This is a genomic window from Streptomyces doebereineriae, assembly GCF_031845645.1.
Lineage (GTDB): Bacteria > Actinomycetota > Actinomycetes > Streptomycetales > Streptomycetaceae > Streptomyces > Streptomyces canus.
Genome location: NZ_JAVREZ010000016.1, coordinates 1 through 56530, shown reverse-complemented (window position 1 = coordinate 56530; position 56530 = coordinate 1). Strand labels below are relative to the sequence as shown.

The window sequence follows — 56530 nt, the reverse complement described above, 5'->3', positions numbered from 1 at the left end:
TGCTCGACTCCGACCTCACCGACGACGCCCGGCACGCGGAGGCGCTGGCCGCCCTGCGTACGCACCCCGCGCTGGAGCAGGCCCGCAAGGACACCGTGCGCTACGCCGAGGACGCGCGCGCGGCGCTGGCCCCGCTGCGGGAGTGCGATGCGAAGGCGGCGCTGATGGAGCTGTGCGACGCGGTGGTGCATCGCGCGGGCTAGGGCCTGCTGACCTTCCGGCAGAGCGACGCCCCCTACGGGTAGTAGGGGGCGTCCGCATGTCGTGTCATACCCCAGGTGTACACGGAGTTGGCCCCGAGGGCTGACGCATGCTCATGGCCGATTTGGTCAGATGGACATCACAGAAAACACCACTCCTCACCGATTCGGGTGAGAATGGCGGCTACAGGGTGGACGCACGGGAGTTGACAGCCGCCGCCGACGACGGAGGTAAGGCACACATGGCACCGTACGAATCCGACGACAACGCGACCGCCGCGGAAGCCGAAGAGCTGCGCTCCGCGCGCCGCCGCAAGGCCGCGCGATACGTCGTGCCGGCCACGGTGGTGGGCATCGCCGCGGCGACCATCGGGCTCGTCCCGGCGCTCGCCGACTCCGGCGACCCCGACCTGCCGAAGATCAGCGCACAGGAACTCATCGAGAAGATCGCCGCATCGGACGTACAGCAGCTGTCCGGCACGGTGAAGATCACCACGGATCTGGGGCTGCCGGACCTCGGCGGCCTGGAGAGCTCGCTCGGCTCCGCCGCCGGGCCCTCCGGCTCGGGCGACGGCTCGTCCGCCGACCCCTCCACCAAGCTCACCGAGCTCGCCTCCGGCACGCACACGCTGCGCGTCGCGGCGGACGGCGAGGACCGGCAGAAGGTCTCGCTGCTGGAGAACGCGGCCGAGTACAGCCTCATCCACAACGGCAAGGACGTCTGGGGCTACGACAGCAAGTCCAACTCGGTCTTCCACACCACGGCCTCCGAGAGCGACGGGAAGCAGAAGGAAGAGCTCCCGGCCACGCCCAAGGACCTCGCCGAGGAGGCTCTCAAGGCCGCCGACAAGACCACGTCGGTGACGGTGGACGGCACCGCGCAGGTCGCGGGGCGGGACGCCTACCGGCTCGTCATCAAGCCCAAGGACGAAGGGTCGACGGTCGGCCAGATCACCGTGGCCGTGGACTCGAAGACCGGGCTGCCGCTGAAGTTCACGCTGACGCCGGCGAGCGGCGGTTCCGCCGTCGTGGACGCGGGCTTCACCCAGGTCAGCTTCGCCAAGCCGGCCGCCTCGACCTTCGACTTCACCCCGCCGAAGGGTGCGAAGGTCGAGGAGGGGGACGCAGCGAAGGCGCCCGAGCGCTCCGAGCGTTCCGAGCACCCCGGGGACTTCGGCAAGGGTTCGGCCGACGAGCTCGGCAAGGGCGGCCCCGAGGGCCTGAATGTCATCGGGGACGGCTGGGACTCCATCGCCACCTTCGACACCGGCGGCCAGGGCGTCCCGTCCGGCTCCGAGGTCGGCGGTGACGTCGGCGGCTTCCTGGACTCGCTCGGCGACAAGGTCTCCGGCAAGTTCGGCGAGGGCACCGTCTTCAAGACCCGCCTGATCAACGCCCTGATCACGGACGACGGCAAGGTCTACGTCGGCGCGGTCACCAAGGACGCGCTGGTGAAGGCGGCCGACGCGGCGAAGTAGGACTCGGCACGACGAATCGAGGGAGCCGATGGATCAGCCGTCCGTCACGGAGCCGGATCCGGAGGGGGCGGGCGAGGGCGCGGGCGACGGCGTCATCCACACCCACGCCCTCACCAAGCGCTACCGCGGCGGACAGCTCGCCGTGGACGGTCTCGACCTGACCGTCCCGGCGGGCAGCGTCTTCGGCTTCCTCGGCCCGAACGGCTCCGGCAAGACCACCACCATCCGCATGCTGATGGGCCTCATCGCACCGACCTCCGGCTCGGCGCGCGTCCTGGGCCACCCCATGCCGCGCGCCTCCCGGAGCGTCCTCCCGCACGTCGGCGCGCTCATCGAGGGCCCGGCCCTCTACGGCTTCCTCTCCGGCCGCGACAACCTCATCCGCTACGACGCCGCGGACCCCACCGCCGACCCCCGCACCCGGGGCACCCGCGTGGGAGCGGCCCTGGACCGGGTGGGCCTGACGGCCGCCGCCGGCAAGAAGGCGAAGGCGTACTCACTGGGCATGAAACAGCGCCTCGGCCTGGCGGCGGCCCTGCTCCAGCCCCGCAGACTCCTGGTCCTGGACGAACCGACCAACGGCCTGGACCCGCAGGGCATGCGCGAGATCCGTTCCCTGGTGAGGGAGCTGGCCTCGGACGGCACCACCGTCTTCCTCTCCTCCCACCTCCTCGACGAGATCGAGCAGGTCTGCACCCACGCGGCCGTGATGGCCCAGGGCCGCCTGATCACCCAGGGTTCGGTGAGTGACCTGGCGGCGGGGGCGAGGGGCAGGCTGGTGGTCACGACACCGGACACGGCGGACGCGGCGCGGGTGCTGAAGGAGCAGGGGGTCGGTGATGTGGTCATCGCCGAGGACCGGGTGACGTCCGACCCTCCGGAAGGCGAACCGGCCGCCATCAACGCCGCGTTGGTGACGGCCGGGGTGCGGGTACGGGGCTTCGGTGTCGAACGAGCTTCACTGGAGGACGCCTTCGTGGCACTGACGGGGGAGGGCTTCGATGTCGCAGGCTGAGGTAAGGGCTTTTGGTCCACAACCGGCCCGCGGCCGCCGTACGACCTTCCGAGCCACCCTCTTCCGCAACGAACTGCTCACCACCTTCCGCCGCTGGCGAACCCTCGCCCTCCTCGCCGTACTCGCGGCGGTCCCGATCCTGGTGGGCATCGCGGTGAAGATCGAAACCGGTGACGGCGGCTCGGCCGACGGTGGTGGCGGACCCGCCTTCATCTCGCAGATCACGAACAACGGCCTCTTCCTGGTCTTCACCGCCCTCGCCGCGACCCTCCCCTTCTTCCTCCCGATGTCCATCGGCGTCATCGCGGGGGACGCGATCGCGGGCGAGGCCAACGCCGGCACCCTGCGCTATCTCCTGGTCGCCCCGGCGGGCCGCACCCGTCTGCTCCTCACCAAGTACACGACGGTGATGGCCTTCTGCCTGGTCGCCACCCTCGTGGTCGCGCTCTCGGCGCTGGCGGTAGGGGCCCTCCTCTTCCCGCTCGGCGACCTGACGACGATCTCCGGCACCCGGATCACCTTCGCGGAGGGCCTGGGAAGAGCCCTGCTGATCGCCCTGGTGGTGGCCGCCTCACTGACCGGGGTGGCGGCCCTGGGCCTGTTCGTCTCGACGCTCACCAACAGCGGCATCGCAGCGATGGCCACCACGGTCGGCCTGCTGATCACGGTCCAGATCCTCGACCAGATCCCCCAGCTGCACGCTCTGCAGCCGTACTTCTTCTCCCATTACTGGCTGTCCTTCGCCGACCTCATGCGCGAACCGGTCTACTGGGACGACCTGGTGAAGAACCTCGGCCTCCAGGCCCTGTACGCGGCGGTGTTCGGCTCGGCGGCGTGGGCGAGGTTCATGGCGAAGGACATCACGGCGTGAGCTGCTCATAGGGGAACCGCGCGAGCGGCGCCTCCTGCTCGAAGAACGTCTTCGCGTGGCCGAGGGCATCGGTGTCCCTCAGCACGTCACCCGGCTTGCTGCCGTTGCCGAGCAGCACCCCGCCGAAGCGCATGCCCATGTACGCGGCCGAGTTGTTGAGGGTGCCGACCAGCGGGTCGGCGACCTCGACCTCCTCGTGGGCCAGCGCGGTGACCCCCCACAGCGTGCGCCCCGCCATGGTCGCCTTGAACTCGACGCCCGGTGTGCGCAGCCAGCCGGCCCAGTGGTCCAGGTAGCGCTTGACCTGGGCGGAGACCGAGTACCAGTACAGGGGTGAAGCGATCACGATGTCCGTCGCCGCGAGCGTCGCATCGAACAGCATCGCCGTGTTGCCGATCGTCGGACGCACGTGGTCGGTGTCGTGGCGGAGGTCCTCGTAGTCGGGCAACGGATGCTCCGTGAGGTCGATCCACTGCTGTTCGACATCGGGGGGCAGTTGCTCGGCGGCCCGGCGGGCCAGCAGTTCGGTGTTGCCGTCGCTGCGGCTGCTGCCGAGCACGAACAGGAAACGGCGTGTCATGGAGATCCCTCGGGTGATCGACGGTGATCGGCGTACGGTAAATACTCGCACATGCATTATATGCGTGCGCAATTACCTGTCCAGGGGGCGAGCCTCAGAGGTACGCCTGTGCCGCCCGCGCCACCTCCAGCAGCAGCGCTTCGCCGCCGTGCCGGGCCACGAGCTGGAGTCCGACCGGGCACCCGTCGGGGCCGAGGCCGGCCGGGAGGCTGAGCGCCGGGTGCCCGCTGAGGTTGAACGCCCAGGTGAGGGCGGTGGAGTAGCGCTCGCCCGGGCCTTCGTGGCCATGTGGCGGATGGGGAGTCGTGGGCGTCAGCAGCAGGTCGGTGTGGTCGAAGAGGTCCCGGAGGCGATGGTCGTTGGCGGCCCGGATCCGGTCGGCGTCCCGCAGGTCGGAGCCGGGGGTGCGCAGGGCGAGCCAGGCGGGGGCGGGGTCGTGCAGGCGGAGGGGGGTACGGGGCCGGGCCGGTCGTACGACACCGGCGTCGGCCACCCGCCCGGCCGCCGCGCGGGTGATCCGGACGATGTCGGGGTCGGGGTCGGCGAAGCCGAGATCGGGGGACCAGACGGCGGTGAAGGGACGGGTGACGGTGGGTTCGGTGCGGTCCCCGTCCCCTTCACCGTCCATCTCCCCGTCACTTTCTCCGGAGATCGCGTGCCAGTAGGCGGCCGCGTCGGCGGCGTGGCGGGCGAGGATGCCGGGGGCGGTGAGGTCGGTGCCCCCGTGGCCGGAGTTCGTGGTCTTCAGGCCGATCACCCCGCACCACGCCGCCGGGATCCGTACCGACCCCGCCCCGTCGCTCCCCGTCGCCATCGGGACGAGTCCCGCGGCCACCGCGGCAGCGGAACCCGCGGAGGAGCCGCCCGGGGTGCGGTCGGTGCGCCAGGGATTGACGGTACGGCCGTGGGCGCCGAGTCCCCAGGTCTGCCAGGGAGTCCCGGGACCGGGCACGGAGGTCGCGCCGACGGGCGCGCAGCCGGCCGCGAGGAGCGGTGCCGCGCCGCGCAGCCCGTGCCGCCCCTTCACCCCGAGCGGCACCCCCGCGAGCGGCGGCCGCTCACCCGCGTCGACACGGCGGTCGACCTCGCGTGCCCGCCGCAGCCCCTCCTCCTCCCACACCTCGGCGAACGCGCACAGCTCCGGATCCACCCGCCGGATCCGCTCCAGGGCGGAGGCGACGACGTCGACGGCCCGCAGCGAGCGCGCACGTACCGCGGAAGCGATGTCCCGGGCGGAGAGGGAAGCCAGGTCGGAGTTCTCAACCGTCATGGGGCGGCGGCCCGGGTGAGCCGGACCAGCGCCTCGGTTCCGCGGGGCGGGGTGGCGCTCAGGTCACCGAGGCGCCACGCGGGGACCCAGGGCACGCGGTACACGTCCACCGTGGACTCGATCTCCTTGACCTGCCGGGCGAGCGGGCGCGGGAGCCGGCCCGGGGCGTCCGCGACGAGGACGACGGCGTCGAGGTCGAGCCCGGGCGGGTGCTCCCCGCGCCGGAAGAGCTCCAGGCTGCGGCGGGCGGCGAGCAGGCCCGCGGCGTGCGTACGGGCGACGAGCAGGACGGAGCTCGGAGCACCGGGGCCCGGCCAGTCACATCCGCTGTCGTGGCCGCCGTAGACGGCGGCCAGGGTGGAGACGCCGGCGCCGCCATGGGTGCCGACCCACGCGAACCGCCTCCCGTGCGGGGCCACCGGCCCGCGGATCCAGATCTCCGGCCCCTGCTGCACACTCTCCACCTCTCGCCGCACGTCGGTCCGCATGCCCGCGCCCCGACCCCGTCATCCCACTCGCCCTCCACCCCCTGGGACAGGCCTGTGACATCACGGTGACGTGAGAACCGGGGGCGAGCGGCGAGACTCGACAGTACGTGCACGACCGTGAGGGATGAGATGTCTCGACTCAGCCGCGAAAAGAAGCGGGACCAGCAGCGGGGGGCGACCCCGATCGACGTCCGCGTCCCCCTGACGGGTGAGTCCGCGACGGTGGCCGGAACACCGGTCACCGCCCCGCCCGGCGAGGAACTCCACCAGACCGTCCTGACCCATCTCCACCAGCTCGCCCTCACCGGCGGCCGGCCCGTCCACGCCACGATCCACGACGCCCGCATCGGGTACGTGGTCCCGCTGGAAGTCACGACGGACGGCTCCAGCCGCTTCACCGCGGAGCCGGTACGGATGGCTCCGCAGGAGGAGCCGCCGTTCGGCGCGGGCGAGGAGCCCGCGGAGACGCCCTGGCCGTCCGCAGGCGCCGCCCCGCACGAGGAGCCCCCGCAGCTCCCGCGGTCACTCGACGAGGCCACGGGGGACCCGGCTCCCACGTTCCGGCTGCGGAACCTGCCCGAGCCGCAGCCGGCGGACGCCGAACCGTCCCCGACCCAGGTACTGCGACAGCTGCCGCACCCTCGGCGCAGCGACCCGGCTCCGGCTCAGCCCCCCGGGACGGTCGCACCCCCGAGGGGCGAGTTCGGCCCGCCCCCCGTCATGAACGCGAGCCCGGCCGCGCCCCCGGCCCCGCTGCCACTTACCGACCCCGCCTACGCACCCAGGCCCCTGCCGCACCCCGGCCCCGCTCAGACACCGGCCGCGCCGCCGTCGGACGCCGTCCCGACTCCTGTACCGCCACCCTCGGACGCCGTCCCCGCCCCCCACCCGCCAAGCGACTCGGCGCCCGCGATCGAGCCCAAGCCCCTGCCCTCGGCCGGTTTCGCCGCTGTGCCGCAGCCGCTCCCGTCGGCCTCGCCCGCCTCTCGTCCCGCCGCCCCGCTCATCGATCCCGTCCCCCTCCTGGACGACCCCGGTCCCAAGCCGACCCCCGTGCGAGGGTTCGACGCCGTGGCCGAGGCCGTGCTGGGGGAGGGGCTGGTGGTGGAGGACGGCGCCGTTCTCGCGGAACCCGTCGGGCGGATCAGTGAGGCGGTGCGGGAGGGGCGGACGGACGTTGCCGCCGAGTTGGCCGAACGGGTGGTCGGCGAGGCGTCCGAGACCTTGGGCGCCGAGCATCCCGATGTGCTGCGGGTGCGTGAACTCGCCGCCTACATCGCCTACTTGGGCGGCGAGCCGGTCCGCGCCGCGGAGATCTCCCTCGACCTGGCCGACATCCACCACCGCGCCGGAGACGCCGAGGCGGCCTACGGCAACGTACAGAGCGCGGCCACCGCCTGGAAGGCCGTACGGGATCCGCTGCGGGGCCTGGAACTCGGCCGCGACCTGCTCACCCTGTGGACGGACCTGGCCGCCGGAGAAGGCCCGGCGGCCGAGGACCCCGACAAGCTGGAGTCGGCCCGCGCCCGCATGCTCCGCCTCGCGGAACGTGCACGGAACGCGGACCAGTAGCCCGGGAAGGCCGATTACTGCGACAGCTCCCACACCGCGTACGCCACCGCGTCACTGTTGCGGTCCAGGGCCGTGTCGTTGATGTTGGCCGTGGTGTCGCACGACGAGTGGTAGCAGCGGTCGAAGGCCAGCCCCGAGGTACCGCCCCACTTGGCCGCCTGCGCCGCCGTCTTGACGTAGTCCGCCCCGCTGAACAGCCCGCCCACCGGCACGCCCGCGTTCTTGAAGGGCGCGTGGTCGGAGCGGCCGTCGCCCTCGGTCTCGATCTCGGTCGCCACGCCGAGGCCGGCGTAGTACGCCTTGAAGGTCTTCTCGATGGCCGGGTCGTCGTCGTAGACGAAGTACCCGGGGTTCGGCGAGCCGATCATGTCGAAGTTGAGGTACCCGCTGATCCGTGAACGGTTGGCGGTGGAGAGGCTGTTGACGTAGAAGCGGGAGCCGACCATGCCCAGCTCCTCCGCGCCCCACCAGGCGAATCTCAGATGCTTGGTGGGCTGGTAGCCGGCCCGGGACACGGCGAGCGCGGTCTCCAGTACGGCCGCCGAACCGGACCCGTTGTCGTTGATTCCCGCGCCCGCGGTCACGCTGTCGAGGTGCGAGCCGGACATGACGACCTGGTTGGTGTCGCCGCCCGGCCAGTCGGCGATCAGGTTGTAGCCGGTGCGGCCGGACGAGGTGAACTGCTGGATCGTCGTGGTGAATCCGGCGGCGTCCAGCTTGGCCTTCACATAGTCGAGCGAGGCCTTGTAACCGGCGCGGCCGTGCGCGCGGTTGCCGCCGTTCGCGGTGGCGATGGACTGCAGCTGGGTCAGATGCGCCTTCACGTTGGCCACCGGGATGTCCGGGGCCGCGGCCACCGCGGGCTGTCCCGCGGGGGCCGCGCCGGCTATGGATCCGCCGGCCAGGAGGGAGACGGTGGCGACGACGGCGGTGGCCGTGACGCGTCCGGGAACCGAGAGCTTCATGTGGGGGGCTCCGAATTCCGTGGGAATCCCTGAAGTCACAGGGATTCCACAGCGAATGGGTGCCTGGATGGTGAAGCTGAGGTTGACTCACCGTCAAGGGCGGAATCCGGTCACGCCCGTTCGCATAACGGACCCCATCGCTCGCACGGGCTCACTGCACGCAGAACTCGTTCCCCTCCGGATCCGCCATCACCACCCATTCGCCGCCCTGCTCCTTCACCTCCCGCAGCACGCTCGCCCCGAGCCCCGTCAGCCTCTCGACCTCGGCCGCCCGCTGCCCGTCGCCGGCGTGCACGTCGAGATGGAGCCGGTTCTTGACGGTCTTCGCCTCCGGCACCCGCTGGAACAGCAGCCGCCGGCCGAGCCCCGTGCCGCTGTCCTTGTCGTACGGATCGTCGGGATGCCGTACGGCGATCAGGTCCCGGAAGGCGAGGCGCGCGTGGTACTCGACGGTGGCCTCGCGCGGCAGCGCGCCGAGCTCCAGCAGCCGCTGGATGAGCGCGTCGTTGTCCTCGGCCACGTAGTGCAGAGCGGCAGCCCAGAAGTCGGCCTGGGCGTGCGGGTGGCCGGCGTCGACGACCAGTTTCCAGTGCAGGGGTGCGGGTGTGGTCTGCGTCATGGAGCCACTTATAGCCGCGAATCAGGTCCCGGACTGTCCTAAACGGCTTGCGCCGCTCGCCGGTCGTAGTCCTCCCGGGCCACCGCGATCTCCTCCTGGTGCGCCTCGGTCCAGGTCACCAGCGAGCGGATCGTCGCGTGCAGGGTGCCGCCGAGCGGGGTCAGCTCGTACTCCACCCGGGGCGGAACGACCGGATGGACCGTCCGCTTCACCAGCCCGTCCCGCTCCAGCGAGCGCAGCGTCACCGTCAGCATCCGCTGACTGACCCCGTCGATCTCCCGGCGCAGCTCGGTGAAGCGCAGCCGCCGGTTCTCCAGCAGGGCGATGACAAGAAGGGACCACTTGTCGGCGACCCGGTCGAGGATCTGCCGTACCTGGCAGTCCTCGCGGGTGTCCCATTGGAAGGGGTCGGCGTCGCCGTGGTCGGTACCCGCGCAGTTACTCGGTGACTTCGAAGTGCCTTCTTCCATGTCCGTCGATGCTGCCGGAGGCTGGGGGTGGTTACAAGAGGGAACTGACCCTCATTCGAGTAACTCCCCTCTACCTATGGAGTGTTGTCATGGGCGCACGCGCCTGGGCGCTGCTGCTCGTCCTGTGCGGAACGATCTTCCTGGAGGGCGCCGACATCGCGATGATGGCCGTGGCGATCCCGTCGATCCGGTCCGATCTGGGCCTCGCGACCGACACCGCGGCCTGGGTGATGAGCGCCTACGTGCTCGGCTACGCAGGCTTCACCCTCCTCGGCGGGCGCGCGGCCGACCTGCTCGGCCGCCGCCGGATGTTCCTGCTCTGGCTGGCGGTCTTCCTCGTCTTCTCGGGCCTCGGCGGCTTCGCGACCGAGGGCTGGATGCTGGTGGTCGCCCGCTTCGTCACCGGCGTCTCCTCCGCGTTCATGACCCCGGCCGCGCTGTCCCTGATCACCACCTCGTACGAGGAGGGCCCGCGGCGCAACAAGGCCCTGCTGGTCTTCGCCGGCACCGGAGCCGGCGGTTTCTCCCTCGGCCTGGTGATCGGCGGCCTGCTCACCGCGCTCGGCTGGCGCTGGGTGTTCTTCGCACCGGTGCTGATGGCCGGCGCCCTGCTCCTCGCGGCCTTCCGGCTGATCCCGCGCCGGCCCGTCCCGCCGCCGACCGGGCACGGCTTCGACCTGCTCGGCGCCCTGACCGCCGCGGGCGCCATGCTGCTGGCCGCCTACACCGTCGTACGCCTGGAACACGGCCTGGACGCGTGGCGGTCGACGACGGCGTCCGCTCTCGGGGCGCTGCTGCTCGGGGCCGCCTTCGTCGGCGTGGAGCGCCGGGCGGCGAACCCCCTGGTCCGGCTCGGGATCCTGCGCACGGGACCGGTCGTACGGGCGGACCTCGGGGCGCTGCTGTTCGTCGGGGCCTTCTTCGGCTTCCAGTTCGTGGTGACGCTCTATCTCCAGGAACTGCGCGGCTGGTCCTCGGTACAGACTGCGATCGCCCTGGTGATCATGGGCTGTGACGCGGTGCTCGCGCCCACGCTCACCCCGAGGCTGGTCGCTCGCTTCGGCAACGCACGTGTGATCGTCGGCGGCTTCCTGCTGGCGGTGCTCGCCTACGGCCTCTTCCTGCCGGTCGGCATGGACTGGCCCTACCTGGCGATGTTCCCGACGCTGATCATCGCGGGCACCGCCTTCGCGCTGGCGTACGGGCCGCTGACGATCGCGGCGACGGACGGGGTGGCCGAGTCCGAGCAGGGTCTGGCGGGCGGGCTGCTGCACACGGCGACGCAGTTCGGCTCGGCGATCGGGATCTCCGCGGTGACGGCGGTCTACGGCCTGGCGCTGGGCGAGGCCGGCGGCTCCGCACCCGAGGCCAGGCTCTCCGCCTTCCGTGCGGCGCTGACGGTGCCCGTGGCCATGGTGGTGCTGGGCCTCGTGATCTCCCTCCTGAGCGTCCGCGCGGTGCGCAGGGCGTCCCAGGTGAGCAGCGTCAACGCCAGCCAGACCAGCGCGAACCCGGCCCAGCGCTCGGGTGGCATGGCCTCGCCGAAGTAGAAGATGCCGAGCAGGAACTGGAAGACCGGGGCCAGGTACTGGAGCAGTCCCAGCGTGGACAGCGGCACGCGGATCGCCGCCGCGCCGAAGCAGACCAGGGGGAGCGCGGTGACGATGCCGGTCGAGGCGAGCAGCGCCGCGTGCCCCGGCCCCTCGGAGGCGAAGCTCAGGTCGCCGTGCGAGCTCAGCCACAGCAGATAGCCGAGCGCTGGCAGGAACTGGATCGCGGTCTCGGCGGCCAGCGACTCCACGCCGCCGAGGTTCACCTTCTTCTTGACCAGGCCGTAGGTGGCGAAGGAGAAGGCGAGGGTGAGGGAGATCCACGGGGGCCGGCCGTATCCGACGGTGAGGACGAGCACGGCGGCGGCGCCCACCCCGACCGCCGTCCACTGCACGGGCCGCAGCCGCTCCTTGAGCAGCAGCACCCCCATCGCGATGGTGACCAGCGGATTGATGAAGTACCCGAGCGAGGCCTCGACCACGTGGCCGCTGTTGACGGCCCAGATGTAGACGCCCCAGTTCACGGTGATGACGGCGGCGGCCACGGTGATCAGCGCCAGCCTGCGGGGCTGCCGCAGCAGCTCACCGGCCCAGGCCCAGCGCCGTACGAAGACCAGCGCGACGGCGACGAAGACGAGCGACCACACCATCCGGTGGGCGAGGATCTCCGCGGCCCCGGCGGGCTTGAGCAGCGGCCAGAAGAGGGGGACGAGGCCCCACATCCCATACGCGGCGAAGCCGTTCAGCAGACCTATGTGCCGCTCGCCCCTCGACTTCACGGACTCTCCTCCTCGCACCGTCCTCGCCTGCAAGAAGGTAACGCCGAGCACCCCCGGCTGTCATGCCCGTATCGCTATACGGTCATGACAGCCGGGGGTGCTGGTCCCAGTGGCCTGCTGGGGAGTGTCAGCCCTTGAGCGCGACCGCGATCGACTCGGCGATCGGGGTGGCCGGGCGGCCGGTCAGCCGGGACAGGTCACCGGAGGTGACGACCAGCTCGCCCTTCTCGATGGAGGCGTCGACACCGGCGAGGATCGCGGCGAGCGGCGCCGGCAGTCCGACGCCCGTCAGGATCCCGGCGTAGGCCTCGGCGGAGACCGCGTTGTAGGCGATCTCCTTGCCGGTCTGCTTGCTGAGCTCGGCCGCGTACTCGGCGAAGCCCCAGGGCTCGTCGCCGCCCAGCTCGTACGTCGTGTTCTCGTGCCCCTCGCCGGTCAGCACGGCCACGGCGGCGGCCGCGTAGTCGGCGCGCGAGGCGGAGGAGACGCGACCGTCACCGGCGGCCTGCACCACGGCGCCGTGCTCCAGGGCGGGGGCGAGGTTCTCGGTGTAGTTCTCGTTGTACCAGCCGTTGCGCAGCAGCGAGTAGGTCACGCCGGAGGCGAGGAGGGCCTCCTCGGTGGCGCGGTGGTCGTCCGCGAGCGCGGCCGTGAGGCTGCCCGGGGCGCTGGTGTACGCGAGGAGCGCCACGTTCGCGGCCTTGGCGGCGTCGATGACCACCTGGTGCTGGGCGGGGCGGCCCTTGTCGAACTCGTTGCCGGAGATCAGCAGCACCTTGTCGCCGGCCGCGAAGACCTTGCCGAAGGTCTCGGGGCTGTTGTAGTCGGCGACCGCTATCTTCACGCCCTTGGCGGCGAAGCCGGCGGCCTTCTCCGGGGTGCGGACGACGGCGGTGATCTGCTCGGCCGGGACCTTCTCGAGCAGCTGCTCGACGACGTGGCGGCCGAGGTGTCCGGTGGCTCCGGTGACGACGATGCTCATGATGTGCGATCTCCTTGTGGGGTGCGGTGGCACTAACCATAGGTGAAGCGCTAACTCAAAGAAAGTACCCACTTTGAAGTAAGGTACTGGCATGGCAGTAAGTACTGAGGTGAACGCCCCCGAGGTGTCGGGCGAAGCGATGTGCCCGCACCGCCTCGTCCTGGAACACGTGACGAGCCGGTGGGGTGTCCTGGTCCTGATCCAGCTTCTCGACCGCCCGCACCGCTTCAGCGAACTCCGCCGGGCGATCGGCGGCTTCGGCCGTGACGTCAGCGAGAAGATGCTGACGCAGACCCTCCAGACCCTGGAACGGGACGGCCTGGTCCACCGGGACGCCAAGCCGGTGATCCCACCGAGGGTCGACTATTCGCTGACCGACCTCGGCCGCGAGGCGGCGGAACAGGTGCGCGGGCTGGCGGAGTGGACCGCGAAGAGGATGGCTGCGGTGCAGGAGGCGCGGGAGGTGTACGACGCGCGGAAGAGGGGCTCTGAGCAGGGGTGATACGCCCGACTCGGGCCTGCTGAAGGCATGTACACGGCGCCAGGGGGCACACATGAATCAGGGCGTTGGTCGACATGCGAGGCCCGTCCACCCATGCGCCCCCTCTCCGCCTCCCGCGCCGACTTGAGTCGACGGGCACGCTGGATGCGGAGTGCCCACGCCCACCGTGCACCGACCCGCCATGCCACTTCTCGGCGCACGGACACCGGATCCAGGGGGATGCCTTGACATGGCCACACAGACTCCGGCCGTCCGCCACAGCAGGATCGGTTCTGCTGTCGCTTCGGGGCGCGACCTGATGCGAGCCTTCTTCACCCGGGGCTCGCGCCGCCGACGCCAGGAGGACATCCTGCTGGAGTTACTCGGCCAGCTCCGGCTGATGACGGAGGAGATCCATCGGGCGAATCTGATCCAGCAGTACCGGCTCACCCTGGAACAGATGGACCGCATGGTCGACGACCCGTCCATGGCCGAGGCCGCGAGCACGCTGTCGGGACTCTCCGAAGCCAGGCGCCGTCAGATGATCTTCGCCAACAGGCAGTACGGCAATCTCTTGCTGTCGCACCGCGTCGGGGCCTGCGACTGGGACGAACTGCTCGGCCATCTGCGTGTCCTGTGCCGCAACGCCCGCTTCGCCGAGTACTGGGATCGTACGGTCGAGCACCGCAGAAGCCTGCCCGGGGATTCATTGGAGGCGCAAGTCGGGGCCGCCGTCGACATCATGCTGGAGGAACTCGCCGAGGACCCTGACGAGTGGTGGATCGTGGGGCCGTCACCATCCAGCGAACCCATGTCGTGAAGGCCCGGTGGGCACAGCGCCTCAGGCGTCAGGGATGTCGCGCTTGGCTCGCATGATCGTCTCGCGATCGATCACCACGATCCGCTCGTGGTCGGCCCGGGTCATATGGGGGGGGATGAGACGGTCCAGGTCCGCGGTGGCTTCCGTTCCGATGACCGCGAAGCTACCGTCGCTCAATTCGAACACATCCGGACAGGTCTCCGCAGTCTGACTGCCCCGAGCCTTGGGGGGGTCTCCGATGCGGCGGACAACGCTGAGAGCGGGAAAGTTGCGGGGCACTCCGGAGCCTTCTCTAGGCCGGATGATGCTTCCGGCAACCAATGGTCGGGCCAAGTTCGCACAGGTTCCCACAAGATCACGAACACCGCTGCCCTTTTGCCGAAAGAGCACCTTGGTTTCGAGCGGATTAGCCCAGTTGTACGAAGCTCCCGTCGCGGTGGGGCCCACGCGTCAGCGCCTCCGGGCCCCACCGATCACGTACGGCAGCTCAGCCCACCACGGTCCAGGTGTCGCCCCCCGCCAGCAACGCCCCCAGATCCCCCTTGCCGTTCTGCTCGATCGCCGCATCGAGCTGGTCCGCCATCTGCGTGTCGTACACCGGCCGGTCCACCGACCGGAAGACCCCGATCGGTGTGTGGTGGAGCGTGTCCGGGTCGGCCAGGCGGGACAGGGCGAAGGCCGTCGTCGGGGAAGCGGAATGCGCGTCATGGACGAGGATCTGCGCCTCGTTCGACGGCGTCACCGTGACCACCTTCAGGTCACCCGTCGCCGCATCCCGCACCACGCCCTTGGACAGGTCGGCGCCGAAGCGGATCGGCTTCCCGTGTTCCAGGCGGATCACCGCCTCCTCGGCCTGTTGCTTGTCCTTGAGGGCCTCGAAGGCGCCGTCGTTGAAGATGTTGCAGTTCTGGTAGATCTCGATCAGCGCGGTACCCGGATGGGCGGCCGCCTCCCGCAGCACCTGCGTCAGGTGCTTGCGGTCCGAGTCCACCGTCCGCGCCACGAAGGACGCCTCGGCCCCGATGGCGAGGGACACGGGGTTGAAGGGGGCGTCCAGCGAGCCCATCGGTGTCGACTTCGTGATCTTGCCGACCTCGGAGGTGGGGGAGTACTGGCCCTTCGTCAGGCCGTAGATCCGGTTGTTGAAGAGCAGGATCTTCAGGTTCACGTTCCGGCGCAGGGCGTGGATGAGGTGGTTGCCGCCGATGGACAGCGCGTCTCCGTCGCCGGTGACCACCCACACCGACAGGTCGCGGCGCGAGGACGCCAGGCCCGTCGCGATCGCCGGCGCCCGTCCGTGGATCGAGTGCATGCCATAGGTGTTCATGTAGTACGGGAACCGCGACGAGCAGCCGATGCCGGAGACGAAGACGATGTTCTCCTTGGCCAGCCCGAGCTCCGGCATGAAGCCCTGGACGGCGGCGAGGATCGCGTAGTCACCGCAGCCGGGGCACCAGCGGACTTCCTGGTCGCTCTTGAAGTCCTTCATGCTCTGGCGGGCCTCGGCCTTGGGGACGAGCGTGAGTGCCTCGATCGTGCCCATGCCTTCCGTGGACGTCTCAGCCATCGATGGCCTCCTTGAGAGCCGTGGCGAGCTGTTCGGCCTTGAACGGCATGCCGTTGACCTGGTTGTAGCTGTGCGCGTCGACCAGGTACTTCGCCCGGATGAGCGTGGCGAGCTGTCCGAGGTTCATCTCCGGGATGACGACCCTGTCGTACGCCTTCAGCACCGCGCCCAGGTTGCGCGGGAAGGGGTTGAGGTGGCGCAGATGGGCCTGCGCGATCGACTCACCGGCCGTGCGCAGCCGGCGGACGGCGGCGGTGATCGGTCCGTACGTCGATCCCCAGCCCAGCACCAGCGTGCGCGCCTCGTGCGGATCGTCCACGTCCAGATCCGGTACGTCGATCCCGTCGATCTTGGCCTGGCGGATACGGACCATGAAGTCGTGGTTGGCCGGGGCGTAGGAGATGTTGCCCGACCCGTCCTCCTTCTCGATCCCGCCGATGCGGTGTTCGAGACCGGGTGTGCCGGGCACGGCCCAGGGGCGGGCGAGGGTCTGCGGATCGCGCTTGTAGGGCCAGAAGACCTCGGTGCCGTCGTCCAGGGTGTGGTTCGGGCCCTGTGCGAACTGCACGCTCAGATCCGGGAGTTCGTCCAGCTCGGGGATGCGCCAGGGCTCGGAGCCGTTGGCCAGGTAGCCGTCCGAGAGCAGCATCACCGGCGTGCGGTAGGTCAGCGCGATCCGGGCCGCCTCCACAGCGGCGTCGAAGCAGTCGGCCGGGGTGCAGGGGGCGACGATCGGCACCGGCGCCTCGCCGTTGCGCCCGAACATCGCCTGCAGCAGGTCCGCCTGCTCGGTCTTGGTCGGCAGCCCGGTGGACGGGCCGCCTCTCTGGATGTCGATGACGAGGAGCGGCAGTTCCAGGGAGACCGCGAGACCGATGGTCTCCGACTTCAGGGCCACGCCCGGCCCGGACGTCGTCGTCACCGCCAGTGAGCCGCCGAAGGCCGCACCCAGGGCCGCGCCGATGCCCGCGATCTCGTCCTCGGCCTGGAAGGTCCGTACCCCGAAGTTCTTGTGCTTGCTCAGCTCGTGCAGGATGTCCGAGGCCGGCGTGATCGGGTACGAGCCCAGGAACAACGGCAGGTCCGCCTGTCGAGACGCGGCGACCAGTCCGTAGGACAGCGCGAGGTTCCCGGAGATGTTGCGGTAGGTGCCGACCGGGAAGGCCTTCGTCGCCGGGGCGATCTCGTAGGAGACGGCGAAGTCCTCGGTGGTCTCGCCGAAGTTCCAGCCCGCCCGGAAGGCCGCCAGGTTCGCCTCGGCGATCTCCGGCTTCCTCGCGAACTTCGTCCGCAGGAACTTCTCCGTGCCCTCGGTGGGCCGGTGGTACATCCACGACAAGAGGCCGAGCGCGAACATGTTCTTGCTGCGCTCGGCCTCTTTGCGACTGAGGTCGAAATCCTTGAGGGCCTCGACGGTCAGCGTGGTCAGGGGGACCGGATGAAGGCTGTAACCGTCGAGCGATCCATCCTCCAGCGGCGAGGCCGCGTACCCCACTTTCTGCATCGCCCGTTTGGTGAACTCGTCCGTGTTGACGATGATCTCCGCACCGCGCGGCAGGTCGGCGATGTTGGCTTTGAGGGCGGCGGGGTTCATGGCCACCAGCACGTTGGGCGCGTCACCCGGCGTGAGGATGTCGTGGTCGGCGAAGTGCAGCTGGAAGGAAGAGACACCCGGCAGGGTTCCGGCAGGAGCCCGGATCTCGGCGGGGAAGTTGGGAAGCGTGGACAGGTCGTTGCCGAAGGACGCGGTCTCCGAGGTGAAACGGTCCCCGGTGAGCTGCATCCCGTCACCGGAATCGCCCGCGAAACGAATGATCACCCGGTCGAGGCGGCGGACGTCCTTCGCGCCGGCCTCTTTGCGCTGCTCTCCTACGACGGCTTCGTCGGCCTGCTCCGCTGCGCTGCTGACCTGACTGGTCACTGAACTGGACCTCCCTCGAGGCGGCTGTTCGGGAGCGGCCTTCCCGCAGGCCTTCCCAGGATCAACCCTACGACCGCAGGGGTCGCCTTCCCTCGGCCATTCGCATGACGGACATGCTTTTGAGACGGTACGACGCCCTGACTTGTCACGATTAACTCGCCCCCCGGCGCTTTCCTTGAAGACGCTCCCTCATCGTTCTTTGGTTCTCGGTCCCGGGTGGCCCCTCCGTCTCCCTGACTGGCCGCCACCGCGATATCTGACACGGTGTCAGGTCGTCAGGAGTTCAGGTAGGTCAGCACCGCCAGCACCCGCCGGTGGTCCCCGTCGCTCGGGGACAGCCCGAGCTTCAGGAAGATGTTGCTGACATGCTTCTCCACGGCCCCGTCGCTCACGACGAGCTGCCGCGCGATCGCCGAATTGGTGCGCCCCTCGGCCATGAGTCCCAGGACCTCCCGCTCGCGGGGCGTGAGATTGGCGAGCACGTCCTGCTTACGGCTGCGTCCCAGCAGCTGAGCGACCACCTCGGGGTCGAGGGCGGTACCTCCCTCGGCCACCCGCACCACCGCGTCCACGAACTCACGCACCTCCGCGACCCGGTCCTTGAGCAGGTATCCCACCCCGCGACTGGACCCGGCCAGCAACTCGGTGGCGTACCGCTCCTCCACGTACTGCGACAGTACGAGTACCCCGAGTCCGGGATGTGCCTTGCGCAGTTGTACGGCGGCTCGCACGCCCTCGTCCGTGTGTGTCGGAGGCATCCGCACATCGGCGACGACGACGTCGGGCAGCTCGCCCTGGGCGTCCAGCTCACCGATCGTCTTGATCAGCGCCTCTCCGTCGCCCACACCGGCCACGACGTCGTGCCCGCGGTCGGTCAGCAACCGGGTCAGGCCCTCCCTCAGCAGCACTGAATCCTCGGCGATGACCACCCGCACCCTGTCCTCCACGACTCTCGGCCCCCCAGCCCACTCCCAGTCCACCCGCTGGACAAGTCCAGCATTCCAGCATTCGGATCCGGGCGGGCGCGGGCAACGGGATTAGGCCCCAGGAATACGAACAAGGACCCGATAACACGGGGCCACACTCGAAATCCGGCCATCTTCGCCACGGGGGAGCCCGCCGGGGGCCGAGAGACGCCGGTGCCTTGGGGGAGGGTGGGCGTCGGGTTGTGCGGGGGGTCGGCGCCTTGCGGGGCGTCGGGTTGTGCGGGGGCGGGTTTCTTGCAGGGGGTCGGGTTGTGCAGGGGACCGGCGGCTCGCAGGGCGTCGAGTTTGTGGGGCAGGGTGCCGGGCTTTGCGGGGCCTGGTGTCCGGCAGGGCGTCGGATTGTGCGGGGTCGGGTGCTTTGCGGGGCGTCGGGTTGTGCGGGGGCGGGTGCCTTGCAGGGCGCCGGGTCCTTGCGGGCCAGTGCCGTCAAGATCACCCAGGGTCCGAGGCCGCAGGTCTCTCCGCCGGGTCCCATCCACCCGCGAGACGGCACACAGGGGGCCGGCCGCCAGAGCCTCGCACCTCCCAGCCCGCCATGCCTGCACCCTCGTACCCCCCCGGGGGTGCCCCCCAGCCCTCTGCGGAGACTTCCCCACGCCCCGGCTCTGGCTCCGCCGCGTACGCCCTGCGAGGGCTCCCCCTACGCCCTGCGGGGCTCCCCTGTGCCCGCCCGGAGCCGCACCTCTGAAATCACCGGAGCCCCGCCCGGGACCCGTTGCGGGGGCAGACCCGCGGAGCCCCCGGGGTCGAAGGGGCGGAAGCCCCTAAGGATGGGAATGGGTAAGGGCGGCGGGGGCGAACAACCCCCACCGCCCCCTCACGCCGTACCCGTCACACCCGCTCGCCCCGCCACGGCAACTCCGCCGTGACCCGAGTCGGCCCCCCGACCGGCGAATCCACCACCAGGATCCCGTCCACCGCGTCCAGCCGCTCCGCCAACCCCGCAAGCCCGGACCCGGAGGACACATCGGCCCCACCCACCCCGTTGTCCACGACCTGCAGCATCAACCGGTTCTCCACCCGCCACACATCCACCGCGGCGAGCGTCGCCCGAGAGTGCTTGCTGATGTTCTGCAACAGCTCCGACACCGTGAAGTACGCGATCCCCTCGATCGCCGGCGCAGGCCGGGCCGGCAGATCCACCTCCACCTGCACCGGCACCGTGCACCGAGAAGCCACCGCCGACAGCGCGGCGTCCAGCCCCCGGTCGGTCAGCACCGCCGGATGAATCCCCCGAGCCAGATCCCGCAGCTCCTGAAGCGCCGTCTTCACCTCACCGTGCGCCTCGTCCACCATCCGCGCCGCCGCGGCAGGATCCTCCGTGAGCTTCTCCTTCGCCAGCCCCAGATCCATGGCCAGCGCCACCAGCCGAGCCTGCGCACCGTCGTGCAGATCCCGCTCGATCCGACGCAGATCCGCGGACGCCGTATCCACCACGACCCCCCGGTCGGACTCCAGCTCCACCACCCGCGCCGACAGCCGGGTCGGCCCCAGCAGCCCGTGCACCATCACCCGGTCCACCATCGTCAGCGCCCGCACGATCCACGGCGTGGCCAGCGTGAACAGCAGTCCCACCAGCGCGGTCACACCGATCTCGAACGGGTTGTCCAGGTAGATGTGGTGGGTCTGGTCGCCGTAGAGCTGAAGCCCGTCCTGACCGACGTACGCCGGGAAGACCCAGAACCACAGCGGATACGTCAGCAGCGCCCAGCCGTACACCCAGAAGTTCACCGCGACGACGAACGAGAACGTCGCCCACGGCAGGTGCAGCACCGAGTACAGCAGCGTCCGCCACGACGTCCCGCTCTTGAGCACCGCCCCCACCCACGCCATGAACCCCGACTTCCGCATCCTGAGCGGCTCTGGATCCCCGACCTCCAGATCCAGCATCCCCCGTGCCCGCGCCCGTTCCAGCGCCCCGAGCCCACGGCAGCCGGCGAGCCCGGCCGCGAAGACCGGAATCCCCAGGAAGGTCACGAGCAGGCCCGCGCCGAGCGAGATCATCGTGACGGCGTACGTGAACATCACGATGCTGATCGGCAGGCTCAGCAGCACATAGCCGAACTCCCGCCAGGTCCGCCCCTCGAACGGCGCCCGCAGCCCGGCCGGCACCCGGTGCCGCCGTACCGTCTCGGGGAACCCGAGCCCACTGTCGTACCCGTAGTCCGTGGCCATCGACGTCGTCCTTCTTCTCTCGTCCCGCGCCTGTGGTGTCGTATCTCCACCCTGCTGGGCCGCAGCTCAACGGACCATGGAGTCCGTCGGCCTCTTGAAAGGGGGGTTTTCCCTACCCCTTCTCCAGGCCACGGTCCCGCCACGGCAGCTCCGCCGTGACGACCGTCGGCCCGCCCGGCGGCGAGTCGATGACGAACAGCCCGTCGACCGCGTCGAGGCGCTCCGCGAGCCCCCGCATACCGGTGCCGCCGTCGAGCCGGGCTCCGCCGCGGCCGTCGTCCCACACCTGGATGAGCAGCCGGTTCTCCGAGCGCCACACGTCGACCGACGCCGACCGGGCCCCGCTGTGCTTGCTGATGTTCTGGAGCAGCTCGGAGACGGTGAAGTAGGCGATCCCCTCGATCGCCTGGACCGGCCGCGCGTCGAGGTCGGCGGTCACCTTCACCGGGACCGTGCAGCGCGAGGCGACGCTCGACAGCGCCGCGTCGAGGCCTCGGTCGGTCAGTACGGCCGGATGGATGCCCCGCGCCAGATCCCGCAGCTCCTGAAGCGCCAGCTTCACCTCGCCGTGTGCCTCCTCGACCATCGCCTGCGCGTACTCGGGGTCCTCCAGGAGCTTCTCCTTCGCGAGGCCGAGACCCATGGCCAGGTTGACCAGCCGGGCCTGCGCACCGTCGTGCAGATCGCGCTCGATACGCCGTAGATCGGCCGCGGCCGTGTCGACCACGACCCCCCGGTCGGACTCCAGTTCGGCGATACGGCGTTCCAGCTCGTCCGAGGGCGACAGCAGACCGCGCACCATCGCCCGGTCCACGTTGGCGAGGCCCCGCGCGATGAACGGCAGGACCGGCCACAGCACGAACAACGAGGTCAGCGTGATGGTGAAGGTGAGCACCCCCCAGGGCAGCCGGATGAAGTCGTACAGCACCGTCCGCCAGCCCACGGGGTCCTTCACCCCCATCCACAGCTGGGCGAAGAAGCCGTTGCCGCCGTTCTTGGTGCGCCACGGCAGACGGCTCGGTTCGTCCACCCGCACTCCGAGCAGGGCCCGGGCCCGCGCCCGCTCCAGCTTGCCGAGCTGCCGCGCGCCCAGCAGACCCGCCGCGAGCAACGGGAATCCGATCACCGTGACGGTCAGCCAGAAACCGGTGAACAGCACCGTCACGACATAGGTGAAGCCGAGGATCGACACCGGAAGGTTCGCCAGGAGATGCGCGATCTCCTTCCAGGTGTGCGCGTCGTAGGCGAAACGGGCCGGCGGCGGCCGGCCGTCGTCGGTTCCGCCGTGTCTGCCGGTGGTCACGGCGCGGCTCGGGGACGAATGGCGTTCGGTCATATGGGCTAGCGTGCCGCCCCGGACCGCCGCGCGCCATGAGGCGGACCGCCGCGGCTTACGGGGGAAAACCCCACCCCGGCCTTTCGGATGGCTTTCCGGGGGTGACGGGCTGCTTACCGTGCCTTTATCAGGGCCTAGACTCCGGTGCGTACAGATCGTCGAACAGTGGTGTTCAGCGTGACCACTGTGTTCAGCGTGCTCACAGGGAGTGAGGGGCGGACGTGCCGGAACCGATCGTCGTCGATGCAACCGTCGTCGATCCGACCGTCGTCGCGGCGGACTACTTCCAGTCGTACTCGGTCGTCGGACTGCTCGCCGTCGTCGGCGTGCTGTTCGTCGCGGTCGCCTTCGGCGCCGGCCGTCTGCTGCGACCCGTGGTGCCCACCCCCGAGAAGCTCCTGACGTACGAGTGCGGAGTCGATCCCGTCGGCGAGGGCTGGGCCCACACCCAGGTCCGCTACTACGTCTACGCCTTCCTCTACGTCATCTTCGCCGTCGACTCGATCTTCCTGTTTCCGTGGGCGACGGTCTTCGCGGCTCCCGGCTACGGCGCGACGACCCTCGTCGAGATGTTCATCTTCCTCGGCTTCCTCGCCGTGGGCTTGCTGTACGCGTACAAGAAGGGTGTCCTGACATGGACGTGAACCCTGCGGTCGACTCCGCTGCCACGGAGCCCGTTCTGCTCCCGGAGCCGCAACGGCTGGGCGCCCTCGCCCGCCTCGCCCCCGAGCCGATGAAGGTGATCCTCAACTGGGGCCGCCGGTACTCCCTGTGGGTCTTCAACTTCGGTCTCGCCTGCTGCGCCATCGAGTTCATCGCCGCGTCGATGGCCCGCCACGACTTCATCCGCCTCGGCGTCATCCCCTTCGCACCGGGCCCGCGCCAGGCCGACCTGATGGTCGTCTCCGGCACGGTCACGGACAAGATGGCACCGGCGGTGAAGCGTCTGTACGAGCAGATGCCCGAGCCCAAGTACGTCATCTCCTTCGGCGCCTGTTCCAACTGCGGCGGCCCGTACTGGGACTCGTACTCCGTGACGAAGGGCGTCGACCAGATCATCCCCGTCGACGTCTACGTCCCCGGTTGCCCGCCCCGGCCCGAGGCGCTGCTCCAGGGAATCCTGAAGCTCCAGGAGAAGATCGCCCGGGAGTCGCTGGAGGAGCGGTACGGGCCGTCCGCGGCGCGTCCGTCGGCGGCCGCGCTGCAGAGCGGGTTGGTGCAGCCGCCTGCGCAGGCGCCGGCTTCGACTTCGGCTTCGACTTCGATTTCGGGCGAGGGGGAGTCACAGTGACCGCCGTCGGTTGGCTCCCGGCGCCCGCCGAGGAACTCTTCGGCCCCGAGGCCACCGCCGAGGAGTCGTACGAGGTCCTGACCGTGGACGTCCCGCCCACGACCTGGCTCACGGCACTGCGCGTCGCCCGCGACGAACTGGGCTGCACCTATTTCGACTGGCTCAGCGCCGTCGACGAACCGGGCACCGGCTTCCGCGTGGCGGCCCACGTGGCGGCCCTCGCCCCGGTACGACGCCTGCTGCTCCGTACGACGATCTCCCACGAGACCCCGGTGCTGCCCACCGCCGTCGACATCTACGCGGGTGCCGCCTGGCACGAGCGCGAGACCCACGAGATGTTCGGCGTCACCTTCGAGGGCCACCCCTCCCTGAACCACCTCCTCCTGCCGGAAACCTTCGAGGGCCACCCCCTCCGCAAGGACTTCGTCCTGGCCGCCCGCGTCGCCAAGGCCTGGCCCGGCGCAAAGGAACCGGGCGAGTCCGAGCACGGCGGCCCCAAACGCCGCCAGATGCTTCCCCCAGGAGTCCCCGACCCGAACGAATGGGGCCCCCTGAAGGGCCAACTCCCCCCAGCCCCGACCCGCCCAACCCGCACCGCAGGCCGCCCCCCGACCGAACGCCCACCCCGCGCCACGGGGGACCGCCCGGTCCGCCGGGCACGTTCGGCGGCGGAGGGGTCGGCGAGCCAGGGGGAGGTGTCCGGAGCGTCGGATGCGGCGGGCGCGTCGGGGGCTGGACCGCGCGGGGCGCGTTTGGCGGTGGAGGGTTCGGCGAGTCAGGCGGAGGCGTCTGGGGCGTCGGATGCGGCGGGCGCGTCGGGGGCGGCGGGGGCTGGTTCGCGGCGGGCGCATTCGGCGGCCGAGGAGGGGTCGGCGAGCCAGAACACGCCCGGGGCGACGAAGGGGGCTCCCCCCGCCTCGCCGACTGGCGTGACCCGGCGCACACGTAGCGCTGCGCAGGGTTCGGCGAGTCAGGCGGCACCGGAGGTCGACGACACCGGGGCCGGTTCCGCAGCCCCAGCCGGCGGTGCGCCCGAGTCCGTAACTCCGGCAACCGGCTTGCCCGCGTCCTCGTCGGACGCCCAGGGGAAGGATTCGCCCACACTCGCCTCGGACTCCCCGGCGTCGCCTGCCCCCGCACCTCAGCGTCCGGGAGCGACGGGTGGTGCACCGGCCGGACCTCGCCGTGCGCGCTCCGCCTCGAGCGGTTCCGCGAGTCAGCGCGCCGCGGCGGCCCAGACCGAGCCGACGACCGACGACGCGAGCACGAACCCCGCGCCGCCGAAGCCCCCCACCACCCCTCGCAGCCCGGACGCACCGTGGCACCACGCCCGCCCGGCCTTCGACGACCCGGAACCGAACCGGCCTCCCGCACCCGGGGCCCCAGGAGTCTCCGAGCGCCCTTCCCCATCCGGGGACAGCGGAGTCTCCGAGCGTCCCGAGGACACGGGGGTCTCCGAGCATCCCGAGAGCCCCGGGGTCGCCGAACGCCCCGACGTGCCGGAGGTGCCGGAGGTGCGCAAGGCCTCCCAGAAGCCCACACCTTCGGGAGCCCCCACGGCCCCAGAAGGCCCTTCCGAACGTCTCGAGGTTCAGGAGGAACTGTCGGTTTCCGACGGTCGCGAGATCCCGGAAGAGCCGCCGACTTCCGATGCTTCCGAGATTCCGGAGAAGCCGCAGGCTTCCGAGCCGACCTCTGAGGAGTCCACGACCTCCGAGGGATCCAAGGCCCCCGACCAGCCCCAAACTTCCGGGAGCCCCCCGACATCCGAGGTACCTGAGGCTCCCGAGGACTCCCAGGACCCGGAACGCCCGGATGGCACCGACGAGAGCCCCGACCGCGCCGCCCAGGCCTCCGAGGACCAGACCCCTGACGAGCCCTCCACCCCCGACACTCACACCCCCACTCCCGACAAGCCCACAGGAGGCCCGCAGTGAATGACGCTCTCGACGTCGCCCTGCGACTCCTGATCGTCTTCGTCGTCTTCCTCACCTTCCCCCTGATCATCGGCCAGACCGAGCACAAGGTGATGGCCCACATGCAGGGCCGCCTGGGTCCGATGTACGCCGGAGGCTTCCACGGCTGGGCCCAACTCGTCGCGGACGGCGTGAAGTTCGCCCAGAAGGAAGACGTCGTACCGGCGGGCGCGGACCGCCGTATCTTCCAACTCGCCCCCGCCGTCGCCCTCCTGCCCTACCTCCTGGTCCTCCTCGCCATCCCGATCGGCCCCGGCGAGGGCGCCGTCGGCGAGGTCGTCGACGCAGGCGTGTTCTTCGTGCTCGCCGTGATGGGCGTGGGCGTCCTCGGCTCCCTCATGGCCGGCTGGGCCTCCGCCAACAAGTTCTCCCTCCTCGGCGGCCTGCGCACCGCCGCACAGCTCCTCGCCTACGAACTCCCGATGCTGCTCACCGCCGCCTCGGTGGCGATGGCAGCCGGAACCGTCTCCCTCCCCGGCATCCTCGACGCCTTCGAGTGGTGGTGGCTGCCCTGGCAGATCGTCGGCGCGATCGTCTTCTTCGTCGCGGGCCTCGCCGAACTCCAGCGCCCTCCCTTCGACATGCCGGTCGCCGACTCGGAGATCATCTTCGGCGCCTACACCGAGTACACCGGCCTGCGTTTCGCCCTCTTCCTCCTCGCCGAGTACGCCGGAATCGTCGTCCTGTGCGGCCTGACCACCGTCCTCTTCCTGGGCGGCTGGCACGGCCCCTGGGGCGCCGACGGGCTCGGCTGGGTCTGGACCCTCCTCAAGGCGGCCGTGCTCGCCTTCGTCGTCATCTGGCTCCGCGTGACCTATCCCCGCCTGCGCGAGGACCAGCTCCAGAAACTCTCCTGGACCCTCCTCGTCCCCCTCTCCCTCGCCCAGATCGCCCTCACCGGCATCGTCAAGGTGGTGATCCAGTAACCATGGCCCCCATTCCTGGCTCGGGTCTGGCCAAGGGCCTGGCCGTCACCCTGCGCACGATGACGAAGAAGACCGTCACCGAGCAGTACCCCGACGCCCAGCCCGACCTCCCGCCCCGCACCCGCGGGGTGATCGGCCTGTTCGAGGAGAACTGCACGGTCTGCATGCTGTGCGCCCGTGAGTGCCCCGACTGGTGCATCTACATCGACTCCCACAAGGAGACGGTCCCGGCGGCAACCCCCGGTGGCCGCGAACGCAGCCGCAACGTCCTCGACCGCTTCGCCATCGACTTCTCCCTCTGCATGTACTGCGGTATCTGCATCGAGGTGTGTCCCTTCGACGCCCTGTTCTGGTCCCCGGAGTTCGAGTACGCCGAGACCGACATCCGCGACCTCACCCACGAGCGGGACAAGCTCCGTGAGTGGATGTGGACCGTCCCGGCCCCACCTGCCCTCGACCCCGGCGCGGAGGAACCGAAGGAGATCGCCACCGCCCGCAAGACCGCCGAGAAGCTGGCGGCGGCCCAGGCCGAGCCGGCCCCGTCGGCCGATCCCCAGGGGGAGGAGTCGTGACCCTCGCCCAGGCAGCGCACGGCTTCCTTTCCCCGACCGGCGTCGAGATCGCCTTCCTGCTCGTCGGCCTGGTCACCTTCGGAGCAGCGATCATCACCGTCACCACCAAGCAGCTGGTGCACGCCGCCCTGTGGCTGGTGGTGGCCCTCGGCGGCCTCGCCGTCGAATACCTCCTGCTCACCGCCGAGTTCATCGCGTGGGTGCAGGTCCTCATCTACGTCGGCTCCGTCGTCGTCCTCCTTCTGTTCGGTCTGATGCTCACCAGGGCCCCCATCGGCCGCTCCCCGGACGCCGACTCCGGCAACCGCTGGGCCGCCCTCGTCGTGGCCCTTGCCGCAGCGGCCGCTCTGGTCTGGGTGGTCGTCGACGCCTTCCGCACCACCTGGATCGACCTGGACGGCCCCGCCGCCGGCTCCACCGAGGCAACCGGCGCGAGCCTCTTCCAGAACTGGGTCCTCCCCTTCGAGGCCCTCTCCGTCCTGCTCCTCGCGGCGCTGGTCGGCGCGATCGTCCTGTCCCGCAAGGCGAGGGCGGAGTCGAGCTCTCCCCCTGTGAACTCCCGAGCCGCGACCGGTAGTTCCCCATCCGTCCCTGATTCCCGTAATCACACGATCGGGCGAAATGATCCGGTCGTGGGAACCGAGTCGGCCAAGGGAACCAAGTCGGCCAGGGAAACCGACTCGACTGAGCAGGAAGGCGCCCGCTGATGCACCTCGCCTATCCCGCCGTACTCTCCGCCCTCCTCTTCTGCACCGGCCTCTACGGCGTCCTGGCCCGCCGCAACGCGATCCTCGTCCTGATGTCGGTCGAGCTGATGCTCAACGCCGTCAACCTGAACCTGGTCGCCTTCGACGTCTGGCTCAGCAGGGCCGCCGAGGAGACCCTGCACTCCGGCCAGGCCCTGACCCTGTTCACCATCGCCATCGCCGCCGCCGAGATCGGCATCGGCCTCGCGATCGTCCTCGCCGTCCACCGCAACCGCGGCACCGCCGACATCGACAAGCTCCGCGACACGGCCGAGGGCCACGACCCCGACACCTCCGACGACGACGCCCGCACGGCCGAACAGGCCGCAGAGTCCGGGCGGACCGGGAAGGCTGAGGCCACCGCGTGACCACGACCACCCTCGCCGTCCTCGTCCCCCTCCTTCCCTTCCTGGGCGCCGCGGTCGGCCTGCTCCTGGGCCGCACCGCCCCCGGCTTCGTCCGCCCGCTCGCCGTCCTGCCGCCCCTGGCCGCCCTCGCGCTCGCCGCGGTGGTCGCCGTACGCCAGGGCGGCGACCAGACGGTGAACGCCGCCACCGAACTCACCCCGACCGGCTCGGTCCCGATCGAACTCGCCCTGTACATCGACGGCTTCGCCGCCCTCGTCGCCGTCCTGGTCGCCTTCGTCGCCACCTGTGTGCAGATCTACTCGACCGGCTATCTGCGCGACGACCCGCGCTACCCCTCCTACGCCGCTCTCGTCTCCCTCTTCACCTCCGCGATGCTGCTCGTCGTCTACTCCGGCGACCTGATCGTGCTGCTGGTCGGCTGGGAGATCATGGGCATCTGCTCGTACTTCCTGGTCGGCCACTACTGGGAGACCCCGGAGGCCCGCGCCGCCTCCCTCAAGGCATTCCTGGTGACCAAGCTCGGTGACGTCCCCTTCCTGATCGGCCTGTTCGCCCTGGCCACCGACGCCGGCTCCTTCCGGATCACGAAGGTCCTGGACGCCGTCGCGCACGGCGGGCTCGACCACCCGACCCTGATCGCCCTGCTCCTCCTCGCGGGCGTGGCGGGAAAGTCGGCGCAGTTCCCGCTGCATACCTGGCTCCCCGACGCGATGGCGGGCCCCACGCCCGTCTCCGCGCTGATCCACGCCGCGACGATGGTTGCCGCCGGTGTCTACTTCATCGCCCGTCTCCTCCCGGTCTTCGAGGCCTCCCAGGCCGCGATGGTGGTCCTCGCCGTCATGGCCGCCGTCACGATGATCGGTTCGGGCCTCGCCGCGCTCGCCCAGGACGACATCAAGCGTGTCCTCGCCTACTCGACGATCGGCCAGCTCGGCTACATGACCGGCGCCCTCGCCGTCGGCGACCGCGGTGCCGCCGTCTTCCACCTCCTGTCCCACGGCGCCTTCAAAGCGCTGCTGTTCCTCGCGGCCGGCGTGATCATCCACGCCGCGGGCACCAACTCCCTGGCCGCCATGTCCCGTATGAAGGACCTGAGCGCCCGTGTCCCCGACGCCTACTGGACGATGACCGTGGCGCTCCTCGCGCTCGCCGCGATCCCGCCCTTCAGCGGCTTCTTCTCCAAGGAGTCCGTCCTCGGCGCGGCCGAGCACGTCGCCACGGGCCACACCGAACACGCCCCCGGCGCCGCAGGCTGGGTCACCCTCGTCGCCGGGCTCCTCACGGCCCTGCTCACAGCCGCGTACGCGACGCGGCTGTGGCTGCTGGCCTTCCGCGGGCGGGGCACCGAGGCCCCCGACCACGGACGCCAGCCGCTGACGATGACCGTGGTCCTATGGGTCCTCGCGGCCCCGTCCCTCGCCCTCGGCGCGTTCTCCTACCGAGTGCTGCCCGACTGGTTCGACGGCCGCGACCTCACCCCGACCCTCACCACCTCCGTCGTCGGCACGGGCGTGGCCCTGATCGGCGGCCTCGTCACCTACGCGGCCTGGCGGCACACCAGTGCGGTCACGGCCCGCGTCCCGCTGGGTGCGGTCGCCGCCCACCCCGAGGGCGACGCCGGACTGGTCGAGGCCGAGGCCATCGCCACCCACGAGCCCGCTTACGGAGACGTGGCCTATGCGCCCGACCCCGCGGACCCCGGACGGTTGCTGCTCGGCCCACTGCACCGTCACGCGGCCGTCGGCTTCCACCTGGACGCCCTGTACACGGCCGTCTTCGTCCGCCCGGTCCAGGCCGGAGCCACCCTCGTCCGGTTCCTGGACCGCGAAGTCGTAGAGACCTACGTACGCGGCGCGGGAACGCTGCCCGGCTGGCTCGGCACCGCCGTACGACGGGCCCAGACCGGCAATCTGCAGACCTATGTGAGCGCGCTGCTCGCCGGCACCGTCGTCCTCGCGGTTGCCGTCGTCCTCGTCGCCACGGGAGCGTGAGCAGGCGTGATCGATATCAACGAGTCCGTGATGCAGTTCCTTCTGGCGTTCGTGGTGGCAGGTCCGCTCCTCGGCGCCGTCACGGCTCTGCTGCCGGCCCCGCCCGGACTGAAGGGGAAGTCACCGGACCAGGCCGTACTGCGGCACGGCGTGACCGTCACCGGCGTGATCCTCATCGCCGCGATCGTCCTGGCGCTCGGCTTCGACCACGACCATCCGTCGAAGATGCAGGCCACGACCGACATCAGCTGGATCCCCGCACTCGACGTGCGCATCCACCTCGGCATCGACGGCATCTCCCTCCCTCTTCTGGTCCTGACCGCGCTGCTGACTTTCCTCTGCGCGCTCTACTCGTACTTCAAGATGCCCGCGGGCCCCACCCCGAAGGCCTTCGTCGCACTGCTGCTCATGCTCGAGTCCGGCACCCTCGCGACCTTCGCGGTCCTCGATCTGCTGCTGTTCTTCCTCGCGTTCGAGATGGTGCTCATCCCGATGTACTTCCTCATCGCCCGCTGGGGCGGCGAGGACCGTCAGGCCGCCGCCTGGCGCTTCATCCTCTACACACTGCTCGGCTCTGTCGTCATGCTGCTGGGCCTGCTCCTGATCGGGATCAAGGCGGGCACATTCGACATGGTGGCACTCGCCACTGACAACGGCCGGTCACTGTCCGCATCCGTGCAGGTCATCGCCGTTCTGGCGATCGGGATCGGGCTCGCGGTCAAGACCCCGATGTGGCCGCTGCACAGCTGGCTGCCCGACGCCCACACCGCCGCGCCGACCGTCGGCTCGGTCCTGCTGGCCGGCGTCCTGCTGAAGATGGGTACGTACGGTTTCGTCCGGATTTTGCTGCCGATCGCCCCGGACGGCTTCCGCGACTTCGCGCCCTATCTCGCCGCCTTCGCCGTGGTCGGGATCATCTATGGATCCCTGGCCTGCCTCGCCCTCGCCAAGCGTGGCGCGAAGGGCGATCTCAAGCGCCTCATCGCCTACTCCTCCGTCGGCCACATGGGCTTCGTCCTGCTCGGCATCGCCACCATGACTCCGACCGGCGTGAACGGCGCCCTGTTCGCCAACATCGCCCACGGTCTCATCACCGGCCTCCTGTTCTTCCTGGTCGGCGCCCTGAAGGACCGCACCGGCACCACCGACCTCGACACCCTGGCCGAGGAGACCGGCGCCGCCCTGTACGGCAAGGCCCCGCGCCTCGGCGGCCTGCTGGCCTTCGGGGCGGTCGCCTCGCTCGGCCTGCCCGGCCTCGCCGGATTCTGGGGCGAGATGCTGGCCCTGTTCGGCGCCTTCGAGCCCGCCGACGACCTCAGCCGACCCGCCTTCCTCACCTTCATGGCGATCGGCGCGTTCGGCACCCTCCTGACGGCGGCGTACATGCTCGTCGTGGTCCGCCGCGTCTGCATGGGTGCCGTACCCCAGGACGCCCCCCAGCTGGCCGACGTCCACACGTACGAGTTCGCGGCCTGGACGCCGCTCGTCGCCCTCACTGTTGCGGCGGGCCTGTGGCCGAAGGCCCTTCTCGGCCTTACCGACCCGGCCGTCCAGCAGCTCCTCGCAGGAGGCACCCGATGAGCACCCTGGCCGCCATGACTCAGCCATTGGCCTCTTCGGCCGAGCCCCTGGCCGCGAACCTTGTGCAGTCCGTCGACTGGCTCGCGATCGCGCCACCCACCCTCGCGGCGGTCGTCGGACTCGTCGTTCTCGTCGCGGACCTGTTCGTCGGCGAGCAGAGGAAAGCCCTGCTCGGATGGGTCTCGGTCACGGGCCTGGCAGCCTCCGTCCTCCTGCTGCTGCCCCTCCTGGACGGCGACCGCAGCACCTTCTGCCTGACCGGCGACGCCGACGTGTGCAGCTATGCGGCCGACCGCTTCACGCTCGTCATCCAGTTCCTCGTCCTTGGCGGTGCCCTCCTGGCGGCCCTCCTGTCGGTCACCACCCTCAAGGACGCCGACAAGAGACTCCCCGAAGGGGAGTACTGGTTCCTGCTGCTCTCCTCGGCCGCCGGCGCCGCACTCCTGCCCGCCTCCCGCGACCTGGCGACCCTCGTCGTCGCCCTGGAAGTCGCCTCCCTGCCCGCCTTCGCCCTCGTCGGCATCCGGCACGGCGACAGGAAGTCCTCCGAAGCGGCCCTGAAGTTCTTGCTGTCCTCGGTCACCGCGACCGCGGTCAGCCTCATGGGCATCAGCTTCGTGTACGCCTCCACGGGCACCCTCTACCTCACACAGATCGCCGACCGCATCCAGAACGTCGACGGGCAGCTCCACACCCTCGCCCAGACCGGCGTCGTCCTCACCCTCGTCGGCTTCGCCTTCAAGACGGCCGCCGTCCCCTTCCACTTCTGGGTGCCCGACACCTACGTCGGCGCCCCCCTCCCGATCGCCGCCTACTTGTCGGTCGTCGGCAAAACGGTCGGCTTCTCCGGCCTGATCCTCGTCACCGTCGTCGCCCTGCCGTCGTACGCCGACGTCTGGGGCCCGGCGCTCGCCGCCCTCGCCGCCCTCACCATGACCGTCGGCAACGTCGGTGCGCTCCGACAGCAGGCCACGCGCGCGTACAGCGCCGTACGGCTGCTCGCCTGGTCCTCCGTCGGCCAGGCCGGCTACCTCCTCGTCCCGATCGCCGCCGCCGCGTACTCCGACGACGCCGAGCGGTCCGTCGGCTCCACCGTCGCCTACGCCCTCATGTACGCCGCCGTGAACCTCGGCGCCTTCGCGGTGGCCGCGCTGGTGGGCCGAACGAGGGCCGCGAACCGCATCACCGACTACCGCGGCCTTTACGCGACCAACCCGCTCGCCGCCCTCCTCCTGGCCTTCTTCCTGCTCTGCCTGGCAGGTCTGCCGCCGGGCATCATCGGCCTGTTCGCCAAGGTCACCGTCTTCTCGGCGGCCGTGGACGCGGGCCTCGGATGGCTCGCCGTGGTCATGGCCGTCAACGTCGTGATCGCGCTCTTCTACTACCTCCAGTGGACGACACTGCTGTTCAGGGCCCCCGAGGGTGAGCCCGCCGCGCACCGCGTCCCCGCCCCCCTCACCGCCGCGCTCGCCCTGACCGGCGTCCTCGGCGTCGCCCTCTCGGGCGCACCCCAGCTGGTGTTGCGCTTCACCGACACCGGGCTCTTCTGAACCGGTCCTCCCGAACCTGAACAGCCGCCCTTGGACCATCACCCGGACGGCCCACCTGGGCCTCCGCGCGCACAAGGGAACTAGTGACCCTCGCCTGGCGTTGAGCAAAACGGGAGGGTCCACTGGACGTGACATCACGGACCGGTGGCATCGGAAGACATCGGAGATCAGCAAGCAAAGGGTTCCCCTGCTGCACCACTTGGAGGGCGTACCGTGCACCGCCGGCACAACGGGCTCAGGACCGCAGTCCTCCTCGGGGGACTGTCCGCACTCATCATCGTCATCGGCAGCTTCTTCGGCCGCATGGGGCTGGTTGTGGCCGTCCTGATCGCGCTGGGCACCAACGCGTACGCGTACTGGAACAGCGACAAGCTGGCTCTACGCGCGATGCGTGCCCGCCCGGTGAGCGAGTTCGAGGCACCGGCCCTGTACCGCATGGTCCGCGAACTCTCCACCCAGGCCCGTCAGCCCATGCCGCGCCTGTACATCTCGCCGACCGAGGCACCCAACGCCTTCGCGACCGGCCGCAATCCGCGCAATGCCGCCGTGTGCTGCACCGACGGCATCCTGCGCATCCTGGACGAGCGCGAACTGCGCGGTGTCATCGGCCACGAGCTCAGCCATGTCTACAACCGCGACATCCTGATCTCGTCGGTCGCCGGCGCCCTCGCCTCCGTGATCATGTTCCTGGTCAACTTCGCCTGGCTGATCCCGATCGGCCGCTCCGACGACGATGACGGCCCGGGCCTCCTCGGTATGCTGATGATCATGATCCTCGGACCGCTCGCGGCCGGCCTCATCCAGATGGCCATCAGCCGCTCCAGGGAGTACGAAGCGGACGCGTCCGGCTCCCAGCTCACCGGCGATCCCCTCGCACTCGCCAGCGCCCTGCGCAAGCTCGAAATGGGCACCAAGCAACTGCCGTTGCCCCCCGAGCCGCGCATCGAGACCGCGAGCCACATGATGATCGCGAACCCCTTCCGCCCTGGCCAGGGACTGTCCAAGATGTTCTCGACTCACCCGCCGATGGCGGAGCGCATCGCCCGGCTCGAGAAGATGGCAGGTCGCCCCCAATGAAAACCATCCTGAACGTCATTTGGCTCGTCCTGAGCGGCTTCTGGCTGTTCCTCGCCTATCTGGCCGCGGGCGCGCTGCTCTGCATCACCATCATCGGCATCCCGTTCGGCATAGCGGCCTTCCGCATCGGCGTCTACGCCTTGTGGCCCTTCGGGTACACCACGGTCGAGCGCCGCGACGCGGGCGCACCCTCCTGCGTCGGCAACGTCCTGTGGCTGGTGCTCGCCGGCTGGTGGCTGGCCCTGGGCCACATCGCGACGGGCCTCGTCCTCTGCGTCACGATCATCGGTATCCCGTTCGGCATCGCCAACTTCAAGCTGATCCCCGTGTCCCTGTTCCCACTGGGCCGCGACATCGTCCCCACGGACGAGCCGTTCGCGACCCGCTGACGGACGGGCCGGGGGGTGGGGGCGCCGAAGTACGTCCTGCTGTCGTACGACCGGGAAGCCGAGTTCGAGGGCGAGGAGGGCTACGAGGAGACGTGGGCGTTGTGCGAGGACGCCGAGGATCTCTTCGCCGACCCGCCTCCTCCACTCCGGGGCGTCTACGAACTCCTCGGCTGCGCTCCCCAGGGCCGCTTGTGCGAAGCCCTCACGCGCGCGCGTGCCGAGGGATCGGCGCCTCTGGGAACTCTCACCCTGGAGATTCTCGACAAGACCGGCGCGGCAGTCGGTGAGTGGCATCTGGAAGAGGCACGCCTCCTCGGCGACCGCCCCTGTGCCCGCGACGTGACACTGCGGGACGTCACGATCGAGGGAACGGAACCCGACCACAACCCCTACGACTACCCGCGGCGTCCGCCGCTGTCCCCGGGCTACCGCCTGCTGGGTTCCCATGGTGAACCGCACGGCACCTGCCGCGACCTGGCCCGCGTACGCGAGATCCCGGACGAAACCATGGAACCCCCGCTGCGCCTGCTGGGCTGCTCTCCACAGGGCGCCCTGCGGACCGCGCTGGATGCGGGGGAGGAGGACCTCGGTCATGCCAAGGTCCTGCGCATCGACATCTCCGGTCGGCCCCTGCAGTCCGCAGCCGAGGGTGAGCTACGGGCCTGGATCCCGTCGGCACGCGGTCCCGGTCTGGTGGACCTCACCCTGGACCTGTGGTCGGAACGCCCGCCCTTCGCGGCCGGCGAGGTGTGGGAACTGTGGACCGAGGGACGCCCGACGGAGCCCAACCGCTGGGCGCGATGTGACGACGAGGGACGGCAGTTCTGGCTTCGCACGGCGCTCGACAACCACGTGTACGGCGGCCAGGACCGGCCGCCCGGCACGATGTATCACCTCGACGGCCGCCACATCACCGACCTGCCCGGCTTCTTCTGTGCCCTGGGCGAAGCGGTGAACGGCCCCGGCGGCTACTTCGGCTGGGGCCTGGACGCCCTGGACGACTGTCTGATGGGCCGCTGGGGCGCCACCCCGCCCCTCAGCCTGGTCTGGCACGACTCCGAAGTCGCCCGCAGATCTCTTGGCGTCACCCCGCAGGCCCCACACGGGCCGTCGGCATTCGAGGAACTCCTCGCCTTTCTCGCCGAGGGCGATCGCGTCGACGTACACCTCGCCTGAGCCGAGGTTCCCCCGAGGTTTTCCACAACCCGGAGGTTGTCCACAGGTCTGCCCGGCTGTCAGTGCCGCCCTGCATCATGAATGCATGACCGAGAGCGAGCAGTTGCTGGCACGGGTGGCGGACAAGGCCCGCAACACCCAGCCGTGGGGTTGGACTTCCCTCCCCGAGCCGGTGGAGGCGGACACCCTCTCCCGCGCCGAGGCAGCGTTGGGCTTCCACCTGCCCCCGCTGCTCGCCGACCTCTACCTGCGTATAGGTGACGGCGGATTCGGCCCGGAGTACGGCCTGCTGCCCCTGCTCGACAGCCCTCCGTCCGGCGAGCCCGCGGCCGTCGTGCAATACCTGGCCAACCGCAAGAGCAGCCGTAAGGACCCCGACTGGCCCTGGCCCGAGGGCGTCCTGCCGATATCCCACTGGGGCTGCGCGATGTACGCGTGCGTGGACTGCCACAGCCCGGAAGCCCCCGTTCTCCTCTTCGAACCGAACGCCGGTGACTGCGACCACTCCTGGTTCGTCGACGCCCCCACCCTCACGGACTGGCTGCAAACCTGGGTCGACGGCACGGGCTGGTACGAGGAGATGAACGAGGAGTTGGAGATGACTCCCTGGACACAGTTCCGGATACGCACGGCACCGCCGGCCCACGCGTCCTGACGCTCCCTTGAAAGGGACGCGGCCGCCGACCTACCGCCCCGCCCACCGCTTCCGTACGCCATACGCCCCCGCCCCGACCGCCAGCACCCCCGCGCCCGCGACCACCGAAACCGCAGGCAGCGCGAACGCCAGCACCCCACACCCGAGCAGCCCCACCGCCGGTACCACCCGGACCGCCGGAGCCGAACCGAGTGTCCACGCCGACGCGTTGGCCACCGCGTAGTACGCGAGCACACCGAAGGAGGAGAAACCGATCGCGCCCCGCACGTCGACCGTGGCGGCGAGGACCGCGACCACCGCCCCCACGGCCAGCTCGGCCCGGTGCGGCACCTGGAAGCGAGGGTGGACGGCCGCGAGCGCGCCCGGCAGATGGCGGTCCCGGGCCATGGCCAGCGTCGTTCGTGAGACGCCGAGAATCAGGGCGAGCAGCGAACCCAGCGCGGCCACGACGGCACCCACCCGCACCACCGGCACGAGCCCCGGCACCCCGGCCACTCGCACCGCCTCGGCCAGCGGCGCGTCAGCACGGCCCAGAGCAGCAGCACCCAGCACGGAAAGGACAGCCACCGCCACACCCGCGTACACCACCAGCGTCATGCCCAGGGCCAGGGGGATCGCGCGGGGGATGGTGCGCGCGGGATCCCGTACCTCCTCACCGAGGGTCGCGATGCGCGCGTACCCCGCGAACGCGAAGAACAGCAGACCGGCCGCCTGCAGCACCCCGCTCACGCCGCCGGAGACCCCGGTGTCCAGCCGCCCGGCCTCCGAGGCCCCGGACCCAAGACACACGACCACTACGGAAGCGAGGACAGCGAGGACCACCGCCACGATCGCCCGGGTCAGCCAGGCGGACTTCTGGATCCCGCCGTAGTTCACCGCGGTCAGCGCCACCACGGCAGCGACGGCCACGGCATGGGCCTGCCCAGGCCAGACGTACGCACCCACCGTCAGAGCCATCGCCGCACAGGAGGCCGTCTTTCCGACCACGAACGACCAGCCCGCGAGATAGCCCCAGAAGGGCCCGAGCCGCTCCCGCCCGTACACATAGGTGCCGCCCGAGGCCGGGTACAGGGCGGCCAGCCGTGCCGAGGATGTGGCGTTGCAGTAGGCGACCACGGCGGCGACCGCGAGCCCGAACAGCAGCCCGGACCCGGCCGCGCGCGCCGCGGGGCCGAGGGCGGCGAAGATGCCGGCACCGATCATCGAGCCGAGACCGATGACTACGGCGTCGCCTGTGCCCAGCGTGCGCCGCAGTTCGGCACCGGAACCTGTCATGCGCCGCACCCTACTGATCTCTGCAACCGCAGGGTGCAGCACGGACGTCCTCTTCATCAACGGGACACGAACACCCGCACGAAGAGCACCTCATGCGAGTTGCACGAGCACGTCGTCCAACCCAAGCGCTCCAGTACACGCACAGTCGGCCGGGACGTAGATCACAGACCACGGACAGTGCGGGCACAGCGCGGAAGGGCAGGTTCAGGGCATGAGCATCATCGGCTGGATCATCCTGGGGCTGTTGGCCGGAGCCATCGCCAAGTTCCTGCTGCCGGGCAGGGACCCGGGCGGCTTCATCGGGACGACCCTCATCGGCATCGCCGGCGCGTTCATCGGCGGCTGGATATCGGCCCGTTGGCTGGACCACCCGGTCACCAAGAGCTTCTACGACGGGACCACCTGGGCCGCCGCGATCGGTGGCTCCCTCGTGCTCCTGATCGCCTACCGTCTTCTCTTCGGCAACTCGCGCGACTGACACCCCCGAACCGCAGCCAGCAGGCGAGAAGGGTGGGCACCGGCCAAGTGCCCACCCTTCCTCGTGAATCGCTGGATCAGCGGCTCACCGGTAGTTCACGAACTGGATCGCGAAGTCGAAGTCCTTGCCCTTCAGCAGGGCGATGATGGACTGCAGGTCGTCACGGCTCTTCGAGCTGACCCGCAGCTCGTCGCCCTGGACCTGGGCCTTCGCGCCCTTCGGACCCTCGTCACGGATGATCTTCGCGACCTTCTTCGCGTTCTCCTGGGAGATGCCCTCCTCGATCGACGCGAAGATCTTGTACTCCTTGCCGGAGAGCTGCGGCTCGCCCGCGTCGAGCGCCTTCAGAGAGATCCCACGCTTGATCAGCTTGGACTGGAAGACGTCGAGGACGGCATTGACCCGGTCCTCGGAGTTCGCCTCCATCAGGATCTTGTCGCCGGACCACGAGATCGAGGCACCCACGCCCTTGAAGTCGTAGCGCTGGGAGATCTCCTTGGCGGCCTGGTTGAGGGCGTTGTCGACCTCCTGCCGCTCGACCTTCGAGACGATGTCGAAACTGGAGTCGGCCATGTCCTGTGGCTCCTTGTATCGGGGTGCGTGTCGGCGTGCGTACGGATGCGTATCGGCGTACGTGGGGGCGGGCGCCGAGCCCGGCGTGGACCGGGCCGCATCCGCCCAAGCCTAGTCACCACATGCCCTCCGGGCGCAGATCAATCGGGTGGCGAAGCACCCCTCGGCATCGGGTATTGTTTACGTCGTTGCCACGGAGCACCGCCGAAAGACGGTTCGAAGGGCGGCAAAACCTTGGCGGTGTGCCCGAGCGGCCAAAGGGAGCAGACTGTAAATCTGCCGGCTCAGCCTTCCCAGGTTCGAATCCTGGCGCCGCCACACGGAAAACAAGGGGCCCGTGACCAGCCGAAACGGCTGGTCACGGGCCCCTTGTCGTGTGCTCTGGCGACAGACGTACTGTCTCGCTCTGTCTCGCGTTCGAGCGTCCCGTCTCGAACTGCGTGGCCCAGACGTGGACGGGATTTCTGACCGCTAGGTGGTGCGGGTCAGGACGTTGGTGACGGCGCATAGTGGTGGGCAAGATTGGTGGCGAGGTCGCGAAGGTGAGCCCTGGCTTCGGTGGGGCCGTGCACAGTGATGGCGCTCCCGAACGGCAGTAGTGCTCGCACGTCCTCCAGTTGCAGGAAGCGGATCGTTACCTTGCGGCAGGTGGCGGACTCTTCATGGTCGTCCCGGACGAGTCGTAGGCCAAAGATCCGTTGCGCTCGCGCGATCTGGGTCTGGTCGATGGTGGCGCTGACCTCTATCGCGTGGTTGTGTTCCCACTGAGCAATGAGCGCTGCGGCGACGGTGGCCAGGGTCTGGCTCTCGCGGATCCGTCGTGGCTGGTCGACTTCTTTCCACGTCGTGATCCGTTCGAGTCGGTACATCCGCGGCACTCGGGCACAATCGGCGACGAGGTACCAGATGCCGGCCTTGGCGAACAGCCCGTAGGGATCCACGACCAGGTCGCGTGGGCATGACTCGCGTGGGCTGTCGTACTCGATCCGTAGCCGGCGACCTCGCCGCACTGCGCCGATCAGCGAAGCCGGAGTCGTGCCGAAGGCTCGTGTCTGGAGCCAGGGACGGCTGTCCACGTGCACCACGTCGGTGAGCGGCAGGAGCTCATGAACTCGACGTGGCTGTGTAGCGGCGATCTTGGCGAGCGCGCGCCGGCTTTCGACCGATGCGTTGAGCTCCGCACGTTGCTTCTCATCCAGCCCGGTGAGCGACAGATGATCACGCTCGCCCGGTGTGAGTCGCGTGAGGTCGAGTCCGGATCCGGGCAGCATGGTCACGCCTCCGAGGCGGCCCCGGTGTGCGGTCACCGGCAGACCGGCGTCGCGGAGCCAGTTCAGATCTCGGGTGATGGTTCGAAGGGACACCCCGAGCGCTGAGGCGAGTTCCTGTGTGGTCACGGCATCCCTCGATGTGAGGAGCAGCATCAGGGTGAAGAAGCGGTCTGGCGTCACACACCAATTTTTTCAGGAATTGCGACACGATGCGGCGCATATCCCGGTCAGGCTGGTGGATACGTACCTACGACCTGCGAGAAGGAACAACCATGACCGCATCCGTCGTGTCCATCGTCTACGTGAACGACGCTCCCGCCGCAGCTCGTTTCTACGGCGACCTCCTCGGCATGAGCCCCTCGTTCGAGACTCCGGGATACATCACCTTCGACCTCGGGCCAGGCGCTGACCTCGGTCTGTGGTCTGGCCAGTTCGAGGATCTGTCACCGGACGTCCCGCGCACCAGTGAGGTTTGCCTGGCCATCGACGGTGGACGACCCGACGAGCTCAACGCGACCTTTGAGCAGTGGAAGTCCAACGGGGTCACGATCCTGCGCGAGCCTCATGATGCGGGGTTCGGGCTGACCTTCCTCGCAGCCGATCCTGACGGGAACCGTATCCGCGTCGCACCGAAGGGCTGAAAGGCCGCAATGCGGCAGGCGCGCACGACAGGTGTCGCGCCTGCCGTCGTCCGGCTTCGAGAGGACGACGAGTGCCCCACGCGAATGCGCCCCTGAGCGTCGAGGGCCGTAGGCGGCTCGTGAAGCGAGGACGCCCGGTCAGCCGCGATCACAGTGTGGAACATCCACTACAACTACCACCGGCCGCGTAGTGCTGCCGCCTTGTATGTGATCGACCGTTGAGCGTACGTCCAACTGCGTGACAACGCCGACGAACAGCGGCGGACGAGCGCGGACGTCTCCGGACCGTTCGGCACAGGGGAGAACCACACCAACCCAAGGCAGTGGCCCTGTGCAAGTTGCTTCGGGACGAAGAAGTCGGGCGCTCAGTGCGGAGGCCTTGGGCTATGCGTGGGCCAACGCACCTGAGAGGCTGACCGGTTGTGGCATTGGTGCAGGTCAAGACAGGGAGAACACGTGACGGCGCGGCTGTCTTGAAAACCGTCACAGCGCCGCGACGGCTACCTTCGATCGACGATGCCGGGGCTACAACCAGCGGCGCATCACTGCACCGTATGGGAGAGGTTGGACCTGCGGGCGTCATGTGGGTCGGATCGGCGCATGGCCGCCGACCCCGTCAGGCCCCCAATGGGCACGACCGCGTGCGCGCAGGTGGTCAGGGGAGTGGTGGCTGAGTCTCGGCGTTCGCGCGGGATGTGGCTGCTTCTTCGTCGTCGCCAGCACGGATGTAGGCCGTGGCGGACTGTTCCCATGCGTCCCGAACGCGGGGCAGTTCGGCGCCGGATACGTGCAGGGTGGTGGCGTACTCGGCCCATGCCTCTCCGGTACGCGTCCAGTCCTCTGCCTGGGTCAGCATCGCGACCGCCTTCTCTCCAGCTGCGGTCGCCTCTGGGTATTGCTCCAAGCTTCGACAGGCGACGCCGAGGTTGTTCCAGGCGATGGCTTGGCCGTGGGTGTCGCCGGTCTGCTGGAAGAGGTCGAGGGCGGTTTGGTGGGCGTCATGTGCTTCGGTGTGTCGCTTGAGTTCTGCGAGCGCGAGGCCGAGGTTGCTCCAGGCGCTGGCTTGGCCGTCGATGTCGCTGGTCTGCTGGTAGAGGTCGAGGGCGGTTTGATGGGCGTCGTGCGCTTGGGCGTAGCGCTTGAGTTCTCTGAGTGCGAGGCCGAGGTTGTCCCAGGCGCTGGCTTGGCCGTGGGTGTCGCCGGTCTGCTGGTAGAGGTCGAGGGCGGTTTTGTGGGCGTCGTGCGCTTGGGTGTAGCGCTTGAGTTCTGCGAGTGCGAGGCCGAGGTTGTCCCAGGCCATGGCTTGGCCGTGGGTGTCGCCGGTCTGCTGGTAGAGGTCGAGGGCGGTTAGGTGGGCATCGTGCGCTTCGGTGCGTCGCTTGAGTTCTGCGAGTGCGCCGCCGAGGTTGCTCCAGGCTCTGGCTTGGCCGTGGGTGTCGCCGGTCTGCTGGAAGAGGTCGAGGGCGGTCAGGTGGGCATCGTGCGCTTCGGTGCGTCGCTTGAGTTCTCTGAGTGAGCTGCCGAGGTTGTTCCAGACGATGGCTTGGCCGTGGGTGTCGCCGGTCTGCTGGAAGAGATCGAGGGCGGCTTGGTGGGCGTCATGTGCTTCGGTGTGTCGCTTGAGTTCTGCGAGTGCGACGCCGAGGTTGCTCCAGGCGCCGGCTTGGCCGTGGGTGTCGCCGGTCTGCTGGAAGAGGTCGAGGGCGGCTTGGTGGGCGTCGAGCGCTTCGGTGTGTCGCTTGAGTTCCCTGAGTGAGCTGCCAACGTTGTTCCAGGCGCTGGCTTGGCCGTCGATGTCGCCGGTCTGCCGGTAGAGGTCGAGGGCGGTTTGGTGGGCGTCGTGCGCTTCGGTGTGTCGCCTGAGCTCTCCGAGCGGGCTGCCGAGGTTGTTCCAGGCGCCAGCTAGGTTCGCATCGTCACCGAGTGCCTGACAGGCTTCGAGTGCCTGGGCGCGGACGGTCATTAGATCCTGGATTCGTCGTCGCCATTCCAGGTAGCGGCCGAGGGTGAACCCGAGGTCCACGGCCGTCTGGGTGCGGGCATATGTGTGGGTGGTGGCGAGGAGATTTTCGCGTTCGGCATCGAACCACGCCAGCGCCTGCTCGCGTCCGGCGAACAGCGTCGACGCGGCCTCGCCCGGTGGCCGGAAATGGTTGTTGGCTGCTCGCGCGTGGCGGACGTAGTAGTCGGTGAGCCGGGCGCGGGCCTGTTCGTAGCGTCGGCGGGGAACCCGGTCACGGTCCATGGCGATGCGAGCCTGTTCTTGCGCGTGGACGCGTAGGAGGTCGTGCATGGACCAGCGGTCGCGCGCCTGGCTGTTCTGGGTGAGCAGGCGTGCTCGGACAAGCTGCCGCAGCAGCTGGGTGACCTTGTCGGCGGACTGGCCGGTGAGGGCTGCCGCGGCAGGGGTGGAGATGTCCGGGCCCGGGTGGAGGCCCAGGAGGCGGTAGAAATCGGCCTCTTGATGCGAGAGGCGCGTGAGGCATTCGTCGAAGACGGCGCGTAGGTTGCGTTCGCCGTCGTCGAGGCCACCGAGGCGGGTGCCGGCGTTGGTGAGCATCCGTACCCGCTCGTAGAGCGGCTGGTCGGGGTCGTCAGCCAGGAGCGCGGCAGCGATCTGCAGCGCCAGGGGCAAGTAGCCGCAGACCGCGGCGAGTTCCTCCGCGGCCGAGGGCTCGTCCTCGACACGTCGGTCGTCGGGGTCGGCGACCTTGAGCCGCTGGCGCAGGAGGTCCACGGCAGCATCGGGCTGGAGAGGATTGAGGTTGAACAGGCGGGCGCCGAGCCCGGGCAGGGCGTGCCGGGAGGTCACCAGCACTGCGTGATGACGGGCTGGCAGCAGCGGCCGGACCTGGTTCGAGGCCGAGGCGTTGTCCAGGAGAATCAGCACCCGTTGCCCCTCAACAGCCAAAGCTTCGAGTTGGGACCGATAGAGCCCCTCCCGCTCGTCCAGCGTGGGTGGGATGTGTTCCGCCGCAACCCCAAGGGCTCGCAGCAGCGCCTCCAGTGCGTCCTCCGGCGGGACCGGAGTCGGGTCGTACCCGCGCAGGTTCACCACTTGCACACGCATGAACCAGCCCTGGTCGAGCGCGGCACGCCCCACGGCATGGGCGAGGGTGGTCTTGCCCACGCCCGGCAACCCCGCGATCGACCCGACCGCCGCATCCGCGCCGCCTCCGGGGCCAAGCAGGGAGAGGATCTTGGTGATTTCATCGCCGCGGCCGGTGAACTCCTGCGGCAGGCCAGGCAGAGCATTCAGAGCAGTCGGTACCGCGGCATACGCCTGCACGTTGATCTTCGTGGTTTGCGTCCCGCTGCCGAGCACCTGACTGCGCTCGAATGACGCCCCCGCGAAAGTGCTTCCAGTCCTCTGCCCCTGTCCGGGACCCTTGTTCTTCCTGTCGCCGTTCTTGCGCTTGCCGGACGTCTTTTTCGCCCCCATGCCCGCCGCCCGCGCCTATCGGTTGATCGTGTTGTTCTGCGTGCCGCTGCCGAGAACCTGGCTGTCGGTGAACGTCGCCTGGCTGAAGTCGTTGTGCGTACTCTGCACCGGGGCCTGCGCCTGCGCCTGCTGGACCAGAGCCTGCAACTCAGCTGCCACCTGTTGACGCTCCTCGTCCGGAAGCTGCTCAAGAAGCATCTCCAGACGGGTCTGCCAGCGGGTCACCAGAACGGTCTGAACGCGTTCCGACTCCGCGCCGTCACCAGCCGACTCCAGCTCGGCCCGGGTCTGATCGAGGCGTTCGAGCTCGGCCTGCTCCCGCCCTGCCTCACCGCGGCCGAGGATTCGCGCGACACCGCTGCGGATCGCGGCCCACGCATCCGTCCCTGCCGCCTGAACGATCGCCCCGCCACCGGCCGCCGCCACCGCAATCAGTCCCTCGACCAACACGACAACACCCCTACGAATCAACGGACAAGAAGCCCAGCGTAGGACGAGACCCTCACTCAAACAGCCGAAACTTCAACCCCGCCCCAAGTGCCACAGGAACTCTTCGGCCGGGATGGCCTCCGGCGAATCCTCTTCGGGATCGACCGCTGAGCGGTCTGCGCACCACGTCATCGGCTTCGGAACGTCACGTCACACTGTTCCGACGGCGACAGAGTTTGTGCGGGCCGCTCCACACGCTGTCAGGGCGCGTGGGAAGGCCCGCCCCTCGGGCCTATCGGCGGTCATCCGTCCCGGGCGTCGTCCATCTGCTCGCCTTCCGCCTGGGACGGCTCAGTCCTGGGGACATCTGGGTGCATGGCCGCCCGTTCGGCAGGATCGTCCCGCTCGCCCTCAGCCTGTGAGGGCGTGTGAGAGTACAGCCACGGTTCGTAGTCCGAGTCCGAGGCGCCGGTTTTCATGGCAGGCCTCCTTGGTCGCTTGCCTTCCATGTTCCTCCTCGGACCGCAGCGGAGCCAGGGCGGTAGGCGGCTCTGGACGAGACGTGGCCGAGAAGGCGGCGTTTGAACGCTGGAAGCACATCCCTGCTGGTCGGATGGGGTACGAGCGAGTGATCTTGAAGGGGCTGCAAATCTGCCGGCTCAGTCTTCCCAGGTTCGCCGACGAACCCAACGCGAGCCGGCGTCCAAAATTTCCGGTGGTATCCCCGGCGACGGAACGTACGTTGTCGACCCAGGTCGGCTGAGATGGGACTCACGGTTCTCGGTCAGATGCCACGGGCGCTCTGATCCGCCCTGGTCAGCCCTCCGTGACGATGTGCAGTTGGCTACTGCGGTGGCTCCGGTCACCATGCGTTGATGACCGGCACGTCGGGTACGTGCTGCCGCCAGGCCTTGTTGAGGCGTACGAGCCGGTCTGCGGCGGCGATGCCGCGCAGGGACGCGACCTTGCCGTCGCTGACTTCGAACGCCACGGCGCCCACGACCCTGTCGCCGACCACGGCGAGGACGGCCGGGGAGCCGTTGACCAGGGCGACATACATCGCGGGCGAGCCGCCGGCCAGCCGCCGCTTCGCCGGCGTGGGCTTGAAGCCGGCCCGCACGTAGGAGGCGACCCGCTCGCGGGTCTGGTACCGCAACAGCCGCGTGCCCAGTCCGGCGCCGTCCGAGACCGCCGTCACGTCGTCGGTGAGCAGTGCCACCAGCCGTTCGGTGCGCCCCGACGCGGCAGCCGCGAGGAATTCCTCGACGACCCGGCGGGCGGACGCGGGGTCGGCCTCGCCGCCGCGACGGCGCTCGGCTGCGACCCGGATCCGGGCTCGGTGGACATGCTGCTGGCTCGCGGATTCGGTGATGTCGAGGATCCCGGCGATCTCGGCGTGGCTGTACGAGAAAGCCTCACGAAGGACGTAGACGGCCCGTTCAACCGGCGAGAGCCGCTCCATCAGGGTCAGGACGGCGAGGGACACCGATTCGCGCTGTTCGAAGGTATCGGCCGGGCCGAGCATGGGGTCGCCCTCAAGGAGCGGCTCGGGCAACCAGGCGCCCGCCGCTCGCTCGTGGCGCGCCTGCGCCGAGCGGAGCCGGTCGAGGCAGAGATTGGTGACGACCTTGGTCAGCCACGCCTCCGGCACCGCGACCCGTTCGCGGTCTGCGGCCTGCCAGCGCAGGAACGTGTCCTGTACGGCGTCCTCGGCGTCGGCGGCCGAGCCGAGCAGACGGTACGCGAGGGAGGCCAGCCGTCCCCGGCCGGCCTCGAACCGATCGATGGCTGCGCTGTCCATGCTGAACAGCCTATGCAGCGGCCCTTGCACGGGCCCCGTCAGGCGCGGCGGCCAGGCGGCGCTTGCGCTTCGGCACGCCGAAGGTCGGGTGGGCGATGCCCCACCCGGCCCCCTTGAGCACGCCCGACTTCAGCCGCGCGGCGGCCTTGCCGCCCAGGTACCAGGACTTCGACCGGACGTCCCTGTCCACCATCTGGAAGATCGCGTCCTGGCGTCCGAGGCTGATGTGGTTGCCGTGGTACTTCAGCCCGGTGGTCGGGACCTCGCTGCCCGTCAGGCGCGCGATGATCGCGGCGGTCGCCTGCATGTTGGTGAAGCCGGCCGAGGCGCAGGACATCGGCAGCGGCCGGCCGTTCTCGCCGATCGCGTAGGCGCAGTCACCGGCGGCGTAGACGTCCGGGTGCGAGACCGAGCGCATGGTGCGGTCGACAACGATCTGGCCGGTCTCGGCGACCTCCAGGCCGCTGGCGGCCGCGATGCGGTGCACGGCGAACCCGGCCGACCACACGGTCACGTCGGCCGGGATGGGCGTACCGTCGGCGGCGATCGCCCGTGCCGGCTCGACGGCTTCGATGCAGGTGTGCTCGTGGACGGTGATGCCGAGCCGGCCGAAGGCATGGCGCAGGTGACGGCGGGCCTTCGGGGAGAGCCGGGCGCCCAGCTCGCCGCGGGCGGCGAGCGCGACCGAGAGGTCGGGTCGGGACTCGGCGAACTCGGTGGCGGTCTCGATGCCGGTCAGCCCCTCACCGACGATCAGCACGGTGCCGCCCTCGCCCAGGCCGGAGAGGCGCTCGCGCAGACGCAACGCCGAGGACCGGCCGGTCACATCGAAGGCGTACTCGGCCACGCCGGGGACGCCGTGGTGGGCCACGGAGCTGCCGAGCGCGTAGAGAAGCGTGTCGTATGCGAGCTCGCTATCGCCGTTCTCGCCGGTCACGGCGACGGTCCTGCGCTCGGGGTCGACGCTGGTGACGTGCGCCAGGCGCAGCCGCACCCCGGTGCCCGCGAATACGTCGGCGAGCTTGCGGAACGCGAGGTCCTGCCCGATCGCGAGCTGGTGGAGCCGCATCCGCTCAACGAAGTCGGGCACGGCGTTGACGACGGTGATCTCGATGTCGGAGGGGGAGAGCCGACGGGCCAGGTTTCCGGCGGCGAAGGCCCCGGCATATCCGGCGCCGAGTACGACGATGCGGTGCTTCATGGCGTTGCTCCTGTCTCGTTCGCGTGCCCTTCGAACGAGACGGCGCCCCGATTGCTGACAGGAGCCGGGTGTGACGCGGGTCACCGAACTGAGACGAGCGACTGGGCCTCCGACAGACGCTTGGGCCTGTCTTGCGCAGTCGAAACGGGGCGATGACCAACTATCGGGCGCGTCACATTGGGCGGGCTTGCAGACCTGTGCGCAGTCCGTCATCGGTCTCGACGTCGGGGCTGACCCATTCCAACCGCCAGAAGTCGACCACGGTTCCGTCCGGGAGGCCGTCTGTCGGCTCGTTGCCGTGGAGCGGTGGTAGAGGCCGTGGGGCCAACGGCGGACGGGCCGACTGTCGCATGAGGCGGGGCGTGGGCCGGCTGGTGCCAGGCGAAGCTGGGCGTCGGCTCTCCGCCCGGGAAGCTGCGCACTGAACACCTGCCCAGGGGCGATGGACGCTGTCGTGTCCGGCCCAGGGATCGTCAGGATTACTCATCCAGTTACACCGGTGGCGAATCCTATTTACTCCTAAAGTGGAGTCGAGAAGAAGAATTAATCGACCAATAGGGTGCGGAGTTAGATGTGTAGCATAATTGATTGAGAACCCTTTTCTCAGGTTTTCTGCCTTCGCAAGCTCACTCTTTTGCCGCACGCCCTGAAGGAGGGGAGCCGCGTTATCAAGCTATGACGACATCAAGGACCCATGGCCTGCCTCGGCGCACCACGAGGACGGATAATAATTCTGTGGTCCGCGATCTGACAGTGGGGAAGTACACTTTCCAGCCTGGTGCGGAGTACGCGGCGCTGACGGTACAGGGCGCGGTGGCCGGGGGTGACGTGCAGTCCGAGCGTCAGGTCACCGAGCCACTGCTTCGCGAGTTCCTTGCCCTGCTGGAGGAAGTCCAGGAGGACCTCAATTCACGATGGAACGGTCGCGAGAACTCCGGCCGCCGCGGACAGTCTGACGGGTCGCATTTTCGTGAATCATGACTATGCCGATCCTGCCTTTGGGCAGCGTGAGTACTACTCCGACGCGTACTCGTACGGGCCGAGTACTGGCTGGGACGGGGGGCGTGCCGACAGCGTCCACTCAGGAGTTCCCCTGACCACACCCGCCGGAGGCTGGGACCCGGTCGAGGAACTTGCCTATCTCCTGCAAGAAGCTGTTCCGGAGGAGCAGACGGCCAGGATCCCGCAACCTCGCAGCGAGCCCGCATCCGGTGGCGCCTTCACCGACCCGATGGAGAGCCTGGCGCAGATCACCGCTCAACTGCCGCCTACCCGACGCTCCGGGCACCGGAAGCACCACGTCCGCAGAGCCCGGCTCAAGTGGTTGCAGACCGGCAGCTTCTTCATCGTCGCGCTCGTTGCCGTCATCGTAGCGATGGTCAGCGTCTTCGGCGGCATGGTGGCCTACAAGCCTCTGCAGAACATCACCTCCGGGACGGGAGGCGCCATGGTCCCGTCGTGGCCTCTTCTCGTATACGGCCCCTGGATGGTGGCGTCTCTCTCCATCCTCCGGACTGCCCTGCACCAGCGCCGAGCTGTGCACTCGTGGTGCATCGTTCTGCTGTTCTCGTCCGTCGCAATAATGCTGTGCGTGGCTCAGGCAGACAGAACCGTCACCGGTATCGCCGGAGCATGCCTGCCGGCCCTCGCCTCCCTCGCCTGCTTCCAGCAACTCGTCCGGCAAATCACGCTGACTCTGCCACCGCGACAGGGCACGCGGCGCCACCGCCGGTAGCAGCATGGTCCTCGGTGAGGGGGCTTGCTTCGGGGCGTACTGGTGGAATCGATTGATTCGACGCCGAATTCCACCGCCCGCCTGACTGGGCCGGCATGGAGTTCAGCTTTTCCGGCGCGACTGAGCACCCCGGCCGGCTCATCCAGCGAGTGCCGTGCTGGTCCGAGTGCAGCTTCGCTGCCCAGCCGTAGCCGATGGTGCTGCCTCGGCGGACCCTCGTGATTGCGCAGGCCGGACGTCCGCTGAGGTTCGGCGTTGATCGGCGCCGTACGCCTCCCCGTCGAGCCTTTCGTCTAGTCATCGCCATCCTCTGCGTGGCGCTGGGGACGGCCATCGTCGGGGACTTTCGAGCGCTTCGGAGTGCTGCCGTTCTACCCGCTCGCCGACGAGACGATCCGACTGTTCCTGCAGGTCTGTGGCGATCTTGAGAACCGTCGTGCCGTTCGTTGCTCCCAGCCAATGCGACGCCGCCCGCCCGGGGCACACTGAATGCATGTCCAGTCGTCGCAGGCTCTGCCCCGAATGCCGTCGCGAGATCGCCGTCGTCGCCGGCCGCTTCGCCCGGCACGACCCGCCCGGAGCACGCGCGAGAGGTCAGCTGGTCTCCTGCCCGGGTTCCCGCAGACAGGCGGAACTCGGCGCGGCGCAGCCGTCGTTGGATGGGTACGCACTACCCGTCGTCCCCGGCCAGCTGCCCCTGTTCTGAGCGCTCGGCTGCCCTACGCCCCGTCAGATCACCCTCTCCCGGGCCCACCGCTCGCCCGACGCGTCGCGCACCCCGAGCCGTACGGTCACCGCGACCGCCCCGGCGAGACTGTCCGACCCCATCCCCTCCAGCCGTACGAGGGGATGCCGCGCTGCGAACTGCCGTGCCCAGTACGCCCGTACCGCCTCACGTCTGTGCAGTCGGCCCTGTCCAGCATGTTCGGCCAGTCCACGAAGACCTCGCCGCCGGCGCCCCCTCGGCGGCCGTCCTCAGTTGCCCGCCACCGACTTCACCGCGACCGAGACCGGCGTGGAACCGCTGATCAGCTCCAGCGTCAGCCCAGCCGTCGCCGGCGTGTCCAGCAACTCCGCCAGTACGGCGGCCACGTCGTCGCGCGGGATCGGGCCCCGGCCGGTGTGCGCCTCCAGGCGTACGAGGCCGTTGCCCGCGTCGTCCGTGAGCGCGCCGGGACGCAGAACCGTCCAGTCCAGCGCGTCCAAGCCGCTCACATGGGCGTCGGCTTCGCCCTTGGCGCGCAGGTACACATCGAAGATCTCGTCACCCTCGTGCCGTGGGTCCGCGCCCATGGACGACACGATCACGAAGCGCCGTACGCCCGCCAGGACCGCCGCGTCCGCGAACAGCACCGCCGCGGCCTTGTCCACCGTGTCCTTGCGGGCCACGCCGCTTCCCGGACCCGCGCCCGCCGCGAAGACCGCCGCGTCCGCGCCCCGCAGCTGGGCGGCTACCTCCTCGACCGAGGCCGACTCCAGGTCCAGCAGGACCGGTTCGGCACCGACGTCCCGCAGGTCGTCGCCCTGTTCGGCACGACGGATGATCCCCGCGACCTCGTCCCCGCGCGCGGCGAGCAGTCGCTCCAGCCGCAGCGCGATCTGACCATGACCACCAGCGATGACAATGCGCATGTCTTCGACCGTACGCCCGTCCAGGCGCATCTGCCGCGTGGGTCCGGCGACGCCTCAGGGGGTGCAGGGTGAAGTCGAGGAGCGGCTGCGGATCTGTCGTGGCTGGTCGCACAGTTCCCCGCGCCCCACAGGGGGTTGCATGAAGCGACGCGCGCCACAATGCGCCCCCCACGCCCCCACCGAACCCTCACCCACACCACAGCCACTCGTCCTACGACACAGCCCCCCGCCCCTGCCGAGGCAGCCCCGACTCCACGCCCGCCGCCGAGTTGCAGTACTCCCGTACCGCGCTCGTCCGTGCCACCACGCGCCCCCGATGCACCACGATCCGGCTGTACGCCAGGGAGAGCGCGCCGGCGAGGCGGTCGCCGCGTACGGCGAGCAACTCGGCCGGGAAGCCCGCCTCCACCCGGACTTCGGGCAACCCGAGCACGGTCCGCGCCGACGTGCTCACCGCGTCGTAGGCGTCCTCCGGCCGCAACCCGTACCGGGACGCGAGCAGGTACGCGGCCTCCAGCGGGTCGCCGCGGCCGACCGGGTTGCAGGCGTCCCGCAGAGCGCCGCTGCCGGCGGCCACCCGGACTCCGGCCGCGCGCAGCAGCCGTACCGGAGCCGTGCCCCGCCGGTCGACGCCCGCGCAGCCGCCCTGCGGCAGGCACACCACGGCGACTCCGGCCGCCCCGAGCTGGTCGGCGGTGCGGGAGACCACCTCGGCGGGAAGGCGGTCGAGGCCCGCGCAGGGGCCGAGGGTGACGCCGGGCCGCAGCCCGCCGGCCATGGCGGCGAGCCGGGCGAGCCGGGCCGGATCGGTGGCGTCCGTGTGCAGGTCGACGGGGCAGCCGTGTTCCGAAGCGACCTCCAGGACCGCCTCCGCATAACCCGTCGGATCGGGGTCGAGATCCGGACAGCCGCCCACCACCGAGGCACCCATCTTCAGCGCGTCCCGCAACATGGCGAGCCCCTCTGCGCCGGCCACCCCGGTCAACACCCTGGGCATCGCCACGGCCGTCAACTCGGTGAGCCCGTGCAGCGACCGCCGCGCCTGCAGTACGGCGGCCAGCGCGCCCAGCCCCTGGACGTCCCCCACGCGCACGTGTGCCCTGAGCGCGGTCGCCCCGTGCCCGAGCTGGAGCAGGGCGGCCTCCGTGGCGCGGCGCTGGACGTCGTGGGGGTCGTGGGAGACCGGCCCCTCGGCGTCCGCCGACAGCGCGGTGTCGCCGTGGGCGTGCGGCTCGGCCGGGGCGGGCAGGAGCAGATAGCCACTGAGGTCCACGCGCGCGCCGCACGCGCGCGTGCCGCCGACAGCCAGACTCCCGGCCGTACCGACCGCCTCGATGCGCCCGCCGCCCAGCCGTACGTCCACGGTCCTGCCGTCGGTGAGCCGCGCCCCGCACAACAGGAGACCGGCCCCCTCGGACCGGCCCGAGGACGAGGCACCCGACGAGGACGAGGAGTGGGGCGGCTGCGGCTGGCTGTCGGGCATCGCGCTCCAGGGGCTCGGGACTACGCAAGCTCAGGACTGCGCGAACCCGGACTGCGCAAGGGGACGCAAGATCACGCAGAGTGAGTCGAGCCTAGGGTGGCCGCGCACCCGTGACGGGGAGGAGCGCAATAGTCGTACCGGTGTGGTCCGCCGTGCCGGAGAGGCAGTTGAGGCCTCCGGGAACCCCGGGGATCAAGGCCTCCAGGGCGCCGCGAAACGGATTTGGGCGAACGGCGGCGGAGCGTGTAATGTCTTCATCGCTCGCCCCAATAGCTCAGTCGGCAGAGCGTCTCCATGGTAAGGAGAAGGTCTACGGTTCGATTCCGTATTGGGGCTCTGGTGTGTGAGGTTCCCGTCGCGAGGCGGGAACGGATCGCATCACAGCGGTGTAGCTCAGTCGGTAGAGCAAGCGGCTCATAATCGCTGTGTCACCGGTTCAAGTCCGGTCACCGCTACTGACAGTAGCCGATTGCGGGGTCGGTCCTTCGATCGGCTACTCTTCTATGCGTTGAACCCGTCCTATCCGTTCGTCAAGGAGCACTCACGTGGCTGCCACCGACGTCCGCCCGAAGATCACGCTGGCCTGCGTGGAGTGCAAGGAGCGGAACTACATCACCAAGAAGAACCGGCGTAACAACCCGGATCGAATGGAGATGAAGAAGCACTGCCCGCGTTGCAACGCGCACACCGCGCACCGCGAAACGCGATAAATCAGGCTCGTACACGAGGCCGTCCCCGAGAGATCGGGGGCGGCCTCGCGTCGTTGAGTCACCCCATACCGGTCAGTAGAGCAACCAGGAGGTGCCGAGCCCATGGCGCTCGACCAGTCCTTCGTGGGGCGGACCTACCCGCCCACCGACCCCTACGAGGTGGGCCGGGAGAAGATCCGCGAGTTCGCCGAGGCGGTGGGGGACTCCAACCCCGCGTACACGGACCCGGAGGCCGCCAAGGCGCTCGGCCACCCCGACGTCGTCGCCCCGCCGACCTTCGTGTTCTCGATCACCTTCAAGGCCGCGGGACAGGTCGTACAGGACCCGCAGCTCGGCCTGGACTACAGCCGCGTGGTCCACGGCGATCAGAAGTTCGCCTACGTCCGCCCCGTGCGCGCCGGTGATCGTCTGACCGTCACCTCCACCATCGAGGCGATCCGGTCCATGGCCGGCAACGACATCCTGGACATCCGTGGCGAGGTTCACGACGAGGCCGGCGAGCACGTCGTGACCGCCTGGACCAAGCTCGTCGCGCGCGCGGCCGAGGAGGCGTGAGGAAGAAGATGACGGCGAAGATCGCATACGGCGACGTCGAGGTCGGCACCGAGCTGCCGACCCAGACCTTCACCGTGACCCGCGCCACCCTCGTCCAGTACGCGGGCGCCTCCGGGGACTTCAACCCCATCCACTGGAACGAGAAGTTCGCCAAGGAGGTCGGGCTGCCGGACGTCATCGCGCACGGCATGTTCACCATGGCCGAGGCGATCCGCGTGGTGACGGACTGGGTCGGCGACCCGGCGGCCGTCGCCGAGTACGGCGTCCGCTTCACCAAGCCCGTCGTCGTGCCCAATGACGACCAGGGCGCCACGATCGAGGTCAGCGGCAAGGTCGCCGCCAAGCTCGACGACAACACGGTCCGCGTGGACCTCACGGCGACCAGCGCGGGGCAGAAGGTGCTGGGGATGTCGCGGGCGGTCGTACGACTGGCCTGAGGGGCGGGTACGGCTGCCGAGGTAAGGGGTGCTCTCCATGGTGGGGCGCCCCTTACGGTGTTTTGGCCCCCTGCCTGCGACAACGTTCGGTGGTGAGGGGGCGTTCCGGCGAGCGCTGCCGGCGAGTGAACCCGGCGTGTTGCCAAGTTAGTGATTGAGTACTAACTTAGCTGCATGGCCAGGATGAGTGCGGAAGAGCGGCGCGAGAGCGTCATCCGTGCGGCGACCGCCGAGTTCGCCCGCGGTGGCTACCACGGCACGTCGACCGAGGCGATCGCCAAGCGGGTCGGGGTGTCGCAGCCGTATCTCTTCCGGCTCTTCCCGGGCAAGAAGGCGATCTTTCTGGCGGCGGCCGAGCGCTGTGTGGAGGACACCATCCGCACCTTCGGGGAAGCCTCGAAGGGGCTGGAGGGCGAGGAGGCCCTGCACGCCATGGCGGACGCGTACACCCGCGTCATCGCGGAGCGGCCCGAGTGGCTGATGATGCAGATGCAGATGTACGTCGCGGTGGGGGCTGCCGAGCAAGAGGGTGACACCGGGTTCGGAGAGGCGGTGCGGGCCGGCTGGATGCGGCTGTGGGACACCGTCCACCTGCCGCTCGGCGCCGACGCCAACGAGACGACGACCTTCCTGGCGTACGGGATGCTCGTCAACTGCCTGACAGCGATGGGTTTTCCGCCCGGGCACCGGGTCTGGGAGGGCATGTACCCGTCGGCGCGGATCAAGGGCCGACTGGAGCACTGAGCGCAACGAGGCGTCATGGGCGCCTTTTCATGATCGAGAAACTTAGTAATCACTAACTAATCACCGATCACACCCGCTGGGGGAGCGATGTCACAGCAAAAGCAAGCCGCACCGACCGCAGGCCGCGGGGGAGCCGTCTGGGGCCCTTGTCATCACCAGCGTCGCGGGATTCATGGCGGCCCTCGACAACCTCGTCGTCACCACGGCCCTGCCGTCCATCCGCGAGGACCTCGGCGGGGGGCTGCACGACCTGGAGTGGACGGTGAGCGCGTACACGCTCACCTTCGCCGTCCTGCTCATGACCGGCGCGGCACTCGGGGACCGCTTCGGCCGGCGACGCCTCTTCCTGACCGGCCTCACGATCTTCACCGGCGCTTCGGCCGCCGCGGCACTGGCCCCCGGCATCGACTCCCTCATCGCCGCCCGCGCGGTCCAGGGCGTAGGCGCGGCGATCATGATGCCCCTCACGCTCACCCTCCTCACGGCGGCCGTGCCCGTCGCCAAACGCGGGATGGCGTACGGCATCTGGGGCGCCGTCAACGGACTCGCGGTGGCCTCCGGGCCACTGATCGGCGGCAGCCTCACCGAACACATCTCCTGGCAGTGGATCTTCTGGCTGAACGTCCCGCTCGGCGTCGCCCTGCTGCCCCTCGCCCGCCTGCGCCTCGCCGAGTCCCACGGCACCGGCGCGCGCCTCGACATCCCCGGCACCCTGCTCGCCAGCGGCGGTCTCTTCGGCATCGTGTACGGCCTGGTCCGCGGCCCGTCCGACGGCTGGACCGACACCGTCGTCCTTCTGGCCCTGTTCGCCGGGGCCGCGCTGCTCACCGCATTCGTCCTCTACAGCACCCGGGCCAAGAACCCCATGCTCCCCATGCGGCTGTTCCGCTCCCGGGCCTTCTCCGGGATCAACGCGGCCAGCCTGCTGATGTTCCTCGGGATGTTCGGCTCGATCTTCCTGCTCAGCCAGTACATGCAGGGTGTGCTCGGCTACTCGCCCACCGAGGCGGGGCTGCGGATGCTCCCCTGGACCGGCATGCCGATGCTCGTCGCGCCGATCGCCGGGATCCTCTCCGACCGCATCGGGGGCCGGCCGGTCGTGGCCACGGGTCTCTTCTTCCAGGCGGCGGGTCTCGCGTACATGGCGTCCGTCGTCACGGTCGACGCGTCCTACTCCGCGCAGCTGCCCGGCCTCATCCTCAGCGGCATCGGCATGGCCCTGTTCTTCGCCCCCGCGTCCAACCTGGTCATGTCGAGTGTCCGGTCCGAGGAGCAGGGGATCGCTTCCGGGGCCAACAACGCGCTGCGTGAGGTGGGTGGAGCGCTGGGGATCGCGGTCATGGCGTCGATCTTCTCCTCGCAGGGTGGATACGAGAGCGGGCAGTCCTTTGTGGACGGTCTGCGGCCGGCGCTGGTCACGGGCGCGGCGGTGGTGGCTGTCGCCGGGGTCGCGGCTCTGCTGATCCCTTCGGGAAAGAGGGGCGCGGTGGTGGCGTCTTCCGAGCGGGCGCGGTCACTGGAGACGGTGGCCGGCTGATCGCGTGCGCTGGGCTTGGGCGGGGCGCCTATGGGGGCGCCGCGTCGGGTTGTCGGGTGGCTGCGGGCCGGTGGGGGCTGGTCGCGCAGTTCCCCGCGCCCCTGGGGAGTCGCAGTCACCCCCGCCACGACGAACCGTCAGCCGCCCCCTAGGCCCCCTAGGC

53 protein-coding genes, 3 tRNA genes and 2 pseudogenes (1 of these 58 cut by a window edge) are annotated in these 56530 nt (G+C 69.7%); 35 read left to right on the top strand and 23 right to left on the bottom strand.

The features are described from left to right. The 4 genes from RNB18_RS36140 to RNB18_RS36125 all read left to right on the top strand — a co-directional run. Window positions 1-203, top strand: partial view of a polyprenyl synthetase family protein gene (locus RNB18_RS36140; RefSeq protein WP_311718303.1) — the 3' end only. Its footprint begins 808 nt before the window's first position; the window shows 203 of its 1011 coding nt (coding positions 809-1011); its start codon lies beyond the left edge, outside the window; the stop codon is at window positions 201-203. Between the two features lie 239 nt (window positions 204-442). Beyond that, window positions 443-1678, top strand: a complete 1236-nt coding sequence (locus RNB18_RS36135) for a LolA family protein (RefSeq protein WP_311718301.1) — start codon at window positions 443-445, stop codon at window positions 1676-1678. A gap of 28 nt (window positions 1679-1706) precedes the next feature. Then, window positions 1707-2693, top strand: coding sequence for an ABC transporter ATP-binding protein (locus RNB18_RS36130; protein ID WP_311718300.1), 987 nt, complete (start codon window positions 1707-1709; stop codon window positions 2691-2693). Beyond that, window positions 2680-3564, top strand: a complete 885-nt coding sequence (locus RNB18_RS36125) for an ABC transporter permease (protein WP_311718299.1) — start codon at window positions 2680-2682, stop codon at window positions 3562-3564. Before RNB18_RS36130 ends, RNB18_RS36125 begins: the two co-directional genes overlap by 14 nt. Here RNB18_RS36125 and RNB18_RS36120 read toward each other — a convergent pair. The 3 genes from RNB18_RS36120 to RNB18_RS36110 form a co-directional block, all read right to left on the bottom strand. After that, window positions 3554-4144: a flavodoxin family protein gene (locus RNB18_RS36120; RefSeq protein ID WP_311718298.1), complete on the bottom strand. Its 591-nt coding sequence runs from the start codon at window positions 4142-4144 to the stop codon at window positions 3554-3556. The genes RNB18_RS36125 and RNB18_RS36120 overlap by 11 nt on opposite strands. A gap of 94 nt (window positions 4145-4238) precedes the next feature. Continuing rightward, window positions 4239-5414 carry an amidase gene (locus RNB18_RS36115; protein ID WP_311718297.1) on the bottom strand — a complete coding sequence of 392 codons (1176 nt, stop codon included), beginning with the start codon at window positions 5412-5414 and terminating at the stop codon, window positions 4239-4241. Further along, window positions 5411-5902 (bottom strand): DUF6668 family protein, encoded by a 492-nt coding sequence (locus tag RNB18_RS36110; RefSeq protein WP_311718296.1) that lies wholly within the window; start codon window positions 5900-5902, stop codon window positions 5411-5413. Before RNB18_RS36110 ends, RNB18_RS36115 begins: the two co-directional genes overlap by 4 nt. A 129-nt stretch (window positions 5903-6031) precedes the next feature. Between RNB18_RS36110 and RNB18_RS36105 the strand changes: the two genes are divergently transcribed. After that, window positions 6032-7474 (top strand): hypothetical protein, encoded by a 1443-nt coding sequence (locus tag RNB18_RS36105; RefSeq protein WP_311718295.1) that lies wholly within the window; start codon window positions 6032-6034, stop codon window positions 7472-7474. A 14-nt stretch (window positions 7475-7488) separates the two neighbouring features. Here the strand turns inward: RNB18_RS36105 and RNB18_RS36100 are convergent, their stop codons facing one another. The 3 genes from RNB18_RS36100 to RNB18_RS36090 form a co-directional block, all read right to left on the bottom strand. Then, entirely contained in the window at window positions 7489-8439 is a 951-nt protein-coding gene (locus tag RNB18_RS36100; protein ID WP_311718294.1) for a M28 family metallopeptidase, read from the bottom strand. 151 nt (window positions 8440-8590) lie between these two features. After that, window positions 8591-9058, bottom strand: a complete 468-nt coding sequence (locus RNB18_RS36095) for a VOC family protein (RefSeq protein WP_311718293.1) — start codon at window positions 9056-9058, stop codon at window positions 8591-8593. 38 nt (window positions 9059-9096) lie between these two features. Then, window positions 9097-9528 (bottom strand): winged helix-turn-helix transcriptional regulator, encoded by a 432-nt coding sequence (locus RNB18_RS36090; RefSeq protein ID WP_266515022.1) that lies wholly within the window; start codon window positions 9526-9528, stop codon window positions 9097-9099. An 89-nt stretch (window positions 9529-9617) separates the two neighbouring features. Between RNB18_RS36090 and RNB18_RS36085 the strand changes: the two genes are divergently transcribed. Further along, entirely contained in the window at window positions 9618-11078 is a 1461-nt protein-coding gene (locus tag RNB18_RS36085) for an MFS transporter (RefSeq protein ID WP_311718292.1), read from the top strand. 56 nt (window positions 11079-11134) lie between these two features. On the opposite strand, the pseudogene rarD reads toward RNB18_RS36085, so the two are convergent. Together rarD and RNB18_RS36075 are read right to left on the bottom strand one after the other, a co-directional pair. Further along, window positions 11135-11800 (bottom strand): annotated as a pseudogene (gene rarD, locus RNB18_RS36080) (EamA family transporter RarD); the annotation flags it as partial. A gap of 184 nt (window positions 11801-11984) precedes the next feature. Beyond that, window positions 11985-12839, bottom strand: a complete 855-nt coding sequence (locus tag RNB18_RS36075) for an SDR family oxidoreductase (RefSeq protein WP_311718291.1) — start codon at window positions 12837-12839, stop codon at window positions 11985-11987. A 91-nt stretch (window positions 12840-12930) separates the two neighbouring features. Between RNB18_RS36075 and RNB18_RS36070 the strand changes: the two genes are divergently transcribed. After that, a complete protein-coding gene (locus RNB18_RS36070) occupies window positions 12931-13341 on the top strand; it encodes a winged helix-turn-helix transcriptional regulator (RefSeq protein ID WP_311718290.1) in 411 nt (136 codons plus the stop codon). 229 nt (window positions 13342-13570) lie between these two features. Further along, complete coding sequence (locus RNB18_RS36065) at window positions 13571-14140, top strand: DUF6082 family protein (protein ID WP_311718289.1); 570 nt, start codon at window positions 13571-13573, stop codon at window positions 14138-14140. A 21-nt stretch (window positions 14141-14161) separates the two neighbouring features. On the opposite strand, the gene RNB18_RS36060 is transcribed toward RNB18_RS36065, so the two are convergent. The 6 genes from RNB18_RS36060 to RNB18_RS36035 form a co-directional block, all read right to left on the bottom strand. Next, window positions 14162-14419, bottom strand: a complete 258-nt coding sequence (locus tag RNB18_RS36060; RefSeq protein WP_311718478.1) for a hypothetical protein — start codon at window positions 14417-14419, stop codon at window positions 14162-14164. Window positions 14420-14627: 208 nt separating this feature from the next. After that, window positions 14628-15707 (bottom strand): 2-oxoacid:ferredoxin oxidoreductase subunit beta, encoded by a 1080-nt coding sequence (locus RNB18_RS36055; protein WP_311718288.1) that lies wholly within the window; start codon window positions 15705-15707, stop codon window positions 14628-14630. After that, a complete protein-coding gene (locus RNB18_RS36050; RefSeq protein ID WP_311718287.1) occupies window positions 15700-17628 on the bottom strand; it encodes a 2-oxoacid:acceptor oxidoreductase subunit alpha in 1929 nt (642 codons plus the stop codon). The genes RNB18_RS36055 and RNB18_RS36050 overlap by 8 nt, the downstream gene beginning before the upstream one ends. A gap of 275 nt (window positions 17629-17903) precedes the next feature. Beyond that, a complete protein-coding gene (locus RNB18_RS36045) occupies window positions 17904-18563 on the bottom strand; it encodes a response regulator transcription factor (RefSeq protein WP_280863833.1) in 660 nt (219 codons plus the stop codon). An 882-nt stretch (window positions 18564-19445) separates the two neighbouring features. After that, the gene (locus tag RNB18_RS36040; RefSeq protein ID WP_311718286.1) at window positions 19446-20789 is read right to left on the bottom strand and encodes a sensor histidine kinase; all 1344 of its coding nucleotides are present in this window, start codon (window positions 20787-20789) and stop codon (window positions 19446-19448) included. 112 nt (window positions 20790-20901) lie between these two features. Further along, window positions 20902-22125 (bottom strand): sensor histidine kinase, encoded by a 1224-nt coding sequence (locus RNB18_RS36035; protein WP_311718285.1) that lies wholly within the window; start codon window positions 22123-22125, stop codon window positions 20902-20904. 221 nt (window positions 22126-22346) lie between these two features. Here RNB18_RS36035 and RNB18_RS36030 point away from each other — a divergent pair, with 221 nt between their 5' ends. The 14 genes from RNB18_RS36030 to RNB18_RS35965 all read left to right on the top strand — a co-directional run bounded on the left by RNB18_RS36030 (window position 22347) and on the right by RNB18_RS35965 (window position 36423). Then, complete coding sequence (locus tag RNB18_RS36030; RefSeq protein WP_311718284.1) at window positions 22347-22769, top strand: NADH-quinone oxidoreductase subunit A; 423 nt, start codon at window positions 22347-22349, stop codon at window positions 22767-22769. Further along, a complete protein-coding gene (locus RNB18_RS36025) occupies window positions 22760-23416 on the top strand; it encodes an NADH-quinone oxidoreductase subunit B (RefSeq protein ID WP_311718283.1) in 657 nt (218 codons plus the stop codon). The genes RNB18_RS36030 and RNB18_RS36025 overlap by 10 nt, the downstream gene beginning before the upstream one ends. Beyond that, complete coding sequence (locus RNB18_RS36020) at window positions 23413-25353, top strand: NADH-quinone oxidoreductase subunit C (protein WP_311718281.1); 1941 nt, start codon at window positions 23413-23415, stop codon at window positions 25351-25353. Before RNB18_RS36025 ends, RNB18_RS36020 begins: the two co-directional genes overlap by 4 nt. After that, a complete protein-coding gene (locus RNB18_RS36015) occupies window positions 25350-26318 on the top strand; it encodes a complex I subunit 1/NuoH family protein (RefSeq protein ID WP_280865883.1) in 969 nt (322 codons plus the stop codon). Before RNB18_RS36020 ends, RNB18_RS36015 begins: the two co-directional genes overlap by 4 nt. Before the next feature lie 2 nt (window positions 26319-26320). Beyond that, entirely contained in the window at window positions 26321-26890 is a 570-nt protein-coding gene (locus RNB18_RS36010) for a NuoI/complex I 23 kDa subunit family protein (RefSeq protein ID WP_311718279.1), read from the top strand. Beyond that, window positions 26887-27597: an NADH-quinone oxidoreductase subunit J family protein gene (locus RNB18_RS36005; protein WP_311718278.1), complete on the top strand. Its 711-nt coding sequence runs from the start codon at window positions 26887-26889 to the stop codon at window positions 27595-27597. Before RNB18_RS36010 ends, RNB18_RS36005 begins: the two co-directional genes overlap by 4 nt. Beyond that, on the top strand, window positions 27597-28004 hold the full coding sequence (gene nuoK, locus RNB18_RS36000; protein WP_059204951.1) for an NADH-quinone oxidoreductase subunit NuoK: 408 nt from the start codon (window positions 27597-27599) through the stop codon (window positions 28002-28004). Before RNB18_RS36005 ends, nuoK begins: the two co-directional genes overlap by 1 nt. Next, the gene (locus RNB18_RS35995; RefSeq protein ID WP_311718277.1) at window positions 28001-29995 is read left to right on the top strand and encodes an NADH-quinone oxidoreductase subunit 5 family protein; all 1995 of its coding nucleotides are present in this window, start codon (window positions 28001-28003) and stop codon (window positions 29993-29995) included. The genes nuoK and RNB18_RS35995 overlap by 4 nt, the downstream gene beginning before the upstream one ends. A 6-nt stretch (window positions 29996-30001) precedes the next feature. Further along, a complete protein-coding gene (locus RNB18_RS35990) occupies window positions 30002-31576 on the top strand; it encodes an NADH-quinone oxidoreductase subunit M (RefSeq protein WP_311718276.1) in 1575 nt (524 codons plus the stop codon). After that, window positions 31573-33126 carry an NADH-quinone oxidoreductase subunit N gene (locus tag RNB18_RS35985; RefSeq protein WP_311718275.1) on the top strand — a complete coding sequence of 518 codons (1554 nt, stop codon included), beginning with the start codon at window positions 31573-31575 and terminating at the stop codon, window positions 33124-33126. The genes RNB18_RS35990 and RNB18_RS35985 overlap by 4 nt, the downstream gene beginning before the upstream one ends. Window positions 33127-33339: 213 nt before the next feature. Then, window positions 33340-34203 carry a zinc metalloprotease HtpX gene (gene htpX, locus RNB18_RS35980; protein ID WP_059204949.1) on the top strand — a complete coding sequence of 288 codons (864 nt, stop codon included), beginning with the start codon at window positions 33340-33342 and terminating at the stop codon, window positions 34201-34203. Next, entirely contained in the window at window positions 34200-34592 is a 393-nt protein-coding gene (locus RNB18_RS35975; RefSeq protein ID WP_311718274.1) for a YccF domain-containing protein, read from the top strand. Before htpX ends, RNB18_RS35975 begins: the two co-directional genes overlap by 4 nt. 15 nt (window positions 34593-34607) lie before the next feature. Next, window positions 34608-35768: a barstar family protein gene (locus tag RNB18_RS35970; RefSeq protein ID WP_311718273.1), complete on the top strand. Its 1161-nt coding sequence runs from the start codon at window positions 34608-34610 to the stop codon at window positions 35766-35768. Between the two features lie 85 nt (window positions 35769-35853). After that, window positions 35854-36423 carry an SMI1/KNR4 family protein gene (locus RNB18_RS35965; protein WP_311718272.1) on the top strand — a complete coding sequence of 190 codons (570 nt, stop codon included), beginning with the start codon at window positions 35854-35856 and terminating at the stop codon, window positions 36421-36423. 30 nt (window positions 36424-36453) lie between these two features. Here the strand turns inward: RNB18_RS35965 and RNB18_RS35960 are convergent, their stop codons facing one another. Beyond that, window positions 36454-37698 carry an APC family permease gene (locus RNB18_RS35960; protein ID WP_311718271.1) on the bottom strand — a complete coding sequence of 415 codons (1245 nt, stop codon included), beginning with the start codon at window positions 37696-37698 and terminating at the stop codon, window positions 36454-36456. Window positions 37699-37909: 211 nt separating this feature from the next. Between RNB18_RS35960 and RNB18_RS35955 the strand changes: the two genes are divergently transcribed. After that, window positions 37910-38176, top strand: coding sequence for a GlsB/YeaQ/YmgE family stress response membrane protein (locus tag RNB18_RS35955; RefSeq protein ID WP_057607941.1), 267 nt, complete (start codon window positions 37910-37912; stop codon window positions 38174-38176). An 84-nt stretch (window positions 38177-38260) separates the two neighbouring features. On the opposite strand, the gene RNB18_RS35950 is transcribed toward RNB18_RS35955, so the two are convergent. Next, a complete protein-coding gene (locus RNB18_RS35950) occupies window positions 38261-38749 on the bottom strand; it encodes a YajQ family cyclic di-GMP-binding protein (RefSeq protein ID WP_311718270.1) in 489 nt (162 codons plus the stop codon). A 236-nt stretch (window positions 38750-38985) separates the two neighbouring features. Between RNB18_RS35950 and RNB18_RS35945 the strand changes: the two genes are divergently transcribed. Further along, window positions 38986-39067 (top strand) — tRNA-Tyr (locus tag RNB18_RS35945). A 167-nt stretch (window positions 39068-39234) separates the two neighbouring features. Here RNB18_RS35945 and RNB18_RS35940 read toward each other — a convergent pair. Further along, window positions 39235-40200: a helix-turn-helix transcriptional regulator gene (locus tag RNB18_RS35940; RefSeq protein WP_311718269.1), complete on the bottom strand. Its 966-nt coding sequence runs from the start codon at window positions 40198-40200 to the stop codon at window positions 39235-39237. A 92-nt stretch (window positions 40201-40292) separates the two neighbouring features. Here RNB18_RS35940 and RNB18_RS35935 point away from each other — a divergent pair, with 92 nt between their 5' ends. Beyond that, window positions 40293-40661 carry a VOC family protein gene (locus RNB18_RS35935; protein WP_311718268.1) on the top strand — a complete coding sequence of 123 codons (369 nt, stop codon included), beginning with the start codon at window positions 40293-40295 and terminating at the stop codon, window positions 40659-40661. A 655-nt stretch (window positions 40662-41316) separates the two neighbouring features. Here the strand turns inward: RNB18_RS35935 and RNB18_RS35930 are convergent. From RNB18_RS35930 to RNB18_RS35915, 4 genes are all read right to left on the bottom strand, one after another. Continuing rightward, window positions 41317-44103 carry a tetratricopeptide repeat protein gene (locus RNB18_RS35930; RefSeq protein ID WP_311718267.1) on the bottom strand — a complete coding sequence of 929 codons (2787 nt, stop codon included), beginning with the start codon at window positions 44101-44103 and terminating at the stop codon, window positions 41317-41319. Between the two features lie 15 nt (window positions 44104-44118). Next, entirely contained in the window at window positions 44119-44553 is a 435-nt protein-coding gene (locus tag RNB18_RS35925; RefSeq protein WP_311718266.1) for a hypothetical protein, read from the bottom strand. Window positions 44554-45394: 841 nt separating this feature from the next. Next, complete coding sequence (locus tag RNB18_RS35920) at window positions 45395-46333, bottom strand: sigma-70 family RNA polymerase sigma factor (protein ID WP_311718265.1); 939 nt, start codon at window positions 46331-46333, stop codon at window positions 45395-45397. Window positions 46334-46343: 10 nt separating this feature from the next. Continuing rightward, window positions 46344-47534: an NAD(P)/FAD-dependent oxidoreductase gene (locus RNB18_RS35915; protein WP_311718264.1), complete on the bottom strand. Its 1191-nt coding sequence runs from the start codon at window positions 47532-47534 to the stop codon at window positions 46344-46346. A 735-nt stretch (window positions 47535-48269) separates the two neighbouring features. On the opposite strand from RNB18_RS35915, the gene RNB18_RS35910 reads away from it, so the two are divergent. From RNB18_RS35910 to RNB18_RS35900, 3 genes are all read left to right on the top strand, one after another. Further along, on the top strand, window positions 48270-48515 hold the full coding sequence (locus RNB18_RS35910; protein ID WP_311718263.1) for a hypothetical protein: 246 nt from the start codon (window positions 48270-48272) through the stop codon (window positions 48513-48515). Further along, window positions 48505-49269 (top strand): DUF2637 domain-containing protein, encoded by a 765-nt coding sequence (locus RNB18_RS35905; RefSeq protein ID WP_311718262.1) that lies wholly within the window; start codon window positions 48505-48507, stop codon window positions 49267-49269. The genes RNB18_RS35910 and RNB18_RS35905 overlap by 11 nt, the downstream gene beginning before the upstream one ends. Before the next feature lie 493 nt (window positions 49270-49762). Next, window positions 49763-49975 (top strand): hypothetical protein, encoded by a 213-nt coding sequence (locus RNB18_RS35900; protein ID WP_079072179.1) that lies wholly within the window; start codon window positions 49763-49765, stop codon window positions 49973-49975. A 269-nt stretch (window positions 49976-50244) separates the two neighbouring features. Here RNB18_RS35900 and RNB18_RS35895 read toward each other — a convergent pair whose 3' ends face one another. After that, on the bottom strand, window positions 50245-50901 hold the full coding sequence (locus tag RNB18_RS35895) for an NAD(P)H-binding protein (protein WP_311718261.1): 657 nt from the start codon (window positions 50899-50901) through the stop codon (window positions 50245-50247). Window positions 50902-51112: 211 nt separating this feature from the next. Beyond that, entirely contained in the window at window positions 51113-52384 is a 1272-nt protein-coding gene (locus tag RNB18_RS35890; RefSeq protein ID WP_311718260.1) for an amidohydrolase family protein, read from the bottom strand. Between the two features lie 263 nt (window positions 52385-52647). On the opposite strand from RNB18_RS35890, the gene RNB18_RS35885 reads away from it, so the two are divergent. From RNB18_RS35885 to RNB18_RS35855, 7 genes and pseudogenes are all read left to right on the top strand, one after another. After that, window positions 52648-52720 (top strand) — tRNA-Thr (locus tag RNB18_RS35885). 46 nt (window positions 52721-52766) lie between these two features. Continuing rightward, window positions 52767-52839, top strand: a tRNA-Met gene (locus RNB18_RS35880). Between the two features lie 90 nt (window positions 52840-52929). Further along, entirely contained in the window at window positions 52930-53094 is a 165-nt protein-coding gene (gene rpmG / locus RNB18_RS35875; RefSeq protein ID WP_018834916.1) for a 50S ribosomal protein L33, read from the top strand. A gap of 102 nt (window positions 53095-53196) precedes the next feature. Further along, window positions 53197-53649, top strand: coding sequence for a MaoC family dehydratase N-terminal domain-containing protein (locus RNB18_RS35870; protein ID WP_057607938.1), 453 nt, complete (start codon window positions 53197-53199; stop codon window positions 53647-53649). Window positions 53650-53657: 8 nt separating this feature from the next. Next, a complete protein-coding gene (locus tag RNB18_RS35865; RefSeq protein WP_311718476.1) occupies window positions 53658-54086 on the top strand; it encodes a MaoC family dehydratase in 429 nt (142 codons plus the stop codon). A gap of 174 nt (window positions 54087-54260) precedes the next feature. Further along, window positions 54261-54830 (top strand): TetR/AcrR family transcriptional regulator, encoded by a 570-nt coding sequence (locus RNB18_RS35860; protein WP_311718259.1) that lies wholly within the window; start codon window positions 54261-54263, stop codon window positions 54828-54830. Window positions 54831-54917: 87 nt separating this feature from the next. Next, a pseudogene (locus RNB18_RS35855) lies at window positions 54918-56367 on the top strand (MFS transporter). The last annotated feature ends 163 nt before the right edge of the window (window positions 56368-56530 follow it).

Coding starts and splice junctions, on each gene's coding strand:
- RNB18_RS35900 (WP_079072179.1), top strand. CDS start 49,763: ATGTCCAGTCGTCGCAGGCTCTGCCCCGAATGCCGTCGCGAGATCGCC.
- nuoK (WP_059204951.1), top strand. CDS start 27,597: ATGCACCTCGCCTATCCCGCCGTACTCTCCGCCCTCCTCTTCTGCACC.
- RNB18_RS35950 (WP_311718270.1), bottom strand. CDS start 38,749: ATGGCCGACTCCAGTTTCGACATCGTCTCGAAGGTCGAGCGGCAGGAG.
- RNB18_RS36120 (WP_311718298.1), bottom strand. CDS start 4,144: ATGACACGCCGTTTCCTGTTCGTGCTCGGCAGCAGCCGCAGCGACGGC.
- RNB18_RS36065 (WP_311718289.1), top strand. CDS start 13,571: ATGGCCACACAGACTCCGGCCGTCCGCCACAGCAGGATCGGTTCTGCT.
- RNB18_RS35965 (WP_311718272.1), top strand. CDS start 35,854: ATGACCGAGAGCGAGCAGTTGCTGGCACGGGTGGCGGACAAGGCCCGC.
- RNB18_RS36025 (WP_311718283.1), top strand. CDS start 22,760: ATGGACGTGAACCCTGCGGTCGACTCCGCTGCCACGGAGCCCGTTCTG.
- RNB18_RS36100 (WP_311718294.1), bottom strand. CDS start 8,439: ATGAAGCTCTCGGTTCCCGGACGCGTCACGGCCACCGCCGTCGTCGCC.
- RNB18_RS36115 (WP_311718297.1), bottom strand. CDS start 5,414: ATGACGGTTGAGAACTCCGACCTGGCTTCCCTCTCCGCCCGGGACATC.
- RNB18_RS35870 (WP_057607938.1), top strand. CDS start 53,197: ATGGCGCTCGACCAGTCCTTCGTGGGGCGGACCTACCCGCCCACCGAC.
- RNB18_RS35865 (WP_311718476.1), top strand. CDS start 53,658: ATGACGGCGAAGATCGCATACGGCGACGTCGAGGTCGGCACCGAGCTG.
- RNB18_RS35975 (WP_311718274.1), top strand. CDS start 34,200: ATGAAAACCATCCTGAACGTCATTTGGCTCGTCCTGAGCGGCTTCTGG.
- RNB18_RS35890 (WP_311718260.1), bottom strand. CDS start 52,384: ATGCCCGACAGCCAGCCGCAGCCGCCCCACTCCTCGTCCTCGTCGGGT.
- RNB18_RS35920 (WP_311718265.1), bottom strand. CDS start 46,333: ATGGACAGCGCAGCCATCGATCGGTTCGAGGCCGGCCGGGGACGGCTG.
- RNB18_RS35955 (WP_057607941.1), top strand. CDS start 37,910: ATGAGCATCATCGGCTGGATCATCCTGGGGCTGTTGGCCGGAGCCATC.
- RNB18_RS36130 (WP_311718300.1), top strand. CDS start 1,707: ATGGATCAGCCGTCCGTCACGGAGCCGGATCCGGAGGGGGCGGGCGAG.
- RNB18_RS35895 (WP_311718261.1), bottom strand. CDS start 50,901: ATGCGCATTGTCATCGCTGGTGGTCATGGTCAGATCGCGCTGCGGCTG.
- RNB18_RS36070 (WP_311718290.1), top strand. CDS start 12,931: ATGGCAGTAAGTACTGAGGTGAACGCCCCCGAGGTGTCGGGCGAAGCG.
- RNB18_RS36110 (WP_311718296.1), bottom strand. CDS start 5,902: ATGCGGACCGACGTGCGGCGAGAGGTGGAGAGTGTGCAGCAGGGGCCG.
- RNB18_RS36085 (WP_311718292.1), top strand. CDS start 9,618: ATGGGCGCACGCGCCTGGGCGCTGCTGCTCGTCCTGTGCGGAACGATC.
- RNB18_RS36090 (WP_266515022.1), bottom strand. CDS start 9,528: ATGGAAGAAGGCACTTCGAAGTCACCGAGTAACTGCGCGGGTACCGAC.
- RNB18_RS35860 (WP_311718259.1), top strand. CDS start 54,261: ATGGCCAGGATGAGTGCGGAAGAGCGGCGCGAGAGCGTCATCCGTGCG.
- RNB18_RS36105 (WP_311718295.1), top strand. CDS start 6,032: ATGTCTCGACTCAGCCGCGAAAAGAAGCGGGACCAGCAGCGGGGGGCG.
- RNB18_RS36010 (WP_311718279.1), top strand. CDS start 26,321: ATGGCCCCCATTCCTGGCTCGGGTCTGGCCAAGGGCCTGGCCGTCACC.
- RNB18_RS36075 (WP_311718291.1), bottom strand. CDS start 12,839: ATGAGCATCGTCGTCACCGGAGCCACCGGACACCTCGGCCGCCACGTC.
- RNB18_RS36055 (WP_311718288.1), bottom strand. CDS start 15,707: ATGGCTGAGACGTCCACGGAAGGCATGGGCACGATCGAGGCACTCACG.
- RNB18_RS35915 (WP_311718264.1), bottom strand. CDS start 47,534: ATGAAGCACCGCATCGTCGTACTCGGCGCCGGATATGCCGGGGCCTTC.
- RNB18_RS35930 (WP_311718267.1), bottom strand. CDS start 44,103: ATGGGGGCGAAAAAGACGTCCGGCAAGCGCAAGAACGGCGACAGGAAG.
- RNB18_RS36125 (WP_311718299.1), top strand. CDS start 2,680: ATGTCGCAGGCTGAGGTAAGGGCTTTTGGTCCACAACCGGCCCGCGGC.
- RNB18_RS36040 (WP_311718286.1), bottom strand. CDS start 20,789: ATGGCCACGGACTACGGGTACGACAGTGGGCTCGGGTTCCCCGAGACG.
- RNB18_RS35935 (WP_311718268.1), top strand. CDS start 40,293: ATGACCGCATCCGTCGTGTCCATCGTCTACGTGAACGACGCTCCCGCC.
- RNB18_RS36095 (WP_311718293.1), bottom strand. CDS start 9,058: ATGACGCAGACCACACCCGCACCCCTGCACTGGAAACTGGTCGTCGAC.
- RNB18_RS35985 (WP_311718275.1), top strand. CDS start 31,573: ATGAGCACCCTGGCCGCCATGACTCAGCCATTGGCCTCTTCGGCCGAG.
- RNB18_RS36035 (WP_311718285.1), bottom strand. CDS start 22,125: ATGACCGAACGCCATTCGTCCCCGAGCCGCGCCGTGACCACCGGCAGA.
- RNB18_RS36135 (WP_311718301.1), top strand. CDS start 443: ATGGCACCGTACGAATCCGACGACAACGCGACCGCCGCGGAAGCCGAA.
- RNB18_RS35960 (WP_311718271.1), bottom strand. CDS start 37,698: ATGACAGGTTCCGGTGCCGAACTGCGGCGCACGCTGGGCACAGGCGAC.